47 protein-coding genes and 7 tRNA genes (2 of these 54 cut by a window edge) are annotated in these 57,671 nt (G+C 46.6%); 37 read left to right on the top strand and 17 right to left on the bottom strand.

Going from position 1 to position 57,671, the window contains the following annotated elements:
• The 8 genes from OX890_RS14600 to OX890_RS14565 all read left to right on the top strand — a co-directional run.
• Window positions 1-907, top strand: partial view of a beta-ketoacyl-ACP synthase III gene (locus tag OX890_RS14600; protein ID WP_006081228.1) — the 3' portion only. It extends 53 nt beyond the left edge of the window; the window shows 907 of its 960 coding nt (coding positions 54-960); its start codon lies off the left edge, out of view; its stop codon occupies window positions 905-907.
• Window positions 908-969: 62 nt separating this feature from the next.
• Entirely contained in the window at window positions 970-1,896 is a 927-nt protein-coding gene (fabD, locus tag OX890_RS14595) for an ACP S-malonyltransferase (protein ID WP_268649447.1), read from the top strand.
• A 9-nt stretch (window positions 1,897-1,905) separates the two neighbouring features.
• Window positions 1,906-2,652, top strand: a complete 747-nt coding sequence (fabG, locus tag OX890_RS14590; protein WP_006081230.1) for a 3-oxoacyl-ACP reductase FabG — start codon at window positions 1,906-1,908, stop codon at window positions 2,650-2,652.
• Window positions 2,653-2,816: 164 nt separating this feature from the next.
• Window positions 2,817-3,050, top strand: coding sequence for an acyl carrier protein (gene acpP / locus OX890_RS14585; RefSeq protein ID WP_006081231.1), 234 nt, complete (start codon window positions 2,817-2,819; stop codon window positions 3,048-3,050).
• Between the two features lie 243 nt (window positions 3,051-3,293).
• Entirely contained in the window at window positions 3,294-4,532 is a 1,239-nt protein-coding gene (fabF, locus tag OX890_RS14580; protein WP_012088889.1) for a beta-ketoacyl-ACP synthase II, read from the top strand.
• A 233-nt stretch (window positions 4,533-4,765) separates the two neighbouring features.
• Window positions 4,766-5,134: a hypothetical protein gene (locus tag OX890_RS14575; RefSeq protein WP_012088890.1), complete on the top strand. Its 369-nt coding sequence runs from the start codon at window positions 4,766-4,768 to the stop codon at window positions 5,132-5,134.
• 118 nt (window positions 5,135-5,252) lie between these two features.
• On the top strand, window positions 5,253-5,732 hold the full coding sequence (locus tag OX890_RS14570) for an acyl-CoA thioesterase (RefSeq protein ID WP_006087464.1): 480 nt from the start codon (window positions 5,253-5,255) through the stop codon (window positions 5,730-5,732).
• A 308-nt stretch (window positions 5,733-6,040) separates the two neighbouring features.
• Window positions 6,041-6,916, top strand: coding sequence for an NAD(P)-dependent oxidoreductase (locus tag OX890_RS14565; protein ID WP_268649446.1), 876 nt, complete (start codon window positions 6,041-6,043; stop codon window positions 6,914-6,916).
• Window positions 6,917-7,183: 267 nt separating this feature from the next.
• On the opposite strand, the gene OX890_RS14560 is transcribed toward OX890_RS14565, so the two are convergent.
• A complete protein-coding gene (locus tag OX890_RS14560; protein ID WP_268649445.1) occupies window positions 7,184-8,032 on the bottom strand; it encodes a D-hexose-6-phosphate mutarotase in 849 nt (282 codons plus the stop codon).
• Between the two features lie 245 nt (window positions 8,033-8,277).
• Between OX890_RS14560 and OX890_RS14555 the strand changes: the two genes are divergently transcribed.
• From OX890_RS14555 to OX890_RS14545, 3 genes are all read left to right on the top strand, one after another.
• A complete protein-coding gene (locus OX890_RS14555) occupies window positions 8,278-10,068 on the top strand; it encodes an acyl-CoA dehydrogenase C-terminal domain-containing protein (RefSeq protein ID WP_268649444.1) in 1,791 nt (596 codons plus the stop codon).
• 397 nt (window positions 10,069-10,465) lie between these two features.
• Window positions 10,466-12,712 carry a TonB-dependent siderophore receptor gene (locus OX890_RS14550; RefSeq protein ID WP_268650615.1) on the top strand — a complete coding sequence of 749 codons (2,247 nt, stop codon included), beginning with the start codon at window positions 10,466-10,468 and terminating at the stop codon, window positions 12,710-12,712.
• A 226-nt stretch (window positions 12,713-12,938) separates the two neighbouring features.
• Complete coding sequence (locus OX890_RS14545) at window positions 12,939-14,081, top strand: patatin-like phospholipase family protein (RefSeq protein ID WP_268649443.1); 1,143 nt, start codon at window positions 12,939-12,941, stop codon at window positions 14,079-14,081.
• Window positions 14,082-14,290: 209 nt separating this feature from the next.
• Here OX890_RS14545 and asnB read toward each other — a convergent pair whose 3' ends face one another.
• From asnB to purM, 5 genes are all read right to left on the bottom strand, one after another.
• Window positions 14,291-15,955: an asparagine synthase B gene (gene asnB / locus OX890_RS14540; protein WP_006087458.1), complete on the bottom strand. Its 1,665-nt coding sequence runs from the start codon at window positions 15,953-15,955 to the stop codon at window positions 14,291-14,293.
• A 603-nt stretch (window positions 15,956-16,558) separates the two neighbouring features.
• A complete protein-coding gene (locus tag OX890_RS14535) occupies window positions 16,559-18,235 on the bottom strand; it encodes a M28 family metallopeptidase (protein ID WP_268649442.1) in 1,677 nt (558 codons plus the stop codon).
• Window positions 18,236-18,481: 246 nt separating this feature from the next.
• A complete protein-coding gene (locus tag OX890_RS14530; protein WP_006081242.1) occupies window positions 18,482-19,228 on the bottom strand; it encodes an HAD-IIA family hydrolase in 747 nt (248 codons plus the stop codon).
• A gap of 157 nt (window positions 19,229-19,385) precedes the next feature.
• Entirely contained in the window at window positions 19,386-20,030 is a 645-nt protein-coding gene (gene purN, locus OX890_RS14525) for a phosphoribosylglycinamide formyltransferase (RefSeq protein WP_268649441.1), read from the bottom strand.
• Entirely contained in the window at window positions 20,030-21,067 is a 1,038-nt protein-coding gene (gene purM / locus OX890_RS14520; protein WP_006081244.1) for a phosphoribosylformylglycinamidine cyclo-ligase, read from the bottom strand. Before purM ends, purN begins: the two co-directional genes overlap by 1 nt.
• A 331-nt stretch (window positions 21,068-21,398) precedes the next feature.
• On the opposite strand from purM, the gene upp reads away from it, so the two are divergent.
• Window positions 21,399-22,025, top strand: a complete 627-nt coding sequence (gene upp, locus OX890_RS14515; protein WP_006081245.1) for a uracil phosphoribosyltransferase — start codon at window positions 21,399-21,401, stop codon at window positions 22,023-22,025.
• 116 nt (window positions 22,026-22,141) lie between these two features.
• On the opposite strand, the gene OX890_RS14510 is transcribed toward upp, so the two are convergent.
• Window positions 22,142-23,461: a Na+/H+ antiporter family protein gene (locus tag OX890_RS14510; protein ID WP_006081246.1), complete on the bottom strand. Its 1,320-nt coding sequence runs from the start codon at window positions 23,459-23,461 to the stop codon at window positions 22,142-22,144.
• A gap of 388 nt (window positions 23,462-23,849) precedes the next feature.
• On the opposite strand from OX890_RS14510, the gene OX890_RS14505 reads away from it, so the two are divergent.
• Window positions 23,850-24,455, top strand: a complete 606-nt coding sequence (locus tag OX890_RS14505; protein ID WP_006081247.1) for a peroxiredoxin C — start codon at window positions 23,850-23,852, stop codon at window positions 24,453-24,455.
• A 100-nt stretch (window positions 24,456-24,555) separates the two neighbouring features.
• Here the strand turns inward: OX890_RS14505 and rnt are convergent, their stop codons facing one another.
• Window positions 24,556-25,227, bottom strand: a complete 672-nt coding sequence (gene rnt, locus OX890_RS14500; protein WP_006081248.1) for a ribonuclease T — start codon at window positions 25,225-25,227, stop codon at window positions 24,556-24,558.
• A 141-nt stretch (window positions 25,228-25,368) separates the two neighbouring features.
• Between rnt and motY the strand changes: the two genes are divergently transcribed.
• From motY to OX890_RS14415, 17 genes are all read left to right on the top strand, one after another.
• Window positions 25,369-26,238, top strand: coding sequence for a flagellar protein MotY (gene motY / locus OX890_RS14495; protein ID WP_006081249.1), 870 nt, complete (start codon window positions 25,369-25,371; stop codon window positions 26,236-26,238).
• 807 nt (window positions 26,239-27,045) lie between these two features.
• Window positions 27,046-29,229, top strand: a complete 2,184-nt coding sequence (locus tag OX890_RS14490) for a prolyl oligopeptidase family serine peptidase (RefSeq protein ID WP_268649440.1) — start codon at window positions 27,046-27,048, stop codon at window positions 29,227-29,229.
• 171 nt (window positions 29,230-29,400) lie between these two features.
• The gene (gene ybgC, locus OX890_RS14485; RefSeq protein WP_006081251.1) at window positions 29,401-29,802 is read left to right on the top strand and encodes a tol-pal system-associated acyl-CoA thioesterase; all 402 of its coding nucleotides are present in this window, start codon (window positions 29,401-29,403) and stop codon (window positions 29,800-29,802) included.
• Window positions 29,792-30,478, top strand: a complete 687-nt coding sequence (gene tolQ, locus OX890_RS14480; RefSeq protein WP_006081252.1) for a protein TolQ — start codon at window positions 29,792-29,794, stop codon at window positions 30,476-30,478. The genes ybgC and tolQ overlap by 11 nt, the downstream gene beginning before the upstream one ends.
• Entirely contained in the window at window positions 30,478-30,912 is a 435-nt protein-coding gene (gene tolR / locus OX890_RS14475; RefSeq protein WP_006081253.1) for a protein TolR, read from the top strand. Before tolQ ends, tolR begins: the two co-directional genes overlap by 1 nt.
• A complete protein-coding gene (gene tolA / locus OX890_RS14470; RefSeq protein WP_012587889.1) occupies window positions 30,913-31,935 on the top strand; it encodes a cell envelope integrity protein TolA in 1,023 nt (340 codons plus the stop codon).
• A 13-nt stretch (window positions 31,936-31,948) separates the two neighbouring features.
• Window positions 31,949-33,277: a Tol-Pal system beta propeller repeat protein TolB gene (gene tolB, locus OX890_RS14465; RefSeq protein ID WP_012587888.1), complete on the top strand. Its 1,329-nt coding sequence runs from the start codon at window positions 31,949-31,951 to the stop codon at window positions 33,275-33,277.
• A gap of 46 nt (window positions 33,278-33,323) precedes the next feature.
• Window positions 33,324-33,860 (top strand): peptidoglycan-associated lipoprotein Pal, encoded by a 537-nt coding sequence (pal, locus tag OX890_RS14460; RefSeq protein ID WP_006081256.1) that lies wholly within the window; start codon window positions 33,324-33,326, stop codon window positions 33,858-33,860.
• A 24-nt stretch (window positions 33,861-33,884) separates the two neighbouring features.
• Window positions 33,885-34,634: a tol-pal system protein YbgF gene (ybgF, locus tag OX890_RS14455; protein WP_011846551.1), complete on the top strand. Its 750-nt coding sequence runs from the start codon at window positions 33,885-33,887 to the stop codon at window positions 34,632-34,634.
• 142 nt (window positions 34,635-34,776) lie between these two features.
• A tRNA-Lys gene (locus OX890_RS14450) sits at window positions 34,777-34,852 on the top strand.
• 185 nt (window positions 34,853-35,037) lie between these two features.
• Window positions 35,038-35,113 (top strand) — tRNA-Lys (locus OX890_RS14445).
• A 187-nt stretch (window positions 35,114-35,300) separates the two neighbouring features.
• Window positions 35,301-35,376: transfer RNA gene (locus OX890_RS14440), tRNA-Lys, on the top strand.
• Window positions 35,377-35,436: 60 nt separating this feature from the next.
• Window positions 35,437-35,512, top strand: a tRNA-Lys gene (locus tag OX890_RS14435).
• A 187-nt stretch (window positions 35,513-35,699) separates the two neighbouring features.
• Window positions 35,700-35,775, top strand: a tRNA-Lys gene (locus OX890_RS14430).
• Window positions 35,776-35,834: 59 nt separating this feature from the next.
• Window positions 35,835-35,910, top strand: a tRNA-Lys gene (locus OX890_RS14425).
• Between the two features lie 38 nt (window positions 35,911-35,948).
• Window positions 35,949-36,024, top strand: a tRNA-Lys gene (locus tag OX890_RS14420).
• Between the two features lie 239 nt (window positions 36,025-36,263).
• The gene (locus OX890_RS14415) at window positions 36,264-37,427 is read left to right on the top strand and encodes a DcaP family trimeric outer membrane transporter (RefSeq protein WP_012587886.1); all 1,164 of its coding nucleotides are present in this window, start codon (window positions 36,264-36,266) and stop codon (window positions 37,425-37,427) included.
• 79 nt (window positions 37,428-37,506) lie between these two features.
• On the opposite strand, the gene OX890_RS14410 is transcribed toward OX890_RS14415, so the two are convergent.
• The 3 genes from OX890_RS14410 to acs all read right to left on the bottom strand — a co-directional run bounded on the left by OX890_RS14410 (window position 37,507) and on the right by acs (window position 41,757).
• The gene (locus OX890_RS14410) at window positions 37,507-37,767 is read right to left on the bottom strand and encodes a GrxA family glutaredoxin (protein ID WP_006081259.1); all 261 of its coding nucleotides are present in this window, start codon (window positions 37,765-37,767) and stop codon (window positions 37,507-37,509) included.
• Between the two features lie 60 nt (window positions 37,768-37,827).
• Window positions 37,828-39,582, bottom strand: coding sequence for a DEAD/DEAH box helicase (locus OX890_RS14405; RefSeq protein WP_012587885.1), 1,755 nt, complete (start codon window positions 39,580-39,582; stop codon window positions 37,828-37,830).
• Window positions 39,583-39,804: 222 nt separating this feature from the next.
• Entirely contained in the window at window positions 39,805-41,757 is a 1,953-nt protein-coding gene (gene acs, locus OX890_RS14400) for an acetate--CoA ligase (protein WP_011846554.1), read from the bottom strand.
• Between the two features lie 174 nt (window positions 41,758-41,931).
• Here acs and OX890_RS14395 point away from each other — a divergent pair, with 174 nt between their 5' ends.
• On the top strand, window positions 41,932-45,372 hold the full coding sequence (locus OX890_RS14395) for a hybrid sensor histidine kinase/response regulator (RefSeq protein ID WP_268649439.1): 3,441 nt from the start codon (window positions 41,932-41,934) through the stop codon (window positions 45,370-45,372).
• A gap of 56 nt (window positions 45,373-45,428) precedes the next feature.
• On the opposite strand, the gene bioA is transcribed toward OX890_RS14395, so the two are convergent.
• Window positions 45,429-46,811: an adenosylmethionine--8-amino-7-oxononanoate transaminase gene (bioA, locus tag OX890_RS14390; RefSeq protein WP_268649438.1), complete on the bottom strand. Its 1,383-nt coding sequence runs from the start codon at window positions 46,809-46,811 to the stop codon at window positions 45,429-45,431.
• A gap of 122 nt (window positions 46,812-46,933) precedes the next feature.
• On the opposite strand from bioA, the gene bioB reads away from it, so the two are divergent.
• The 4 genes from bioB to bioD all read left to right on the top strand — a co-directional run bounded on the left by bioB (window position 46,934) and on the right by bioD (window position 51,503).
• Window positions 46,934-47,986 carry a biotin synthase BioB gene (bioB, locus tag OX890_RS14385; RefSeq protein ID WP_259573501.1) on the top strand — a complete coding sequence of 351 codons (1,053 nt, stop codon included), beginning with the start codon at window positions 46,934-46,936 and terminating at the stop codon, window positions 47,984-47,986.
• A 209-nt stretch (window positions 47,987-48,195) separates the two neighbouring features.
• Window positions 48,196-49,416 carry an aminotransferase class I/II-fold pyridoxal phosphate-dependent enzyme gene (locus tag OX890_RS14380; protein ID WP_268649437.1) on the top strand — a complete coding sequence of 407 codons (1,221 nt, stop codon included), beginning with the start codon at window positions 48,196-48,198 and terminating at the stop codon, window positions 49,414-49,416.
• Window positions 49,417-49,480: 64 nt separating this feature from the next.
• Window positions 49,481-50,584 (top strand): methyltransferase domain-containing protein, encoded by a 1,104-nt coding sequence (locus OX890_RS14375; protein WP_268649436.1) that lies wholly within the window; start codon window positions 49,481-49,483, stop codon window positions 50,582-50,584.
• 178 nt (window positions 50,585-50,762) lie between these two features.
• Entirely contained in the window at window positions 50,763-51,503 is a 741-nt protein-coding gene (gene bioD / locus OX890_RS14370) for a dethiobiotin synthase (protein WP_268649435.1), read from the top strand.
• A 173-nt stretch (window positions 51,504-51,676) separates the two neighbouring features.
• Here bioD and OX890_RS14365 read toward each other — a convergent pair whose 3' ends face one another.
• From OX890_RS14365 to OX890_RS14345, 5 genes are all read right to left on the bottom strand, one after another.
• A complete protein-coding gene (locus OX890_RS14365; protein ID WP_012587876.1) occupies window positions 51,677-51,952 on the bottom strand; it encodes an HU family DNA-binding protein in 276 nt (91 codons plus the stop codon).
• A gap of 282 nt (window positions 51,953-52,234) precedes the next feature.
• On the bottom strand, window positions 52,235-53,146 hold the full coding sequence (locus OX890_RS14360; protein WP_126492178.1) for an ABC transporter ATP-binding protein: 912 nt from the start codon (window positions 53,144-53,146) through the stop codon (window positions 52,235-52,237).
• Complete coding sequence (locus OX890_RS14355) at window positions 53,143-53,973, bottom strand: ABC transporter permease subunit (RefSeq protein ID WP_126492176.1); 831 nt, start codon at window positions 53,971-53,973, stop codon at window positions 53,143-53,145. Before OX890_RS14355 ends, OX890_RS14360 begins: the two co-directional genes overlap by 4 nt.
• A gap of 238 nt (window positions 53,974-54,211) precedes the next feature.
• The gene (locus OX890_RS14350) at window positions 54,212-54,883 is read right to left on the bottom strand and encodes a YceH family protein (RefSeq protein WP_126492175.1); all 672 of its coding nucleotides are present in this window, start codon (window positions 54,881-54,883) and stop codon (window positions 54,212-54,214) included.
• 133 nt (window positions 54,884-55,016) lie between these two features.
• Window positions 55,017-55,859 carry a CvfB family protein gene (locus tag OX890_RS14345; protein WP_126492173.1) on the bottom strand — a complete coding sequence of 281 codons (843 nt, stop codon included), beginning with the start codon at window positions 55,857-55,859 and terminating at the stop codon, window positions 55,017-55,019.
• 691 nt (window positions 55,860-56,550) lie between these two features.
• Here OX890_RS14345 and OX890_RS14340 point away from each other — a divergent pair.
• Window positions 56,551-56,703 carry a hypothetical protein gene (locus tag OX890_RS14340; RefSeq protein ID WP_011846564.1) on the top strand — a complete coding sequence of 51 codons (153 nt, stop codon included), beginning with the start codon at window positions 56,551-56,553 and terminating at the stop codon, window positions 56,701-56,703.
• A gap of 488 nt (window positions 56,704-57,191) precedes the next feature.
• Window positions 57,192-57,671 carry the 5' portion of a biosynthetic arginine decarboxylase gene (gene speA / locus OX890_RS14335; RefSeq protein ID WP_126492171.1) on the top strand. Its footprint extends 1,434 nt past the window's final position, so only the first 480 of its 1,914 coding nucleotides appear in the window; the start codon lies at window positions 57,192-57,194; the stop codon falls past the right edge of the window.

The raw sequence follows: 57,671 nt of genomic DNA, 5'->3' as shown, positions 1-57,671 counted from the left end.
CAATCAAGATTTGGAAAAAATGGTGGAAACCACTGACCAATGGATTGTTGAACGTACAGGTATATCAGAACGTCGCATTGCGGCCTTCGATGAAACCGTTTCAACTATGGGCTACCAAGCGGCACTCAAAGCGCTGGAAATGGCTGGCATAGAAGCATCAGATTTAGACATGATCGTTTGCGGCACCACCAGTGCCCCCAATGCTTTTCCGGCTGCGGCCTGTGAAATCCAAGCCATGCTTGGCGTGCATACCATTCCAGCATTCGACATCGCAGCGGCTTGTTCAGGCTTTGTTTATGCTTTATCTGTTGCCGACCAATTTGTTAAAACGGGCGCGGCTAAAAAAGTCTTAGTGATTGGTGCCGATGTGCTGTCTCGCCTATGTGAGCCAGAAGATCGTTCAACCATTATTTTATTTGGTGATGGTGCGGGCGCCGTTGTGATTGGTGCATCTGAAACGCCAGGGATCATTTCTACCCACATTTATGCCGATGGTCGCCAAGGCGACTTATTGAAATGCGCTTTCCCACCACGCCAAGGCGAAACCTCTGAAGCGGTCGGTTTTATGACCATGAAAGGTAACGATGTCTTTAAAGTGGCAGTGACTCAATTGTCCCATGTTGTGACTGAGACGCTGCGCATCAACAATATCGATAAGTCAGAAATTGATTGGTTAGTGCCACATCAAGCTAACTTCCGTATTATCAATGCTACCGCCAAAAAGCTCGATATGAGTCTTGATAAAGTCGTATTGACCTTAGCTAAACACGGTAATACCTCAGCTGCATCTGTGCCCATCGCATTAGATGAAGCCGTGCGTGATGGCCGGATTCAGCGTGGACAACTCCTGCTGCTTGAGGCCTTCGGTGCCGGTTTTGCGTGGGGCAGTGCGCTCATTCGCTTCTAAGTTCTACATGTGTTTTCCACATGATTTTTCAATAAATTAAGTTAGCCATAGGTAATTTGAATATGGAAAATGTTGCTTTTGTATTTCCAGGCCAAGGTTCACAAGCCCTAGGCATGTTAGCCGAGCTTGCCGAATCACACGCCGTTGTCGGGCAAACCTTTGCCGAGGCGAGTGACGTCTTAGGTTATGATTTGTGGTCATTGGTTCAGCAAGGTCCTGTTGAAAGCTTAAATGAAACCGATAAAACCCAGCCAGCTCTATTAGCGGCGAGCGTGGCGATTTGGCGTGCCTATTTGGCTTCAGGCAAAGCTATGCCAGCCATGTTGGCAGGCCACAGCTTAGGCGAGTATTCTGCTTTAGTGTGCGCCGGAGTCATGGATTTTAAAGACGCGATTAAGTTGGTGGAGTTACGCGGTCAACTGATGCAGCAAGCGGTTCCTGCTGGCACAGGCGCCATGTATGCCATTATCGGTTTAGATAACGAGGGTATCGCGAATGCTTGCGCCGAAGCGGCTCAAGGCGACGTGGTGAGCCCAGTTAACTTCAACAGCCCTGGTCAAGTCGTTATCGCGGGTCAAAAAGACGCGGTTGAGCGTGCAGCTGCGGCGTGTAAAGCAGCGGGCGCTAAAATGGCAGTTGCTTTACCTGTCAGCGTGCCATCACACTGCGCATTAATGAAACCAGCGGCGGATAAACTGGCCGTGGCATTAAACGATGTACAGTTTAATGCCCCAACGATTACTGTGATTAACAACGTTGATGTGGCATCACCCACCTCTGCTGATGACATTAAAGATGCATTAGTACGTCAGTTATATTGTCCTGTCCGCTGGAGCGAAACTGTTGAGCTAATGGCCCAAAAAGGCATTACCCAACTGGTGGAATGTGGTCCTGGTAAAGTATTGACAGGATTAGCAAAACGAATTAATAAATCACTATCAGCCCAAGCGGTTAATGATGTCGCTTCATTAGCAGCATTAACTGAGTAAGGAGTTTGTATGAGTTTCAACCTGAATTTAACAGGCAAAGTGGCTTTGGTGACTGGTGCGAGCCGCGGTATTGGCCGTGCGATCGCTGAGACACTGGTCGAAGCCGGTGCCGTTGTTATTGGAACCGCAACCAGTGAGAAGGGCGCTGCGGCGATCCAAGAATATCTGGGTGACAAAGGTTTTGGTTTAGTGCTTAATGTCACAGATAGTGAATCTGTTACACATTTATTCGCCTCGATCAAAGAAAAAGCCGGTGATGTTGATATTCTAGTCAACAACGCGGGTATAACCCGTGATAATCTGCTGATGCGGATGAAAGATGATGAATGGCAGGATATTATCGACACTAACCTGACATCGTTATTTAGACTATCAAAACCTGTGATGCGTACCATGATGAAAAAGCGCTTTGGCCGAATCATCAATATCGGTTCAGTGGTAGGTACCATGGGTAATGCAGGTCAAGTTAACTACTCGGCAGCAAAGGCGGGTTTGATTGGATTTACAAAATCTCTTGCAAGAGAGGTTGCATCTCGTCAAATTACAGTTAATGCTATCGCTCCTGGATTTATCCAGACCGATATGACAGATGAGCTGACCGAAGAGCAGCAAAAAGCTATCATGTCACAGGTTCCGATGGAACGATTAGGGCAAGCGCAAGAAATTGCGAACGCAGTGCTCTTCTTGGCCTCGGACTCAGCCGCTTACATCACAGGCGAAACTTTGCATGTGAATGGCGGCATGTACATGGTTTAAGGGCGAATGGCAGGGATTTCTGTCGCAACTGAGTAGTGATCTGTATCAATTGATAGTGAAATTTCGTGGTTAGACCACGAAAACTAAGCTTGCATTGTCAGCCAAATCTAATAAACTACTCGCAATCTTACGCAAGTGCGTAATTTGAATAGGAAAGAAAACTAATGAGCAACATCGAAGAACGTGTAAAGAAAATCATTGTAGAGCAACTGGGCGTTAAAGAAGAAGACGTTAAGCCAGCGGCATCTTTCGTTGACGATCTGGGTGCAGATTCTCTGGACACTGTTGAGTTGGTTATGGCTCTAGAAGAAGAGTTTGATACCGAGATCCCTGATGAAGAAGCTGAAAAGATCACTACTGTTCAAGCAGCGATCGACTACGTTTCTAAGAATCAGTAATTCTGAATTCTTGAAGACAGGCGGCATTTTTGCCGCCTGTTTTTGTTTTACCCCCGTCAAATTCTGCCCCCGTGCCATTCAATCGTCTCTGGATCGTGTTTTAATTGTTATCCACGAGATGCTCGCCGCAGATTGGCGAATTTTTCTAAATAAACGTTATTTAAGAAATTGTCTAATGATAGAAAACCTTGTTTTATCTATCAGAACTAACAAATTTAGCATTTAAAGGTAAAGGTGACTGCCGTGTCTAAACGTCGTGTAGTGGTAACCGGTTTGGGGTTAGTAACTCCAGTGGGCAATACTGTCGATACTACTTGGAAGGCTTTGCTTTCTGGTAAGAGTGGTATTGCACCGATAACCAAATTTGATGCCAGTGAATTTACCACTCGTTTCAGTGGTTCAGTAAAAGATTTCGATGTTGAGCAATACTTAACGAAAAAAGATGCCCGTAAGATGGACCTCTTTATTCAATATGGTATGGCGGCTGGCATTCAAGCTATCAAAGACTCAGGTCTAGATATGAGCAAAGAAAACCCAGGTCGTGTCGGTACGGCTATTGGTGCTGGTATGGGCGGTATGTGGTTGATTGAACAAAACCACAGCGCACTGGTCAACGGCGGTCCGCGTAAGGTTTCTCCTTTTTTCGTTCCTAGTACCATTATCAATATGATTTCGGGTCACTTGTCGATCATGTTTGGCATGAAAGGGCCAAATTTTGCCGTGACGACCGCTTGTACTACGGGTGTGCACAATATCGGTTTTGCAGCGCGTACCATTGCCTATGGCGATGCCGACGTGATGGTTGCGGGCGGTGCTGAGGATGTTACTTCTCCTTTAGGTGTGGCAGGTTTTGGCGCTGCGAAAGCATTATCGACACGCAATGACGATCCGACTGCGGCAAGTCGTCCATGGGATAAAGACCGTGATGGTTTTGTGATCGGTGACGGTGCGGGTGTGATGGTGATGGAAGAGTACGAACACGCTAAAGCGCGCGGTGCGACCATTTACGGCGAGTTAGTCGGTTTTGGTATGAGCGGTGATGCTTTCCACATGACATCGCCTCCAAGCGACGGTGCTGGCGCTGCTGCGGCTATGGTCAATGCCATTAATGACGCTAAGTTATCACTGGAGCAAATTGGCTATATCAACGCCCACGGTACGTCAACGCCTGCGGGTGATAAAGCGGAAGCGGCAGCGGTTAAGTCTGTATTTGGCGATCACGCCTATAAAGTACTGGTTAGCTCGACTAAATCGATGACGGGTCACCTCTTAGGTGCTGCAGGTGCAGTTGAAGCGATTTTCACCTTACTAGCACTGCGCGACCAAGCTGTTCCGCCAACCATCAATTTGGATAATCCAGATGAAGGTTGTGATTTAGACTTTGTTGCTCATACTGCCCGTGACGTGAAGATGGATTACGCTCTGTGTAATTCCTTCGGTTTTGGTGGGACTAACGGTTCATTACTGTTTAAGAAAGTGTAAAACTTGCATTGATAGTGCAAAAAAACAGTGAAGAAATGCGCCTGAGGGCGCATTTTTTATGGATAAAATCCATTGAGATTGTGAATTGAGTAGCATTATTTTACGCCTTTATTGTGATAAGAATCACTTTCTAACTACCTGATATCCATGACGTTAACCTTTGTTCATCAAGCTTGTTTAATTCTATTGGCCACAGATAATGACAGATATATTTAATCTTGATGGAGTGTGTCATGTTAAACCCTGCGGTGATCCCGCTTGTCCCCCTCATCGGCGCATTAACGGCCAATCTGACCGAATTGATCCGCGGTGAATTTAAAGTTTGGCATCCTAACATGGACATAGGGATCAAGACTTTTACCTTAGCAATAGCCGCTTACGTGGTCGTCTGGTTTGCCTTATTGGTGACGGCGATTAATGTCGGTGGCGACAGCAATATGTCCTCGGGACTTGAAGTGCTCGGTTTCTTCATGCTTGGCTTAGGTGTGTACACTTTTGCGAAGGGCACACGATTTGTTAGCAGCGCGCTACAGCTATGGCTTTACCGCTTAGCACTGCCGAGTTTACTGCTTTGCTGCGTGCTTATTAGTCACTTTGGTTAAATCGAATTCTTTGGCGAGGCCAATCGTAATTATCTTTACGCTATTGGGGATTTCTATCGTAAACTCAGCTTATTGCACGAAGACATTGAGCCACAGTGGCTGAATAAGTTGAGGTTATATGGCTGGTATCGATAGACAAAGTACCCTGAGATTTTTGTCAGAGCCTGCGGATGTAAATTTTGGTGGTAAGGTCCACGGCGGCGCTGTGATGAAGTGGATCGATCTCGCGGCCTATGCCTGTGCAGCGGGTTGGAGCGGTAAATATTGTATTACTGCCTATGCGGGCGGGATCCGTTTTGTGCAACCCATTTTAGTGGGCAACATAGTCGAAGTCAGCGCTAAGGTGATTTATACGGGGAAAACTTCTATGCATATCGGTATCGATGTGCGGGCGGGCGATCCTAAAGTTTCTGAACGTCATCTCACTACCCACTGTATTGTGATCATGGTAGCTGTTGATGAACATGGCCAGCCAACGCCAGTGCCTGAGTGGATACCACAGACTGAACATGATATTCATTTGCGCGATTCTGCACTGCGCTTGATGGAAATGCGTAAAAAGATTGGCGCCGAAATGGAAGCCCACGTGGTGAAATAGCCCCATAAATTAAATCAACAAAGGCGCTTAAGGCGCCTTTGTTGTCTCTGCCGAAAGGTGCGTTTGCCTGTCGGTCCGATTTCAATCTGACGCTGTGCAGGATGAGTGCTAAACTGCCGCCATTATTTTTCACTGCCTATTTCCCTAAATAAACATCCGTAATTGAATCCATAGATTGAAACACTTACTGGAACTTTATTAGTATTTGTTGTTGAGGTTTTAGCGGTAACATATTGGGCAGACGAAACACAACTCGATTCAGCAATTTCTACTTGATTCACCTTGTTTACCTATTTGAGGATCACTTCATGGCAAAAGTCGCATTTATTGGTTTAGGCGTAATGGGATATCCCATGGCGAGGCATTTATTGAACAAAGGCCATGAGGTCACTGTTTATAATCGCACTTTTGCCAAGGCACAAACTTGGGTCGACACCTATGGCGGACGCTGCTGCCCAACGCCAAAGGAAGCGGCTCAGGGTCAAGATATTGTGTTTACTTGCGTGGGCAATGATAACGATCTGCGTGAAGTGGTATTAGGCAGTGATGGCGTTATTCATGGCATGGAAAAAGGCGCTGTGCTGGTTGACCATACAACGGCTTCGGCCGATGTCGCCCGCGAGCTTCATCAAGTGTTAGCAGAAAAGGGCATTGATTTCCTCGATGCACCAGTCTCTGGCGGTCAAGCGGGCGCTGAAAATGGCGCCTTGACTGTGATGGTTGGTGGCGATGAAGCTGTGTTTGCCCGTGTTAAACCTGTAATTGAAGCCTTTGCCCGCTGCGCCGAGCGTTTAGGTGAGGTTGGTGCGGGTCAGTTAACTAAGATGGTGAACCAAATCTGTATCGCGGGTGTGGTGCAAGGTTTAGCTGAAGCATTACAGTTTGCGCGCAAGGCAGGGCTCGATGGCGAGAAAGTCATTGAAGTGATCAGTAAAGGCGCGGCGCAAAGCTGGCAAATGGAAAATCGCTACAAGACGATGTGGGGCCAAAGCTATGATTTTGGTTTTGCCGTCGATTGGATGCGTAAAGATTTAGGCATCACCTTAGAAGAAGCTCGCCGCAATGGTTCACACTTGCCATTAACCGCGTTAGTCGATCAATTCTATTCAGAAGTACAGGGCATGGGCGGTAACCGTTGGGATACGTCTAGCCTGTTGGCACGTTTAGAAAAATCGGCGAAATAAGTTTTACCTTAAGTTTCATCGTTATAAAAACTTAGGTCTTGTAGTGATAGAAACTCTGGTTTCGAAGTGATAAAAACTTAGCTTTCGGAGAGATAAACACTCAGATTTCGCACTGAGAAAAATGCCCAGTCCCGATAGCGTCGGCAATAGGACTGGGCATTTTTGTTTGTATCGTTTTTTGACTAGGATTTAGAACTAGATATTAAGCCCTCGATTTTAAGCTCTAGATTTTAAGCTCCAGATTTTAAGAAATAAGATATTAAATCGTTAGTCTTTCCAGCGAATATGCGTCACTAAACTATGGGTTTCACCTGGGGCAAGCACGACTTTATCTTCTAACACATTGGCCGCTTCTAGGCAGACCATGGTCAGATAATCCTCTGGATTAAACCGGCCAAGGCGTTGTGACTTTTCAATCCATGGATTCCATAATACGGCGGATTGGCTGTTATCGCGGCTGACTTCAATTATCCCCTGCGGCGTATGCAATAATTGCACAGGGCCGAGTTCGGTATAGACGCGATCTGTCTCGCGATCAAAGCGCACTTCATCCGTGGTTTGTGGATAAGGCCCCTCGGCAAATTCGATGTATTTTGAGCCACTAAAACCGCTGGCTTTGAGTTGGTGGATATCCTCAATCGGGAAATAGCTGTGCAGCGCTTGGGTCAGCGTCACGGTTTCATCGCCTAAGTTGGTATTCACAAGACTGATACTCAGGGTGTCGCCTAGGGTGAATAACACGCTGACCTGAGTGTTATGCGGCCAATAGATTTTATCTTGCTCACTGATTTTTAAGCTAAAACGTAAATCCACTAACTGATTACGCATTTCTACCGATTCCAGCGCCCAAATGCGGGTGCGGGCGAAACCGTGTTGGGGGAAGTTTGCTTCACTACTCATGCCAAACCAAGGCCAGCATACGGGCACACCGCCACGGATCCCATTACCGGGTTGATAATCGTCAGCCGATGAAACCCACAGCAAAGGTGCTTTTCCTACGGGTTGAAAATAGTCTATTTGCGCGCCCTGCAAAAAAATTCTTGCCTGACATAACGCCGTATTCACTTCGACATAATCGAGCCCGTTGGCGTGCTTTTTAGTAGTGACAGAACCCATAGTTGCAATATCCTTAACTCTGCTGGCATATCAGAAAAACAGGCAGTTAGCTTACAAAGTTTTCCGCTATAACATAAGGCTTTGTTGCGATCAATTTACGGTTTCGCTGTTCGTTTGTGTAAACAAAAGTCTTTGCTGGCCGTTGGGGTGCTTTCTTTTTCGGCAAATTTAGCTAAAGTGGTCAGAGCATCAAAGTGGTCAGATCACTTAGTGAGTTGCAGTCTAACAAGAAAAGGGAAGCGATTATGCCAGTCTATCAAGCGCCGCTGCGCGACTATCAATTTATCCTCAATGAAATGTTACATATTTATCAGCAAGATGCTCTCAAGGGGTTCGATGAAATCGATCCAGATCTTGTTGATGCGATCCTGCAAGGTATGGCTGACTTTAGTACTGAAGTCATGCTGCCGCTCAATAGTGTCGGCGATCTGCAAGGCTGTAAGTTGGTAGATGGCAAGGTGATTACCCCCGAAGGATTTGATAATGCCTATCAGCAGTTTGTTGATAATGGCTGGCCAACGCTGACCTGCGATCCTGAATATGGCGGCCAAGGCCTGCCAGAAGTGGTGGGGATTTTTGCCACTGAGATACAAACGGCAACCAACATGGCCTTTGCCATGTATCCCGGTTTGACCCATGGCGCCTATGCCGCCATCCATGCCCACGGCAGTGATGCGCTTAAGCAAAAATATTTGAGTAAATTGGTTAGCGGTGAATGGACTGGGACAATGAATTTGACCGAGTCCCACGCCGGTACTGACTTAGCCTTATTACGCACCAAAGCCGTGCCAGTATCCGAAGGTGTTTTTGCTATCACTGGCGAGAAGATTTTTATCTCCTCAGGCGATCACCAACTCACCGACAACATAGTGCATCTAGTATTAGCCCGCTTGCCGGATGCACCTGAAGGCGTGAAGGGTATATCTCTGTTTGCGGTACCTAAAGTATTAGTGAATGGCGATGGTAGCCTAGGCGCGCCGAACACTTTATATGCCAGCGGCCTTGAACATAAGATGGGCATTCACGGTAACTCCACCTGTGTGATGGTGTTTGAAGCTGCGCTGGGCGAGCTTGTTGGTGAGCCACACCAAGGACTGCGCGCCATGTTTACTATGATGAACCAAGCGCGTTTAGGCGTGGGCGTGCAAGGGCTGGGTGTCTCTGAGATTGCCTATCAAAATGCGCTGGCTTATGCCAAAGACAGATTACAGAGCCGCGCCTTAAGCGGTGCCAAAGCACCCGAAAAAGCCGCCGATCCGATTTTGGTTCACGGCGATGTGCGCCGTATGTTGCTGTCGCAAAAAGCCTTTAATGAAGGCGCAAGAGCCTTAGTTGGACAACAAGCTTTGTGGCTCGATGAAGCTGAGCGCCATACCGTTCCCGCCAAAGCAAAAGCGGCATCCCAGTTAGCGGCCCTGTTCACGCCCGTTGTGAAAGGCTTTATCACCAACCGTGGTTTTAATGCCTGTGTCGATGCGCAGCAAGTGTTTGGTGGACATGGTTATATCCATGAGTGGGGCATGGAGCAATTTGTGCGTGATAGCCGTATTGCGCTGATTTATGAAGGCACTAACGGCATTCAGGCATTGGATTTAGTGGGGCGTAAGTTGCTAAGCGACCGCGGCGTGGCGATGCAGCAATGGTCGGCTCTAGTGACTGAGTTCATTAAGTCGCATAGCACGAATGCGGCGATGCAACCTTATGTGAGTGGTTTAATGGATTGTGCAGGTGATTTGCAAAAGGCCAGTGGTTATTTAGCGACCCATGCGGCGACCAATCCAGACATTATTGGCGCAGCTTCAATGGCTTATTTGGAGTTATTTGGGGTGACGGCACTGGCGTGGATGTGGGCCAGAAGTGCCGCGGTTGCATTAGCGGCGCTGGAGCAGGGCACTGAAGAAACCGCATTTTACCAAGCTAAATTGAAAACTGCTGATTTCTACATGGCTTACTGGGCGGTGCAAGGTCGCAGTCTGCGTAAGCAAATCGAGCAGGCGAGTGAAATGCTCACACAATTGGATGAAGCAATCTTTTAAGCATTCACCTTATAGGCTGAGTGAAGCCTTTGCTTAAGAACAGCTTAAGAAAAGCTCAAAAACCAGCGCATTGTCGCTGGTTTCTATTTTTGTATAGTTTAAATCTTTAACTTGTTTTCATTCTTAGGTTCCACGCCAGTATTGAGCTCGATACTGTGAGCCTCTTGCTTGTCCCACATTAAAACTTCTATCTAAGGTCCGTGCTACTGACGCTCTTTTCGTTTTAGTCATAACCAAACACAACAAGGGTTATGTGAGCTGACGCTAGCTATTTACCTAACAGATTTCACACTTATGTAAATTTAAATGATAATTATTGTCATTCGCAAATCATTCTTTATAATGACGGCCAATTCGTTTGAATACATTTGTAAACCCTTTGGTTTATGCCATTTTTATGCGCTTGCGCTGGGGACATTCTGTGAAGACTCGTTTCGCCTACTCATTAATTTCACTTGCACTCGCTCAACATCAGTCGGCATTCGCCGCTGAAACTGTACTCGATAAAGAGGCTCCACAGCAGACCTTGTCTACGAGTTCATCTGTTGCAAGTCCTGCACCGACTCAAGCCACGACCGATGAGGAGATAAAACTCGCAGCACCTGAGCGTATTGCCGTCCATGGCCGCGCGATGCAAATGTACGTCGATAAAGAAACAACGGTTGGCACTAAGACGGCGATTAATGTGATGGAATTGCCGCAGTCGGTGCAAGTGCTGACCGAGCAGTTAATCGTTGACCAAGCAGCGCGCAATATTACCGATTTATACCGCTCAATCGCTGGCGTGAGTGAGTTCAGTTATTCGGGCGTGACCTTTCGCGGTTTCCGTGACGATGCCAACGTCTTTTATGATGGGGTAAGGGGCGATCCCTATTCGGGATTTTCTGTGCCGCAACTGTTTAATGTGCAGCGGGTTGAAGTGTTAAAAGGCCCGGCATCGGCACTTTATGGAGGTGGTGAACCCGGCGGCATGATCAACTATGTCACTAAAAAACCAACTTTTGTTGAGAGTAAAGAGCTGACATTGAGCACCGGCAGCGAGGATATGATGGGGGGCTCGCTGGATTTGACTGGCGGCTTAACCCAAAATCTCGCCTATCGCTTTGGCGCCTATTATCAGCAGGAAGATAGCTTTCGAAATAATGCCGATAGCCAAAATGCTGAAGTGGCGGGTGGGTTACTCTACGAAATCAGTGATGATACTAAGCTCACCACGACCTTCGATATCATTAAGCAGGATTTAGGCGGCAATCGACTGCGCGGCGTGCCTGTCGATAATGACGGTAATTTCCTTGTTGCGCCATCCTATAATGCCAATGAGAAGAGTGACTTCCAGAAGATGGATGCACTGGTGCTGCAATCGATTCTCGATCATCAATTCACCGATAACTTCTCGGTCAAGACTCAGATCCGTTATCTGAATAATGATTCCACGCAGCAATATCATGAATCGAGAGGTTGGGCGACCTTAGATGCCAATAAAAAGCCCATTATGGGTGATGGCACCATTAAGCGTGAATACCGAGTGCAAGCTCGTGCCAACGATGAAATCAGTTTAACCAATGATTTTGTTTATGCATTCGATGCCTTAGGTTTTGAACATGAGTTCCTGTTTGGTGGCGATTATCACTATGTTGAAACCGAATATAGCTACAAGTTGGCGACGGATAAAACAGGTGTTGGCAACCTGAATATTTTTGACCTTAATTATGGTGAAACTGACCCTAGTACTTACACGCTGCAAAACAAAGATACCGATGGCACCCGCGCTAATCGCTATGGCGTGTATGTGCAGGAACATCTGCACTTTAATGAACAGTGGTCATTGATTGCTGGTCTGCGTTTCAGCCAGTTTGATGACTATGATAAAAAGACTGGTTTCTCCTTCAGCGATAACGCGATAACGCCAAGAGCTGGGCTTAATTATCGTCCAATCGATTCAATGTCCTTTTATTTGAATTACTCAGAAAGCTTTAAACCTGCATCACTATCTAATCAAGAGAGTATCAAAATTCACGGATTTTTTGATCCTGAAACGGGTAAGCAAGTTGAACTTGGAATGAAAAATGATTGGCTTGATGGCCAATTTATGACCACGCTCGCGGTGTATCAAATTGAAAAACAAAATGTTGCTCAGTCAAATCCTTTATACACTGGCGATGACGAGAGTATTCCCGCAATGTTCAATATAGGGGAAGTGCGTAGCCAAGGGGTTGAATGGACGTTGGTGGGGGATTTAACCGATAACCTGACTGTTACGGCAAACTATGCCTATAACGAGACTGAAGTGGTTAAAGGAGTCACTAACGACAGTTTAACCAATACCTTCGACAGTAAGCACTTTGCCAATGCGCCGCGTCATCAAGCGGGGATATGGACCCGTTACGATATCAATGCACTCGATTCGGCGATTGCCTTTGGTATGGATTATGTGGGCGAGCAGTTCAGCCTCGATGGTCAAATAGTGAAGCTCCATACGATTTTTGACATGAGCTGGACGACTCAGTGGGATCAAACTCAAGTTCGCTTAAATCTTAAAAATATCTTCGACAAAGAATATGCCGTCAGTGGGTTTAGCGAACGTAATGGCCATTTTCCCGGTGAGCCGCGTAATATCACGTTAGAACTGAGTCATAAGTTTTAATGCATTGATGTGAAAATAGCTTGTTCGTTAAGGATGACGAACAGGCTAACCTTGCTCATCACTGCCGTGATTTCTGCCAGTATTTGCTGTCGTTATCATCACCGGCTAATGCTTGTACACTATCTTAATAGTATTTTCCTATTAAGATGATAGCTTCTATCCGTTATCCATTCTCATTCGTCTTGTTTAGACTCGTCTTATGTGAACTATTCGATAAGGTTTCCCTATGCACGCCGTCAGCCACTTAGCCTCCAAAGACGCTCAATCTAACGCTAGCCCACAGGTGGCCCTGATTGCAGAAGGTGGTGGTCAACGCGGTATTTTCACCGCAGGCGTGCTCGATGCTTGGCTTGATGACGGCTTCGATCCCTTTGATTTATTTATTGGTACTTCTGCTGGCTCACAGAATCTCAGCAGTTTTTTGGCCCGTCAGAAAGGTTATGCCAAACGTTTGATCCGCGGTTTATCGCGCCATAAACGCTTCTATCGACTCGGTCGGGGGTTAGTCGGCGGCAATGTGGTCGATTTAGATTGGTATTTTGAGCAGACGCGACAAGGGATGTTTAAATTAGATCTTAACGCGGCGACAGCCTCACTCGGTGATCGGCAGTTACTGATCACCACTACCAATGCCAGTGATCGCAAGGGTTATTTTTTAAGTCCAAGCAGTAAAAGCCAATGGCGCGAATTGCTTAAAGCCTCCAGCGCATTGCCATTTTTGTATAAACAAGGGGTGAAACTCACGCCTTGGCTAAATGATAATGCCTGTAATAGTGACAAGGCCTGTAATAACGGCGCGGCTAATCATAGCGGGTCGCATCACAGCGCAGCATTGAGCGAAGCTATCGACAGTGATTTTTATCTCGACGGCGGCTTAGCCGCGCCTTTACCTGTGCGTGAGGCCTATCGTCGTGGTGCCCGCAAAATTGTGGTGATCCGCACTGTGAGCGAGGATTTTCAGGCGCAATCGGCTTGGGTGCATAAACTCAAATCTTGGATTTGTGTTTCTGGTTTTTGCCCGAAAACCATAGATTATTTAGTGCAGCACGAACAAGCCTATCAGGATGAATTGGATTTTATGGCAAATCCGCCAGAGGATGTGGAGATAGTGCAGATTTTTGCCGCTGAAAATTTGCAGAGTAAGTTACTGGGGAGTACCGATGCCGATTTACGCCATGATTACCATGCGGGCATGAGTGCCGGAAAGCTGTTTTTAAGCTTAGATCCGATGGCGTTGACGCAGATGAATGTTCATTTTCATACTAACGCTCATACTCAGGCTCACTCTCAAATACACACTCAAGTTCATACTAATGCCCATACTCTGGCTCAGGCTCAAATCAAGCCATTCAGTGCGCTGTCGGCCTAGTTTAATTCTAGAGTTAAGACACAATTTTGTGCACGAGTAAGCAATAAAAGTAAACAGCATCGAAATACAAAAGCCACCCTAGGGTGGCTATTGTGGCTGTCGGTCTTAACCAGTTCATTAATCTAATTAATGAACTTAGATGATTAATCTAGCTCATCAATCTTGCTCATCAGCCCAGTTAATTAACCTAGTCCTTCAACGTTAGACCATTAATAACTTGATGTGTGTACTGAGCGCACTGCTCGGCCCGATGGGTCGATAATGCCGCGTAAGCTTTCGTCCCAAGCTAATGCTTCTGGCGTTGAACAGGCGACGGATTTACCACCTGGAACCGTTTCAGCAGCGCCGCTCAGTGGATAATGTTCCTCAAAGAAGCAGCGATAGAAATAGGCTTCTTTGGTTTCTGGCGTGTTGTATGGGAAACGGAATTTCGCGTTTGCCAATTGTAAATCATCCACCCGCGCTGCAGCTTGTTCTTTCAAACCGTCAATCCAAGAGTAGCCTACGCCGTCACTGAATTGTTCCTTTTGACGCCATGCCACTTCTTTTGGCAATTTATGCTCAAAGGCTTGGCGCAGAATGTGTTTCTCGATACGACCATCCTTAGACATTTTTGCTTCAGGATTGATGCGCATCGCCACATCCATAAACTCTTTATCGAGGAAGGGCACACGGGCTTCTAATCCCCAAGCGGCCATGGCTTTGTTGGCACGCAGACAATCGAACAGATGCAGCTTATCGAGTTTGCGGACTAATTCCTCGTGGAATGCCTGTGCGTTTGGCGCTTTATGGAAGTATAAATAGCCGCCAAATAGCTCATCAGCACCTTCTCCCGATAACACCATCTTAATGCCCATGGCTTTGATTTTACGCGCCATTAAATACATAGGTGTCGCGGCACGTATGGTGGTGACATCGTAGGTTTCTAAGTGATAGATCACTTCTTTAATCGCATCTAAGCCTTCTTGGAAGGTGAAATGGATCTCATGGTGAATCGTACCAATGGCATCAGCGACTTTTTTGGCGGCGATTAAATCCGGTGCACCTTCAAGGCCGACAGCAAAAGAATGCAACTGTGGCCACCAAGCGTTGGTTTCGCCATCGTCTTCAATGCGGCGTTTAGCAAAGGTTTGCGTCACGGCAGAAATGATCGATGAATCTAAGCCACCTGATAGCAACACACCATAGGGTACGTCTGACATTAATTGGCGTTTGACCGCCGCTTCTAATGCGTCGCGCAATTCTTCTTGGCTAGCTGGGTTATCTTTAACCGCATCATAGCTTTGCCAATCGCGGCTATAGTATTTAACGGCTTCACCATCTTTTGAATACAGATACTGGCCCGGTAAGAACTCTTCTACGGTTTTACACACTGGCATCAGCGCTTTCATTTCAGAGGCCACATAGAAGTTACCCGCAGCGTCACGGCCTGTGTATAGCGGGATGATACCCATGTGATCGCGGCCGATAAGGTATCTGTCTTGGGCTTTGTCATATAACACAAAGGCGAAGATACCGTTTAATTTATCAAGGAAGTCAGTGCCATATTCTTGATACAGCGCCAGAATGACTTCGCAGTCAGAGTTGGTTTGATAGCTGTACTTATCGCCTAGCTGGGCTTTCAATTCTTTGTGGTTATAGATTTCGCCGTTGACCGCAAGGATCAAACTGCCATCTTCGGTCAGCAGTGGCTGAGCACCGTGTTCAATGTCAACAATGGCTAAACGTTCGTGGGCAAGAATTGCCTTATCACTGGCATAAATACCTGACCAGTCAGGGCCACGGTGGCGCATTAACTTAGACATTTCTAGCGCGACTTGGCGCAGTTCTTTGGCATCAGATTGGATATCTAAAATCGAAAAGATTGAACACATAGTACAACTCCCACACTGTCTGTCATTTGAGGATGTCTCAATTGAGGTTTAATGTGCCAGCAATTTAGGTATTTGCCAAACACTATTTTTGATGTTTTATCTGTTTATTGGTGTTTTTGTTGATTTAGATGTTTGTGTTTAATGCTTTTATTTGATAATAATTCATTTTATTTACGTTATTTTTGATGATTTATTTTTATTGTCTGGTTTGGCATGAGGGGTTTTGGGGAATTCACAATGTGTTTTAAAAAAGTGTCGATGACAGAAAAACCGTTAAAAAAGACCATAAATAATGAGTTGGCTCGTTTAAGTGTTTTATTTTTAATCAGTTAATGCCTCGAGTTTGACATCAACCAATGGCATAAGCCTATGCAGAATGGTGTGGCAGGATGGATATTTCGCGATAACTGCATTGTTTATGAACAAAAAACAAAAAAGCACGTGAATGGTTCACGTGCTTTTCAATCTTGTCTGGCGCTTTGCCGTGCTGGCTGAGGATGCGCTTTATTCAGCTGGTGCTTTATTTCGCAGGTGCGACTAGCATACGTCAATAAGAGACGACTAACCAAGTCGCCTCTCACAAGCTGTCACTGATATAAGCTGCTATTTTGCATCTGTCACAAGCGTCGTTTTGGCTGGGCGCAGGCTATTAAACTCTGTGCCTTGATAGTATCCCGGCCAATCTTTGCTGCTACCCAATGTGCGCGTGACTTGGTAGTAGATTTGCAAATCTTGCAGCGCGCCGCTTAAATCCCAGTCTTCATGGTATTCATCGCAGACATTGTGATAACAGCCTTTCATTGTGGCTTGCATCTGGGTTTTATAAGCAGCCGTGGCCTCATCAACGGGGTCGCTACCGCCGCCGGCAAAGACCGCTGGCACGCCAAGTTTGGCAAAGCTGAAATGATCTGAACGGAAGAAACCGCCCGAAGCGGGATTTTTCTCACCCATGGCGATGCGGTTCTGTTGTTTCGCGGCATCAATAAGGTAAGTTTCTAACTCAGATTTCCCTTTGCCGACAATCGTAAAATCCTTGGTTTTGCCGTAGATATTAGTGCTGTCGAGGTTTAACACTGCCACGGTTTTGTCGATAGGATAAAGTGGATTGGCAGCGTAATAGCGCGAACCGAGTAAGCCCTGTTCTTCACCTGTGGTGGCAATAAAGGTGACCGAGCGCGCTAAACCGTGGCCTTGTTTGGCATTATCGGCTAATTGTCTGGCGATTTCGAGAATACCGGCAGTGCCTGAGGCATTGTCCATGGCGCCGTTGTAAATCTGATCGCCTGCTTTCGTCTCGTCTTTACCTATGTGATCCCAATGGGCGGTGTAGAGGATCTGCTCGTCGGCTTGTGTGCTGCCGGGGAGCGTGGCGACCACGTTGTAGCTATTCGCGTATTCGGCTTTATTTTTAAAGGCGATACTGCCAGTTTGCTCAAGGGGGACATTGATTGGGCTGTCGGCGGCGCGCGCCATCAAGCTCGGCAGTGATAAACCCGCTTTGTCAAACAGCTGGGTTGCTGCGTCCAATGTAAGCCAGCCTTCGACTTGAATGCGACTATCTTGTTCGGCTTTACTCAGCACCAGATCTTGCTGTGGCCCCGTCCAGCTATTTTCTACTACAGACCAAGGATAAGAGGCGGGCTCAGTATCATGGATGATCAGCGCGCCAAGGGCACCTTGACGGCTGGCCTCTTCAAATTTATAGCTCCAGCGGCCGTAATAGGTCATGGCTTTGCCATTGAACTTGCCCGAGTCAGGGCGGGCAAAGCCGGGATCGTTAACTAAGATCACCGCGATTTTGCCTTTCATGTCGAGATCTTGGTAATCATTCCAACCATATTCGGGTGCGTTCACCCCATAGCCAACAAAGACTAATGGTGCGTTTTCAATGTTAATGCCACCGTTATCGTGACGACTGCTGAGCACCAGATCTTTTCGGTATTTAAAGGGTAATCCTGCCAGCGTAACTTGCTGCGCTTCATCTGCGGTATAGCTGACCATAGGTACAGGTTGCAAAAAGCTGCCTTGATACGCGCCCTTGAGCCCCATCTCTGTAAAGGCTTTAGTCAAATAGTCCAAGGTGAGTTTTTCACCGTGAGTGGTCGGCGCACGACCTTCAAATTCATCGGATGACAGGGCTTTAATATCATTTCTAAAGCGCGCTTCATTAAACTGCACTGGTTTGAGTTCAGCCAAAGTGCTGTTGCCATCGGGTTGGGATGAATTCGGACTACAGGCACTGAGCATAGCCAGCGCACAGAGTGGATACAGACGTCGCATAGGTTAATCCTACTGTTGTTTTAATTAAGGAATTTTAGATTTCTGTTAATCAATCAGAAGCGAGACTTATCATGAAGCAAGCCGAAGCGAGCCACAAGGCTGAGCGGCAGGTGAATGTGTTACTTAATGTTGCTTTACCCTATGCAATACGCCTTTGGGCTAGGCGTATTGCATGGGTAATGTTGGAATGGCTAGCTAGCAAGAAGGAGTGGCTACGCAGGGTTAGACAAAGGTTTAGATAATTGTTTAAACAACATCAATATCGCCCGCGCAGGCAAATACATGGTTAGGGCGGAAAGGCTCTTTGTCGATATCTTCAAGTTTACTCACGCCACTGGTGACCAGAATGGTCTCAAGCCCAGCTTGGAAGCCCGCTAAAATATCGGTACGCATATTGTCGCCAATGATGACAGTGTCTTCCGAGTGCCCATCAATATGATTAAGCGCTGAGCGAATAATCCAAGCGCTCGGTTTACCCACGTAGAAAGGTTTTTTACCGGTAATACGCTCGATTGGCGAACATAGGGCGCCACAGGCAGGGCTGTAAGCTGGGCCATGAGTGTCAGGGTTGGTGGCAATAAAGCGGGCGCCACCTGCCACAAAGGCTGCAGCTTTATGGATCATTTCCCAATTGTAGGAGCGGGTTTCACCGACAATCACAAAGTCAGGGTTGATATCGGTAATGGTAAAGCCTGCTTTGTAGAGTTCGTGGGTGAGAGCGCCTTCACCAATAACATAGGCTTTACTGCCTTCTTGGTGCTGTAAAAAGTCAGCGGTTGCCATGGCGGAGGTGTAAAAGCATTCTTCAGGAATATCAATACCGGCGGCGCTTAAACGGTTTTGCAGATCCTTACCCGTTTGTACGGGATAGTTCGTCAGGACGACTAACGGATTGCCTTGTTCTAAAATGCGCTGGATAAATTTGTCGCTGCCGGGGATCAGTTTATTGTCGTGCAGTAGTACACCATCGATATCGCAGATAATATTTTTCATCTAATAGTCTCTTGTCATGCCGAGCAAAAATCACTTTTCGTTAAGTTATCTAATGCCACATTGCCCCAGAAAACAATGCTTTTATGGAAAATAGTTAAAAAAATAGAGACCCTAAGGTCTCCATTTGTGATCTCGCTACCATTGCTTTTAAGCGGAACTAATCAGGCGCGTAACCGCTTGGGCCGATAAGAGTGCCATCAAGATAGGCCTGGCTATTTTGCATGTTAAGACGGTGCTGACTAAACCATTTCACCACGAGTGGATAAATGGCATGTTCTTGCTCATGCACGCGGGCGGCGAGCATATCAGCGGTATCTTCTTCATAAACAGGCACTTTGGCCTGTAAAATCACCGGACCTGCATCAAGCTCTGGCGTGACAAAATGCACGCTGGCACCATGTTCGCTGTCGTTAGCGTCAATGGCACGTTGATGGGTGTTTAAGCCAGTGTATTTCGGTAACAGTGACGGATGGATATTGATCATGCGACCTAGGTAATGATTCACGAAATCATCGGTTAAGATCCGCATAAATCCTGCCAACACGATTAAATCGGGTTGGTACTGTTCGATTACTGTCATTAAACGTGCATCGTATTCAGAGCGAGATTCACCTTGGTGAGCTATCACGCAGCTGGTATCAATTTCGCCATGATGGGCGCGCACTAGGCCATAGGCATCGGGTTTATTACTGATGACTCCGACAACTTCGGCCTGCATATTATCGTCGCAACCGTCGATAATCGCTTGCAGGTTACTGCCATTTCCGGAAATTAATACAACTACACGACAGCTCTGGGGCATTACAGGATCTCCACTTGCTCTTCATTGCCTTCACGATCTGCGATAGCACCGATCAGCCAAGCTTGTTCACCTTCTGCAGCCAGTAATGCAAGTGCTGCATCCACTTTATCGGCTGGCAGCGCGACTAACATGCCGACGCCACAGTTGAAGGTGCGATACATTTCATATTCTGCAATGTTGCCATTTTCCATTAACCAACTGAAAACAGCAGGCCATTGCCATGAATCGCCTTGGATAACCGCTTTTAAATTATCTGGTAGTACGCGTGGGATGTTTTCCCAGAAGCCGCCGCCAGTAATGTGTGCCATTGCATGTACGTCTGATGCTGCGATCAGTTTCAGCAATGATTTCACGTAAATTTTGGTTGGCTCAAGTAGATGTTCAATTAGCGGTTTGCCATTGAGATCTTGTTGAGGGTCTGCTTGGCTGACTTCTAATACTTTACGTACTAAAGAGTAACCATTTGAATGAGGGCCGCTCGAGGCTAATGCGATAAGCGCATCACCCGCTGCAACTTTGCTACCGTCAATGATGTCGGCTTTTTCAACTACGCCCACGCAGAAACCTGCTAGGTCGTAATCTTCACCTTCGTACATGCCTGGCATTTCAGCGGTTTCACCGCCGATTAACGCACAACCAGATTGGAAACAACCTTCGCCGATACCGTTGACAACAGACGTCGCGGTTTCAACATCCAGCTTGCCTGTCGCATAGTAATCGAGGAAAAACAGTGGCTCAGCACCTTGAACGATTAAATCGTTCACACACATAGCAACTAAGTCTATGCCGACTGTGTCATGTTTTTTATAGTCGATAGCTAAACGTAATTTAGTCCCAACACCGTCGGTGCCAGACACTAAAACTGGTTGCTTGTATTTAGTGGGGATTTCACACAGGGCGCCAAAACCACCTAAGTTGCCCATAACTTCTGGACGACGGGTACGTTTAACGGCTGCTTTAATGTTACTTACCAGCGCATTACCTGCATCAATATCAACGCCGGCATCTTTATAGCTCAGTGGGGTAGGTGTGCTCACGGAGGGATCCTCTCGGGTACATCGTTATTGGATTTTATGCGGCGGTATTCTACCAGCTTGTGCTAGGGGTCGAAAGTCATGATTTGGATTTATGCCCCTCGGCGGAGTATTTTTGGCCGAGTAAATCTGTATTTCAGTTTCTGAGGTCTTGAGATTGGTCACAAAATAGTAAATTAAGGTACGTATCTTAGGCGATTGGGAATTATTCTTGGGAGATAGCTCACGATTAGGCCTAATGGCAAAACTTTATGTTTTACCTAGTAAACAAATCAACTAGAATCTGAAAAATTTGCCTAAAATAATACGCCGAAAAATAAAGTAGGAGAGAAAAATGAAAGTTGTCGAGGTTAAACATCCTTTAGTGCGTCACAAAATCGGTTTAATGCGCGAAGGTGACATTAGCACTAAACGTTTCCGTGAGCTAGCCGCCGAAGTGGGCAGTTTATTAACCTATGAAGCTACCGCAGATTTCGAAACTGAAACGGTGACGATTGAAGGCTGGAACGGTCCGGTTGAAGTCGACCAAATCAAAGGTAAAAAAGTCACTGTTGTGCCGATTTTACGTGCGGGTTTGGGCATGATGGACGGTGTGCTTGAGCATATCCCAAGTGCGCGTATTTCAGTTGTCGGCATTTACCGTGACGAAGAAACCCTTGAGCCTGTGCCATATTTTGAAAAACTCGCCAGCGACATGAACGAGCGTATCGCCTTAGTTGTCGACCCAATGCTCGCGACTGGTGGTTCTATGATTGCGACCGTCGACTTATTGAAGAAACGCGGTTGTACTTCAATTAAAGCCTTAGTGTTAGTGGCTGCGCCTGAAGGGATCAAAGCGTTAGAAGCGGCGCATCCTGATATCGAGTTATATACCGCTGCTATCGACAAGTGCCTCAATGAGAAGGGCTATATCCTGCCTGGTCTTGGTGATGCGGGCGATAAAATCTTTGGTACTAAATAATCGTTCCTGTGCCTGTTAACATGCCTATTCATATAGCTTGTTAATATTGGGGCGCTCGATCTAAAAGGCCGAATTGCAATGCAATTCGGCCTTTTTATTGGGTGTATTGTTCGGTGTTACAACACCATGGCCGCAATCCAGCCAAACACTAACAGTGGAATATTGTAGTGGATGAAGGTGGGGATCACGCTGTCACGAATGTGGTCGTGTTGTCCATCGGCATTCAAACCCGCAGTAGGACCTAAGGTGGAATCCGATGCTGGCGAGCCTGCATCACCCAGCGCCGCAGCTGTGCCGACTAACGCGATTGTCGCCGCCACCGAAAAACCAAAACTTAACGCTAAAGGCACATAAATGGTCGCGATAATTGGAATGGTGGAGAAAGACGAGCCGATCCCCATAGTGATCAGTAGACCAACTAGCAGCATCAAAAAGGCGGCGAGGGCTTTATTATCCCCAATGATGTCGCTAAGTGAAGCCACAAGCGTGCCCACTTCACCGGTTTCTTTCACTACGGCGGCAAAACCTGCGGCAGAAATCATGATAAAGCCGATGTTGGCCATCATGCGCACGCCTTGATTGAAAATATCTTGGTCGGCGACATGCTTTAAGGCGCCCGAGAAACTGAAAATCATGAAGCCGACTAAGGCGCCAAAAATCATCGAATCGGTTTCAAGTTGCACCACTAAGGTGGCTAATATCGCCACTGCGGCAATGATAATATTGCGTTTGTTGAGGGTTTCTTCTGGCTCTGCAACCAATACTTTGGCCTCATCGTAGATCCGAGGTTTACGGTAACTGATAAACACAGCTGTCAGTAAACCAACTATCATGCCCGCCGCTGGAATTAACATGGCTGGTGGAATTTGCTCACGCACAGCCGCTAAGCCATTGCTGGTTAAGTTGGAAAGCAGAATGTCATTTAAGAAAATGCCACCAAATCCAATCGGTAAAATCATATAGGTTGTGACCAGACCAAAGGTCAAAACACAGGCGACTAAACGACGGTCGATGTTCAGTTTGGTCATCACATGTAACAGTGGTGGCACTAAAATCGGAATGAAGGCGATATGAATAGGTAAAATATTCTGTGAGGCCATCGACATGACAAGTAGCGATAACAGCAGTAACCAGCGAACCCAGTTAGTGTTGGTGGGATTAGGATCTTGTCCAAGGCTACTGATAATGCTTCTTGAGATCAGCGTGGTTAAGCCTGAGTGCGAGAGTGCGACAGCGAAGGCACCTAATAATGCATAACTGAGCGCAATTTGCGCGCCGCCACCTAAGCCCGTATTAAAGGCATCTATAGTTTGGTGCAGATCCATTCCGCCCACAAGTCCCGCCACTAGGGCGCTCACGGTGAGGGCGATAACCACATTCACCCTAGCTAAACTGAGTGCCAACATTAAGCACACTGCAATAACGACTGCATTCATAGTCAATTTTCTTAATTCTTTAAGCCAAAGACGCTATTTTTGACTGCAAAGGCTGTCGATGTCCAGTTTGCCGAGGGCTTATCTGAAAAATATCTGAAAATGTGATCATGCTGGGTTTTGTCTGTTAGCCGAATGTGGATTGCTGCGCACACAGGATACTCAGATTGCTCTATCCTTAGTCAGGCAAAACGGAAATGCCCTTGAAAAATGTGATATTGGTCTTAAATAGGTTGTAAGGCACAGCACACGACTTATAATGCCTAAAGATTTGATTGGTAAGAACACCTTTTAATCAGTAAGGATTTAACTCGACCTAGGTTGAGGAGAGCATACTGGCGAAAGGGCATCTTGCCTTACACTTAGTTCAACTCATAGATGGAGATATAAAATGAGCGTATTAGTAGGCCGTCAGGCTCCTGATTTTACTGCTGCAGCTGTATTAGGTTCTGGCGAAATCGTTGATAGCTTCAACTTAACTGCTGCCATCAAAGGCAAACCAGCAGTCGTATTCTTCTATCCACTTGACTTCACTTTCGTTTGTCCATCAGAGTTGATCGCATTTGATCACCGCATGGAAGAGTTCACTAAGCGTGGCGTAGAAGTGATTGGTGTGTCTATCGATTCTCAGTTCACTCACAACGCATGGCGCAACACCCCAGTTGAAAAAGGCGGTATTGGCCAAGTTAAGTACACGCTAGTGGCTGACGTTAAACATGAAATCTGTAAAGCATACGATGTTGAGCATCCAGAAGCGGGTGTGGCTTTCCGTGGTTCATTCCTGATCGACAAAGAAGGCATGGTTCGTCACCAAGTTGTTAACGATCTGCCATTAGGTCGTAACGTTGATGAAATGTTACGTATGATCGACGCACTGCAATTCCACGAAGAGCACGGTGATGTATGTCCTGCTGGCTGGGAAAAAGGCGATAAAGGTATGAATGCAAGCACTGAAGGTGTTGCTGCTTACCTGTCTGAAAACGCAAGCTCACTGTAATTAGTATTTGCTAATCACAGTCGCCTGTTAAATGAAAAAAGCTGCCAATGGCAGCTTTTTTGTTTTTAAATGGCTTAAGATCTAGTGTGAACCGCTAAATTTATGCCTCTGTACCGCTTTGTGCATCCTGCTCATCCACGGCCAGTAACGGCCAGCCGCCTAATGATTTCCAACGATTCACTATGTGACAAAAAAGCTCTGCGGTGCGTTCAGTATCATATAGCGCAGAATGGGCTTCTTTATTATCGAAGGGAATGCCCGCCATGATGCATGCTTTGGCAAGTACGGTATGACCAATGGCAAGTCCGGCGAGTGTAGCAGTATCGAAAGTAGCAAAAGGATGAAACGGCGAGCGTTTTAAGTCGCAACGTTCAATCGCTTTACTCACAAAACCATGATCAAAGGCGGCATTATGCGCCACTATGATACTGCGATGGCAGTCAGAGGCTTTTTGGGCTTTTTTCACCGCTTTAAAGATTTCTAAAAAGGCTTCTTTCTCGCTCACGGCTCCGCGTAACGGATTAGTGGGATCAATGCCGTTGAATGCTAACGCTTCGGGTTCTAAATTTGCGCCTTCAAAGGGCTCAATGTGGAAGTGTAGGGTTTTGTCGATTCCTATCACGCCTTCATTGTCCATTTTCAGTAGGGTGACGGCAATTTCTAGCAACGCATCGGTTTGAGAGTTGAAGCCCGCAGTTTCGACATCAATGACTACGGGAAAGTAGCCTCGAAATCGGTATTTCAATTTGTTCGCGTCGCAAATGTCACTCATAAAGTACTCTAGAAAATTCACAGGGCGCTATTATGCTAAATGTGTTGGGGTGTGTCATGCTTGATTGATGGTTTTATGAGCTAAAGGAACTAAATAGTTTGCCGATAAAGCCATGTAACCGATTAAACATGAGTAAAGGCTATGTGGCGAAAACTGATATTAGTATCAATTTTATGCGTTCCAGCAACTGCAATGGCAGAGTTGCGCCATTATGTCGCCTCTTTAAGTGATTCCCAGTGGCGAGTGAGTGAGAATTCTCCCATCGTTTGTCGCCTCGAGCATGATATCCCTTCTTACGGTAAAGCAATTTTTACCAGCGAAGCGGGTAAGCAGCAGAATATGAATTTTACCTTAGACATGTGGGTAAAACCGGACCAAGTCACGCAAGCTAAGTTAATTAGCCGCGCGCCGCAGTGGCGGCCGGGAGTGGTCTCAAAAGAAATCACTTCACTGCATTATCAAAAGTACTTTAATGGTGAGGTGCCTAAACGTGCCGCTTGGTCTATGTTGGCTGAGTTGAGTCGCGGTATGGAACCGACGTTTTACTATGCTGATTGGTATAACGAGTCAAATAAGATTGCTGTGGGTTTGTCATCGGTTAACTTTGGCCGTAAATACAGCGAGTTCAAAGCTTGTCTAGCGCACCTGTTGCCCTATAGTTTTGAAGATATCGCATTTACTGTGCTGAACTATGATGAAGGCGGAACCGATTTAACTCGTTTCTCCCAGCAGCAACTGTCTCGGGTTCAAGAATACTTAGCCTATGATCCTTTGGTGGAGCTAGTGCTGGTGGATGCGTATACCGACAGTTACGGTGGCCGTTCAGTTAACCAAAAAGTCTCGGATAAACGGGCGGAGTCGGTAAAAGATTTCTTTGTTGCCAGCGGTATTCCGCAAGACCGTATCGTTACCGTGGGGCACGGTGAGCGCCGTCATGTGGCTTCGAACGATGATATGGACGAAAGGGCACGTAACCGCCGCGTTGTGATACGGATCAGTAAGCCTTTGTAGTGTATTTGCGCAGTGTTTAACCTGTGCCACATCAATATAGTTAAGCCCAATCCAATGCCAAGTCACTGACTTGGCATTGTCATTTATAGATGCGGAGGTGGTTATTTTTGGATAGCTTGGCAGTATTTCGCTCAACCTCAACCTCAACCTCAACCTTTGCAGCATCAGCGAGCTTTGAATGGGTTTATGAGTTTTTCTTATTTGTGACATTCGCGAGCAGGTAACCGTCAAGCACCTTAGACAACTCAACTGAGGCGAGGGCATGAATAATGATAGCGGCATAAAGCCTGATATCGTCGTAAGTAGGGTGGTGTTTGAAATGGATAAAAAAAAGCCCGCTTAAACTAAGCGGGCCGCAAAAATAATGCATTTGCAATCAACAAATTGAAGGAAGGAAGTCAAGCATAAGAACCAGGGAAGAAACTGAAGTGTTGGGAACACACCAGTTTAAAAGTTCTTTGTTTTCGATATCTGCAAGCAGCTATCTCCTGAAAACAAGCACATTCTATGGTGAACTCGGCGGTAAAACAAGCGAGAAAAATTGCCCATAAACATTAGTAATTCTAATGAATGTAAAGGTGATCTATATCACTTAAGTCACTATTTACCTTGATTAATAACTTATAAATCACTATTAGTGCATAATAATACACTTCAATAAGCTTATCCTTGCTGCCATTTTGTTAAATCTGCGATACAACCTAAAAATCTTCTTATTAAGTTACGGCATTGCCATGATTTTTTTTGCTTGTATAGTACTTGCTGAAAAGGCCTTAAGCCCGAAACCACAAGAAGGACGATAACAAGATGGCATTAAGATTTCGCCTTGCAAAGCAAGGTTTGTTAGTGGCCACATTGGGAATGGCACTCGGTGCCTGCCAAAGTGGCAATGCACCTGAACAAAATTCGACTGAGCAGGTAAGCGCAAATAAATTGCTTTACCCAGTGACTCAAAAAGATGATCTCGTCGAAACCATTCACGGTGTTGCCGTGGCGGACCCTTACCGCCATTTAGAAGCCAATACGCCAGAAACTGAAGCTTGGGTTAAAGCACAACAAGCCTTCGGTCAAGCCTATTTAGCCAAGATCCCCAATAAACAAGCTGTAGTCGATCGCATTACTGAGTTGTGGAATTACGAAAAAATATCAGCCCCATTTGAGAATGGCGACAATCAATTTTACTACCGTAATGATGGCCTGCAGGCGCAATCTGTTTTGTATGTAAAAGGGTTAGATGGCGTTGAAAAGCCAGTTCTCGATCCAAACAAACTGTCTGCGGATGGCACTGTGGCACTATCAGGTGTTGCAGTGAGTAATGACGGTAAAATTTTAGCCTATGGCGTGTCAAATTCGGGCTCAGATTGGCAGCAATGGCAATTTGTTGATATCGCAACCGGTAAGAAACTTGCCGATGAATTGAAATGGATTAAATTTTCTAGCGCAGTCTGGGATAAAGAAAACCAAGGTGTGTTTTATGCTCGCTATGATGCCCCAGCGGGTGGAGATGTCTTAGCCGACGTCAATTTCAACCAAAAAGTGTATTACCATAAATTAGGCACAGATCAGCGCCAAGATTTATTGATTTACGAGCGCCCACAGAATAAAGATTGGGGCTTTGGTATCGAGGTATCCGAGAAAGGCGAATACTTATTACTGTCGATTTCTCAAGGTACGGATAAGCGTAATCGTTTCTTCTATAAATCCTTATTTGAGCCTAAATCACAAGTGGTGGAATTGATCCTCAACTTAGAAGCTGAATATGAGTTTCTCGGTAATGATGGTTCAGTATTTTATTTTAAAACTGACTTAGATGCGCCTAATGGGAAAGTGATTGCGATTGATACCCGCAATAGCGATAAATCCCAATGGCAAACCATTATTCCTGAGTCTACAGATCCCATTAATAACGTCGCCATAATTAATGACCATTTAGTGGTGAGTTATTTACACGATGTATTAGGTCAATTGTCCATTTACAGCATGGGTGGGCAGAAGCGCCAAGACGTAGCATTACCTGGTCAAGGCAATGTGGCGGGACCTTTTGGTAAAGCAAGCAAAGACTATTTCTATTATGTGTTTAATAGTTATATTCAACCTGAGACCACCTATAAATTTGACTTTAAAACTGCAGAATCAAGCGTAATTGCCAAACCTAAAGTATCGTTTAATCCCGATGACTATGTTTCTGAGCAAGTGTTTTATCGCAGTAAAGACGGTACACGTGTGCCTATGATGTTGTCCTATAAGAAAGGCTTAGTGAAGAACGGTCAAAACCCAACATTACTGTATGCCTATGGTGGCTTTGCCATTTCGATGACACCACGCTTTAGTCCGGCCAACATTGCTTGGTTAGATATGGGCGGTATTTACGCTGTGCCGAGTTTACGTGGCGGCGCTGAATACGGCGAAAGCTGGCATCAAGCGGGTATGTTCGATAAAAAGCAAAATGTGTTTGATGACTATTTTGCCGCCGCGGAATATCTAGTGAGTGAAAAATACACTAATAGCACTAAGTTAGGTGCCTATGGCCGCAGTAACGGTGGTCTGTTGATGGGCGCTGCGGTGACTCAACGTCCTGAACTCTTTGCTGCCGTATTACCTGCGGTGGGCGTACTGGATATGCTGCGCTTCCACAAGTTCACTATCGGTTGGGCTTGGACGAGTGAATATGGCAGTGCCGATAAAGCAGATCAATTCCCAGCGCTATTGGCTTATTCGCCTTATCACAATGTGAAAGCGCAAGCTTACCCAGCGACTATGGTGATGACTGCCGATCATGATGATCGCGTCGTGCCGTTACACAGTTTCAAGTTCGCAGCCATGTTGCAGGATAAGCAGCAGGGCACTGAACCTGTGATCATGCGTATCGAGTCCAATGCGGGTCACGGAGCCGGTAAACCAACGGCGATGAAGATTGATGAATTTGCCGATATCTACAGTTTCTTGTGGCAGAGTTTTGGCTTAACACTGCCACAAACTATCGCAAAATAACTAACTATGTTAATAAAATGGGGTCCTTTGACCCCATTGTCTTTTACAATTGCCCCTATTCATCTGAAACCCGCGCTATTCCTATCTATATCTTCGTCGGGTCATTCACAAGTCTTGTTTCCCTAGGTATAGTAAGCGTCAATTTTTCAACCAAAATTTGCTTATTTTCAAATGATGTTTCATTGGCCTATTTCAGTCTATTACGAAGACACCGACGCTGGCGGCGTTGTCTATCATTCGAACTATCTCAACTTTTTTGAGCGGGCGAGAACCGAGTGGCTAAAAGCCCTTGGCGTGAGTCAGACTGCGCTGTTAGCCGACGATACCGCCTTTGTGGTAAAGCGTGCGGAATTAGATTTTCGCAAAGCGGCACGTTTTGAACAGAACCTTATTGTTGAAACTAAGGTCATAGAGTTGAAAAAGGCCTCGTTGATCTTTCATCAACGCTTGGTCGATAAACAGGGAGACTGTTATTGTGAAGGCACAGTGCTGGTTGTTTGTGTTGCGCTGTCACGAATGCGTCCCCGAGCTATTCCCTTAAATATTGTGCAGGAGTTTGACAGTGCAAGCTGATATGTCGATTGTTGGGTTATTTTTACAAGCCAGTTTATTAGTGAAATTTGTTATGTTCACCTTACTTTGCTTGTCAGTGATGTCTTGGACGGTGATTTTACAACGCCGTAGCTTACTGACATCCGCAAAAAGTAAATCGGCGAAGTTTGAAGACAAATTTTGGTCAGGCGTTGATTTAAACCGTTTATATAAAGAATTATCGACTCGTCCTGATAATAGCGGTTTAGAGTCATTATTTGTGACTGGCTTTAAAGAATATTCACGCCTGAATAAATTAAATAGCAAAGTGCCCGATGCCGTGATGGACGGTACATCACGTGCGATGCGTGTGACACTTTCTCGCGAAATGGAAAAGTTAGAAGCTAACTTACCCTTATTAGCGACCATTGGTTCGACTAGCCCTTATATCGGTTTATTTGGTACGGTATGGGGGATTATGAATTCATTTATCGCCATTGGTTCGATGGAAAACGCGACCTTAGCTATGGTTGCCCCCGGTATTGCTGAAGCCTTGATTGCAACGGCTATGGGTCTATTTGCTGCGATCCCTGCGGTTATTGCGTACAACCGTTTCTCGACTCAAGTCGATAAATTAGAAATGGCCTACGCAAACTTTATGGAAGAGTTCTCCAGCATTTTGCATCGCCAAGCATACAGTGAGAAGGAAGGGGCATAATGCAACCAGCTTATCAGCGCAAACGTCGTCGCCCCGTTGCCGAAATTAACGTGGTGCCCTATATCGACGTGATGCTCGTGCTGTTAATTATTTTTATGGTAACAGCGCCCATAGTCACCCAAGGGGTAAAAGTGGAGCTGCCTCAAGGGGCTGCGGAAGTTTTACCTGCTGACAGTAAGCCACCTGTGGTGGCTTCGATTGACGGTGATGGTGATTATTATCTGAATAAAGGCGGTTCAACTAACGTACCTATGGACTTGGAAGAGCTCGCGACGGAAGTTGCTGCGCTTATGGTGACAGAGCCTGAGCGTCCAGTGGTGGTTAAGGCCGATAGAAATATTCCTTACGATAAAGTGATTCAGTTGATGGTGACCTTGCAAGGTGCTGGCGTGCCATCAGTCGGTTTGATGACGGATTCACCCAAGGAGAAATAGGTGGCAGATAAGTCAGATGTAACATTACCTCTGTCAATTTCAGCGGGTATTCATATTGGCGTGATAATTATTCTGGCGTTGGGGATCGATTTCTCTCACAAACCTGAGCCTATGCAACAAGTTAGTGCGCCAGCGGTTAAAGCCGTGATGGTTGATCAGCAAAAAGTCGCTAATCAAGTTGAGAAACTTAAGCAAGAAAAGCGTGATGCCGAGCGCCGTGAGCAAGAACGTCAAGCTGAGCTTGAGCGCAAAGCGCAAGAAGCGAAGCAAGCGCGCGAACGTGAACAAGCTCAGATTAAACAGTTAGAGCAAGAACGTAAGCAGCAAGAAATTGAAACCCAAAAGGCCAATGAAGCGACCAAGCTAGCCCAAGTGAAACAGCAGCAGGAAAAGGAAAAGGCAGTTAAAGCCGAAGCCGACCGTAAGCTGAAAGAGCAGGAGCGTAAAGTCGCCGAAGATGCCGCGCAAAAAGCAGCAGAAAAACGCAAAGTGGAAGAAGCCGCTGCAGCGAAAGCGGAAAGTGACCGTAAGCTAAAGGAGGCAGAAGCTAAGGCCAAAGCTGAAAAAGCCAAGGCAGATGCAGATGCGAAAGCCGAAGCTAAAGCCAAAGCAGATGCTAAAGCTAAAGCGGATGCTAAGGCCAAAGCCGATGCTGAAGCCAAAGCCCGAGCTCAGCAGGAGCAAGAAATGGCTGATGCATTAGCGGCGGAGCAGGCGGCGTTGTCGCAAACCATGAATAAGCAGATGCAGAGTGAAGTGGGTAAGTATCAGGCAATGATTAAATCGACTATCCAACGTAATTTGGTAGTGGATGAATCTATGCGTGGCAAGACTTGTACTGTCTCTGTACGATTAGCAAATGATGGTTTTGTGATCAGCAGTCAAACTAAAGGCGGTGATCCTAACGTTTGTCGTGCAGCAAAAGCAGCGATTTTGAAGGCGGGTAAATTGCCAGTGTCTCCTGACCCTGCAGTTTATAACTTGATGAAAGAAATTAACTTAATCGTTGAACCAACGTTTTAATTAAAGGAGTCCCATGAGAATATTGGCAAAATGGTTAGCATTGGCAGTTCTGCTGTGCACCACCCCCGCAAAAGCGGCATTGGATATTGTGATCACAGAAGGTGTTGACGCTGCGCGTCCCATCGCTGTGATGCCTTTTGTTTGGCAAGGTCCTGGCGCCGCACCGCAAGCGATTGCGGATGTAGTGATGTCGGACTTAGTGCGTAGCGGTACGTTTAAACCTTTAGACGAACTTGGACTGCCTCAGCGTAATATTGGCACTGCAGCACAGTTTCAAGCTAATTCTTGGTCAAGTGTTGGCGCCGAAGCGTTAGTGCTAGGTACTGTTAAACCTTATGGTACTGATCAATATCTGGTGAGCTTTGATTTAATCGATTTAGTCAAAGCCCAAAACCAAGCGTTGAAAGGCCCAGTTAGTGCAACAGAATTTTTGATGGACAGCCGTCAAACTGTGATTTCAGCGGCGCAATTTCGCCAATATGGACACAGGATCAGCGATATCGTCTATGAAAAGTTAACCGGTATTCGCGGCGCATTCTTAACGCGGATCTCCTATGTTGTGGTCAATCATACTCAAAAAGCTCCATATCAATTGATGGTTGCTGATTATGATGGCGTCAATGAACAAATGTTACTGCGCTCGCCAGAGCCGTTGATGTCACCGACTTGGTCACCCGATGGTCGTCGTTTAGCGTATGTTAGCTTTGAAAACAAAAAAGCTGAGATCTTCGTGCAAGACCTTTATACCCAAGTGCGCACTAAAGTGAGCTCTTTCCCTGGTATTAACGGTGCGCCGGCGTTCTCACCCGATGGAAAATCTTTGGCGATCACTTTATCTAAAGACGGTCAGCCTGAAATTTACATCATAGATATTGCGACCAAAGCCATTAAGCGTATTACCAATCACTATGCTATCGATACTGAGCCATCATGGTATCCTGATGGAAAGTCGTTGATTTTTACATCAGAGCGCGGTGGTAGACCACAGATTTATCGCGTAGAGTTGAGCTCAGGTAAAGTGAGTCGTGAAACCTTTGAAGGTGAATGGAACCTCGGTGGTTCAATTACCCCTGATGGTCGCAGTATGATTTTTGTTAATCGCACGAACGGTAAATTTAATATTGCGCGTATGGATTTAAGTACGCGTTTTATGCAGGTGCTGACATCGACACGTTTGGATGAATCTCCAAGTGTGGCCCCTAATGGTACTATGGTGATCTATGGCACCACATACCAAGGCAAGCAAGTATTAGCAGCTGTTTCTACGGATGGACGTTTTAAAGCAAGATTACCGGCAGGTCAAGGTGAGGTGAAATCACCTTCTTGGTCACCGTTTCTCTAATGTTATACCTTGATTTAATCACATTTAATTTTATAAGGAACACGTAATGGATCTGAATAAGTTGTTAAAAGCTATGTTGGTAGCACTTCCAATTATGGCTCTTAGTGCATGTAGCTCAACTTCAGAATCAGAAACTGATGCAATGGGCTCAACAAACGGTTCAGGTAGTGAGCTGAATGGTGGTGGCATTCAAACTGGTGGTGTAGGCGCAATGTTGTCTGCTGAAGAGCAACAACGCCAGCAGTTAGAAGACTTGAGAAAGCAACACATCATTTACTTCGACTTTGACCGCAGTGAAGTTCAAACTGATTTCGCCGCAATATTAGAAGCCCATGGCACTTACTTAGTTGAGCACCCAAGCGTGCGCGTACTGATTGAAGGTCATGCGGATGAGCGTGGCACGCCTGAGTACAACATCGCACTGGGCGAACGTCGTGCTAAAGCCGTTGCTAAATACCTACAAGGTATGGGCGTACAGCCAAGCCAAATGAGCGTAGTCAGCTATGGCGAAGAAAAACCACTTGATTTTTCTCGCACTGATGAAGGTTTTGGCAAAAACCGTCGTGCAGTTTTAGTTTACTAAGATTGAATCTCGGAGAGTAACACAATGAAACGTGCCGTCTTAATTACGGCAATGTTCCTTGGTGCGGGTGCTGCAGTTGCAGCACCTGCTCCTGTGGAAGATATTGCTGGTGGTTCGGGTGATGACAGACTTGCTCGCATAGAACGTATTGTAAAATCAAGACAACAAAGCGAGCTCGATATGCAGCGCCGTCTTGATACACTGCAGCAGGAAGTGCTCGATTTACGTGGTTTAACCGAACAACAGAATTATCAGATTGAGCAGATGCAACAGCGTCAGCGTCAGTTATATGATGAACTTGCTAATTTATCCTCAAAGGCATCTGCCGCTCCTGCAGCCGCAGCTGCGACATCCACACCTTCTGTAGCCTCGACGAATGCGGCTTCAAGTAGTTTAAGTGAAACTGCAAGCTATGAGAGTGCCGTTAACTTAGTCTTGAAAGAGCGTAAGTATGACGACGCTATTCCTGCCTTCCGTGCTTTTATCAAACAATACCCAGATTCTGTGTATGCCGCGAATGCTAACTATTGGTTAGGGCAGCTATTATTTAATAAGAGCGAGTTTGCAGAAGCCAAACAAGCCTTCAAAACTGTGGTTGACCGTTTTAGTGATTCCAATAAACGGGGTGACAGTTTAGTGAAGCTTGGCATGATCGCCGAGAAAACCGGTGACAAGGCTGGGGCGACGCAATACTACCAACAAGTCGTCAAAGATTACGCAAACAGCGCAGCAGCGCGCATTGCACAGCAGCAACTGGCTGCAATTAAAGCGTAATTAACTAAAAAACATACTCTTAGTCTGTTTTTCATGCAAACGACAAAAAATTGGGAATTTGCGCTTGCATGAGAAGATGAAAAAGGTATTATAGGCGCCCTCAGAGCGGCGAGGTCGTTCGGGGCGTAAAATACCAGTAAATGGGTCGTTAGCTCAGTCGGTAGAGCAGTTGGCTTTTAACCAATTGGTCGAAGGTTCGAATCCTTCACGACCCACCACTTACTCTAATAAATAGAATAAGTTAGTGGTATTTAACGAGATAGTCAGTAGTACAATTGGTCGTTAGCTCAGTCGCTTTTTTATAAGGCTAGGGCAGTTGGCTTTTAACCAATCAGTCGAATGGTTCTAATCCTTGATGACACACCACTTTACTGAAAGTGCATAAATCAGCGCAACACCAGATGGGTCGTTAGCTCAGTCGGTAGAGCAGTTGGCTTTTAACCAATTGGTCGAAGGTTCGAATCCTTCACGACCCACCACTTATTATTCGCATTATAAATGCCAAAAATAAGTGAACAGTTTTATCGCAATACCTAGATAGGTCGTTAGCTCAGCCGCTTTTTTATAAAGGCAGGGCAGTTGGCTTTTAACCAATCAGTCGAATGGTTCGAATCCTTCACGGCAGTCCACTTTACTGAAAGTGCATAAATCAGCGCAACACCAGATGGGTCGTTAGCTCAGTCGGTAGAGCAGTTGGCTTTTAACCAATTGGTCGAAGGTTCGAATCCTTCACGACCCACCACTTATTGTTGGCATTGTGAATGCTTAAAATAAGTGAATAGTTTTACCGCAATACCTAGATGGGTCGTTAGCTCAGTCGGTAGAGCAGTTGGCTTTTAACCAATTGGTCGAAGGTTCGAATCCTTCACGACCCACCACTTATTATTTGCATTATAAATGCCAAAAATAAGTGAACAGTTTTATCGCAATACCTAGATAGGTCGTTAGCTCAGCCGCTTTTTTATAAAGGCAGGGCAGTTGGCTTTTAACCAATCAGTCGAATGGTTCGAATCCTTCACGGCAGTCCACTTTACTGAAAGTGCATAAATCAGCGCAACACCAGATGGGTCGTTAGCTCAGTCGGTAGAGCAGTTGGCTTTTAACCAATTGGTCGAAGGTTCGAATCCTTCACGACCCACCACTTATTATCTGCACTGTTGATGCAAAAATAAGTGAACAGTTTTATCGCAATATCTAGATGGGTCGTTAGCTCAGTCGGTAGAGCAGTTGGCTTTTAACCAATTGGTCGAAGGTTCGAATCCTTCACGACCCACCACTTTACTGAAAGTGCATAAATCAGTGCAATACCTAGATGGGTCGTTAGCTCAGTCGGTAGAGCAGTTGGCTTTTAACCAATTGGTCGAAGGTTCGAATCCTTCACGACCCACCACTTTTTACCCCGCTTTATCTCTCTCAAGTCACCCACTGAATTTTCGAAGTTAAACTTCAATTTCCAGTACTAGATTTAATACCTTCGTTTTACTTATTTCGTTTCAAATATTTTCCTAACATATTATTTATCCTGACATTTTCTACTTTTGTCTCATAGACCTATTGCCAATGTTTCTCACTTGTTAATTTGTCCATATTGGTTGCGGATAAATAATAACAATTGGGGAAAGACAAAAAATGAAACAAGCAAAACTAAGCTTGATGGGTAGTGCAATATTATTGGCATTAGCAAGTTCGGCCAATGCGGCATCACTAAAAGATACGGATGTTGAGTTTGGCGGTTATATCAAAGCTGACATTATGTTCAGTGATTACGGCAATGGCGCACCGGATTCGGGGGATCTCTCTAGGCAGTTTTATGTTCCTGGCACTATTTATGGAAAAGAGGGTAATGGCAATCAAGTCGTGGATTTTCAAGCTCGCGAAACGCGTTTTAATTTCAAAGCGACGACTGATGTTGATGGTCATAAACTTTCTGGCTTTATTGAACTCGATTTTATGACCCACACTGATGGTAATGAACGTACTTCCAACAGCTATTCACCTCGTATTCGCCATGCATTTGTCTCCTATGACAATTGGACCGTAGGTCAAACGTGGACAACCTTCCAAAATGCTGCTGCGTTACCTGAGAATCTCGATTTTGTTGGTGCTGCCGATGGCACCCCGTTCGCACGCCAAACGCTATTGCGCTATACCCAAGGTAATTTCCAATTCGCGATTGAAAATCCTGAAACCACAGTCACGCCAAATCAAGGCGGTGCCCGTATTACCAGTGGTAGCGGAGTAATCCCCGATGTTATCGCGCGGTATAACCTCAAAACAGACGGCGGTGCAGCGTTCTCCTTTGCGGGTATTATTCGTCAGTTGAATTTAGAAACTAAGATAGGTGCGACGCAGATTGATAGCTCAGCCCTAGGATATGGCGCAAGTGTGGCGGGCATTATTCCGGTCGGCAAAGATGATCTTCGCTTCACGGCCACCTATGGTGAAGGCTTAGGTCGTTATATGGCACTCAATTACATTAATGCGGGTGTGCTGGATGCTAACGGTGACATCGAGTCGATTCGTACTTTCGGTGGATTTGTGTCTTACCGTCATTGGTGGAATGAGCAGTGGCGCAGCAGTGTAACCTTGTCAGGCATGCAAGCGGATAACGATGTGGCTTTAACCGGTTCAGGCGTGAATAAGGATGCTTATTCAGGCTATATCAACTTACTTTACTCGCCAAGCAAACCGCTGACCTTTGGGGTCGAGTATATGTATGCCAAGAACAGTAAAGAAAATGGCGATGATGGTGATTTGAGCCGCATTATGTTCTCGGCTAAGTATGTGCTCTAATCTTACTTGCTTGCGATAAAAACTAAAAAGGAGACCTTAGGTCTCCTTTTGCATTAAGCGGGTCACATATGTGTAGAGCTTAATCTAACAGATTGTTTTCGCGAACATATTGTTCGAAATCTGTGCAGCCACCGACGTGTTTCTCGTCGACGAAAATCTGCGGTACTGTTTCAACTGGCTTACCAACAGTTTTCTCTAAATCTGCTTTAGAGATGCCTTCTGCGTGGATATCGACATATCTGAACTTAAAGTCATCACGTTTTTCAACGAGTTGCTCAGATAATTGCACAGCACGAACGCAATAAGGACAGCCTGGACGGCCAAAAATAACAACGAACATAATAGCTCCTTAGGATTACTTTAGTCGTTTTATACCATAGGCCTAAGTGAATTGATAATGTCAGCCGAGTTTATTTTCAGTTTGATAGCGGCCTTGATAATCAAAATAGCTTTCGAGCAGATCCCAGCCTTTTTTATGTTTCTTCAGTAGCAAGAGATCGGGCATGCGGAATTTATCCGCGTCGCTGATTAACTCTGTCACCTTAGTGTACTTTTTCGGTTTTAATCCCGGCATTCGGCTATGGGGAAAGATGAATAAGGCATAGAGGGCTCGCCACTGTGCCGGAGTTTGCAATTTAAAGCGGCGATTAAATTCATTGCCGTCGATATCGAGGTATTGCACTTTCAGATTACCGTCATCGTCGATGAGCGTCATATGTTGGCAGCGGAACAAATGATGGTGCTGCTGACTGAGCACTTGCCGCAGGCGTTTATCGGGATCGATGAGAGTCGATTGGCAGTGCTGGCAAATGCGCGCGGCAATATCATTCTCTTCACCGCAATCAGGGCAAGATTTAGATCTAAATCGAAAGTCGCACTGCTGCTTTTTACCATGCTGTTCGACTATGCCCTGACAACGGCGACCAAAGTGTTCGATGATGTCGCCATCGTCGTCCGTGAGTCCCCAGAAAATATTGGCAAAATCACATACTGGGCAATGCACTTGCACGGGTACCGATTTACTGTTGGGTTTAGCTTGGCCGACCTCGGGGAAATACAAGTCATAACCATTGGCAGCATAGTCGATGATAAGACAATCTTTTTTGCCTTCAGCGATTCGCAACCCACGGCCGATCATTTGTTGAAATAGACTGACTGAGGCGGTTGGGCGCAAAATCGCAATCAAATCCACATGGGGCGCGTCGAAGCCTGTCGTCAACACTGCCACGTTGACTAAAAACTTGAGCTCTTGGGCTTTAAAACGTTCGATTGTCGCGTCACGTTCATTGTCGTGCGTTTGTGCCGTGATTATGGCGCTCTGTGCAGTGTGAACTTGGTTGAGTAGGCCAAAAATCTCATTGGCGTGGCGCACCGTTGCCGCAAAGATGATAATGCCTTTTCTATGTTGGCTCAGTTCAATGAGCTGTTTCACTATCGCTGTGGTCGCGCGGCCGTAATGCCCCAGCAAATCGTTAACCTCAGCTTCGGCATATTCACCATTCTCGTTGGCTTTAAGTTGGCTGAAATCGTACTGGGCACTGAGGCCATCAAACAGGGTTGGTGCTGTGAGGTAACCTTGTTTAATGAGTGGCCTGATGGGCAGCTCGAACACACAATGTTCGAACACAGCATGTTCGGGCGAACCCACTTTACCATGGTAGTGCTGCTGGTAAATCCAGCCAGTGCCAAGGCGATAGGGTGTGGCGGTGAGACCGAGCAATCTTAGTTGGGGATTTTTCGTGCGTAAATGATTGAGCACTTGCTGATACTGGCTGGTTTTCTCAAGGCTGACTCTGTGGCATTCATCAATAATCACTAACGAGAACGGCTGATCGAACTGGGTTAACCCCCGCGCCGCCGATTGAATACTGGCAACGACGGTTTTCCCCTCAGTGGCTTTTTGATTTAGTCCCGCTGCATAGATACTGGCTTGTGCAGTGAGTAGGCCGACTTTCTCAGCATTTTGCGCGACTAATTCTTTCACGTGGGTGAGTACTAAGACTCTGCCTTTGGCGATGCGCGCCAGTTCGGCGATCACTATGCTTTTGCCGGCGCCTGTGGGCAATACGAGTACGGCGGAAGCTTGGCTTTGCCTAAAATGGGCGATGGCGGCATTAACCGCTTGCTGTTGATAGTCTCTGAGTTTGACTGACACGCTGATAAAAAATCTATGCTGAATAAAAGTGAGGCTGCAAGCTTAACATAACAGGTAAAAAAAATGCCCCTGGTTGGAGGGGCAAGCTAGAGAAAGGAGCAATCACACACACTCTCTCAACAGGGTTCACTATTAACCTGAGGTTTAAAAAGGGAGGTTCAGGTTACGCTTAGCCTATTGGGCATAGACTAAGCGTTGTGGACGTTATTCGTGACTAGGATATTACTCTGTACGATTTAAGCGTGATTCAATCAAGGTCTCGATCACAGCTGGATCGGCCAAGGTTGATGCATCCCCTAAGTTGGTCACTTCGTTAGCGGCAATCTTACGCAGGAAGCGGCGCATGATCTTGCCCGAACGTGTCTTAGGTAAGCCCGTCGCCCATTGGATGAGATCTGGGGTTGCCAGCGCACCAATTTCTTTACGAACCCATTGACGCAGCTCTTGACGTAGCTCTTCGGTTTCTTCAGTGCCGCGGGTTAGCGTGACATACGCATAAATACCTTGGCCTTTAATATCGTGTGGGTAGCCAACTACTGCTGCCTCGGCAACCAGTTCATGTGATACCAGCGCACTTTCGACCTCTGCCGTACCTAATCTATGGCCGGATACGTTGATTACGTCATCGACTCGGCCTGTTATCCAGTAGTAACCATCTTCATCGCGGCGGGCACCGTCACCGGTAAAATACATGCCGCGGAAAGTTTTAAAGTAGGTCAGTACGAATCGTTCGTGGTCGCCATACACAGTCCGCATTTGGCCAGGCCAAGAGTCGAGTAACACTAAGTTACCTTCGTTCTCACCCTCTAAAATGTTACCCATGTTATCGACTAAGGCAGGTTGAACGCCAAAGAACGGACGGGTCGCTGAACCAGGTTTAGTGTCGGTCGCCCCTGGTAGCGGCGTGATCAAAATACCGCCAGTTTCAGTTTGCCACCAAGTATCGACGATAGGGCAATGTTCATGACCTATGACCTCATGGTACCAACGCCATGCTTCTGGGTTGATGGGTTCGCCTACTGAGCCCATGATCCTCAAGCTGCTACCATCGAACTTATCGAAGTGTTGCTTACCTTCGGCCATCAGCGCGCGAATTAAGGTTGGCGCTGTGTAAAGAATGCTCACTTTATGGCGGTCAATCATTTCGCCTAAACGGGCAGGGCTTGGATGATTCGGTACGCCTTCATGGATAAGCACAGTCGCACCATTGGCGAGTGGGCCGTAAACCATATAAGAGTGGCCTGTGATCCAACCCACATCGGCGGTACACCAGTACACTTCGCCCGCTTTGTAGTCGAACACATATTCATGGGTCATAGACGCATAAACCATGTAGCCACCAGTGGTGTGCAATACGCCCTTGGGATTACCGGTTGAACCTGAGGTATACAGCAGGAATAACGGCGCTTCGGCGTCCATTTCCTCTGGTTGACAGTATTCAGATGCAGTTTCCATCAGTGAATGCCACCACACATCACGACCTTCTACCCAATCCACTTTGCCACCCGTGCGCTTCAGCACTATGACTTTTTCAACCGTAGTGACATCAGGATTTTTTAAGGCATCATCGATGTTGCGTTTCAATGGGATAGCACGGCCACCGCGCATACCTTCATCTGAGGTAATAATGACTTTTGATTTGCCATCAATGACGCGAGAGGCGATAGAATCCGGTGAGAAACCACCGAAGACCACAGAGTGCACCGCGCCAATACGGGCACAGGCAAGCATAGCCACTGCGGCTTCTGGCACCATAGGCATGTAAATTGTGACTATGTCACCGCGTCGCACGCCTTGGCTGCGTAATGCGTTGGCGAATTTACACACATCTGCATGTAATTCACCGTAGGTGATTTTGCGTTGTTCGCTGGCGTTGTCGCCTTCCCAAATAATCGCCACGCGATCACTGTGCTCGGCTAAGTGACGATCTAAACAGTTGGCAGAAGCATTCAGGGTGCCGTCGTAAAACCAGTTGATCGATAAGTTATGATCATCAAAAGAGGTTTTTTTAATTTTGGTATAGGGTTTTATCCAATCAATACGCTTGCCGTGTTCTCTCCAGAAACCTTCAGGATTGACAATCGACTCTTGGTACATTGTTTTATATTTATCGTTGTTTACAAGTGCATTGGCAGCGATATTGCCGGAGACTTTGTAGAGAGACTGCGAGCTCATAGGGCTTCCCTTTTGAAAAATTGCGTGGACTGAGTATGGTATGCAAGGGGGCGGCAACTCCATTAGACCTTGGTCTAGTTTTAAATTTTCCTTTATATTTAGTCTGTTGCATTAAAAATCCGGCTAGATTTTAGACAGGTTTTATCGCACAATAATCAGAAAAAAGAGCAAAGTATGAATTTAACCTTAGTCGTCGCCGTTATTGCCGTCTGTTATGTCTCGCTTTTATTCCTATTAGCGTGGGGGGCGGAGCGTTGGTTTAGCCGGATCACCAAAAAGCTACAGGTCGGTATTTATGGCCTGAGCTTAGCGGTTTACTGTTCCTCGTGGAGTTTTTTAGGCACAGTCGGCCAATCGGCTAAGGATCTCTGGTCTTTTTTACCGATTTTTATCGGCCCCATTCTTATTTTCACCTTAGGTTTTGGCATGTTACGCAAGATGGTATTAGTGTCTAAGGCACAAAATATCACCTCAGTGGCCGACTTTATTGCCGCCCGATACGGCAAATCTCAAACCTTAGCCGCCTTAGTCACCTTAATCGCCTTGTTTGGCATCATGCCCTATATCGCCCTGCAGCTTAAGGCGATGGTGTTCAGCCTTAACCTGTTTCAACCCGCAGACGATCCCCTCGATGGCGTGACTATCCCGTTACTGATCACGTCTTTGTTAGCCATATTTGCCATTTTATTTGGTACCCGCAAACTCGATGCCACCGAGCATAATCCCGGCATGATGCTCGCGATTGCCTTTGAGTCTCTGGTAAAGCTCGCCGCATTTTTATTGGTCGGCGTCGTCATTAGTTTTGGGGTGTTCGATGGTTTTGGGGATATTTGGCAGCAGGCAAATGCGCAGTCGCTGATCAATTATCCCAATCCCCGTATCGAAGCTTTAATGCCTGAGTTACTTGTCGGAATGGCGGCGTTTTTGTGTATGCCAAGGCAGTTCCATGTGATGGTGGTGGAATGCGCCGATGAGTCTGTGTTGTCGAAAGGACGTTGGCTGTTTCCTATCTATTTAGCGCTTTTTGGTTTATTCGTTGGGCCGCTCGCCTTGGCGGGGAAGATCATCCTCGGCGATTCAGTGTCGGCCGATACCTATGTGATTAATTTGCCACTCGCTTTAGACCAACCTTTGCTGGCGGTGATTGCGCTGCTGGGCACACTTTCGGCGGCAACCGGCATGGTGATAGTGGCGGTGGTGACTATTAGTGTGATGGTGAGTAACGAATGGCTGGTGCCCGTGATGCTGCGGACGGGCCATATCCGTGAGAAAAACTTCAGTCAGTTCTCGCAGCTACTACTTAATGCCCGCCGTTTGGCGATCGTGATCATTCTTGGCTTAGGTTATGGCAGTTATCTGGCCTTAGCCGACAGTGATTCCTTATCCCATCTAGGCATGTTGTCCTTCGGGGCTTTTGCTCAGTTAGCGCCTGCCTTAGTGGGCGGTCTCTATTGGAAACACGGCAATCGTGCTGGGGTGTTTTTAGGACTCGGCGTAGGCTTTACGCTGTGGTTTTACATCATGTTGCAGGGCATGACAGATGTGCAAAGTTCATCGGTGTTCTTGTCTGGCGTCGCGAGCGAGAAAGGCTTGCTAGATGCGATAACGCCCAATGTGCGTGATGCGCTCACGGCACTTTTTGCCAATATCGCCTGTTATATTTTGGGGTCGATTTGGTTTAGGGCGGGTGTGGCCGAGCGTATTCAGGCCAGTGCCTTTGTCAGTCCTGGCAAGTTGAAAAACAGCGCCAATAAGAAAAATGGCCCGATTTCACAGCAGGATTTGCTTATTCTTGCCAGTCGATTCGTCAGCCCAACACGCGCCTACGAGAGTTTTAGCCGTTTCTCTATTGATGCGGTAAAAAGTGATAGTTGGCATAAAGCGGCGCCGCCAGAGCTGATTTTCCACACGGAACGTTTATTAGCGGGCGTACTCGGCGCCTCAAGCGCAGCGCTGGTGATGGATTCTGTGCTGCAAGGGCGTGATTTGGCGCTGGATGAAGTGTTCAGTCTAGTGGATGAAGCATCATCCAAAATTATGCTCAGCCAAGACATGCTGCGCGGTGCGATTGAGCACGCCTATGAAGGCATGAGCGTGATAGATAACGATCTCAACCTAGTAGCTTGGAATTATAAATATGTGGAGCTGTATCAATATCCCGATGGATTCTTGCAGCAGGGTATGCCCATCAGCGAAGTGATCCGTTTTAATGCGGCGCGGGGTTATTGCGGTGAAGGGGAAATCGAACAGCAGGTTGAACAGCGGGTGCAGCACATGCGTAATGGCACGCCGCATACTTCTGAGCGTCATCGCAGGGACGGTAAAGTGATTAAAATTCAAGGTAATCCCATGCCAGACGGTGGCTTTGTGATGACCTTTACCGATATTACTCAGTATCGCGAGCAGGAGCGCGCGCTGCTCGAAGCCAATGAAACCTTAGAAAGCCGCGTTAACGAACGTACCTATGAATTAGCCATGTTGAACAGCGAGTTACTGGAAGCTAAAGCGCAGGAGGAAATAGCCAACGCCTCTAAGAGTCGCTTCTTAGCTGCCGTTGGTCATGATTTAATGCAACCGCTGAATGCTGCAAGGTTGTTTACCGCATCTTTATCTCAGTATCCCAATTTAGATCGCGAGGCCAGAACCACCTTATCCCATGTGAACAGCTCGCTTAAGATCGCCGGCGAGTTGCTCACCGATCTGCTGGATATTTCTAAACTCGATTCTGGCATGGTAGATGTTAATCGGCGTGATTTTGCGATTTCAGAACTGATCAACGGCTTATCCGTAGAGTTTGAGGCGATGGCAGCGGACAACCAAATTCGTTTTAAGATGATCCCATGCAGTGCGACCGTTAATTCCGATCCTTCACTGTTACGCCGAGTCCTACAAAACTTTTTAACCAATGCCTACCGCTACGCCCGTGGTGGCAGAGTCTTGTTTGGTTGTCGCCATCGGGGTCATTACCTTGAGATCCAAGTATTAGACACGGGGTGTGGTATCGATGAAAAAGAAACCCAAGAGATTTTCAAAGAATTCAAACGGCTGAATAATCCTAAGAGCAACAATGTCAGCGGATTAGGCTTAGGTTTAGCAATTGCCGATCGCATCAGTAAAGTGCTGGAACACGGTATTCAAGTCTCGTCCCTTTTAGGGCGCGGCTCGGTATTCTCTATTTGTGTGCCGCTCGGGGAGACTGTACGTCAGCCGCAAGTGAAGGCTTTGCCATCGCTGTTACAACCGTTATCGGGTATCAAAGTGCTGTGTATCGACAACGAAGAGGCGATTCTGGCGGGCTTAGAAAGTCTATTAAGTCGTTGGCAATGTGAGGTTATTTGCGCAAAAGATTTATCCGATGCACGCATTAAGCTGGGACTGAAAGGCGTCGCGCCCGATATTGTCCTCGCCGATTATCACTTAGATGATGGCCAAAATGGCGTCGATGCGATGGACGGTATTCGTGCCCTGTATGGCAAAGACTTGCCCGGCATTTTGATCACCGCCAATACCCGTAAAGAGCTGGTGGAAGATGTGCAACGCCGCGGCTATCACTATATGGCGAAAATGATAAAACCTGCCGCGCTGCGCGCCTTGATTTCCAGCTTAGTGAAATAAGCTTAGTAATATGAGTTTTCGTAAAATAAGCTTCACCCAAAAAGCACCAGCCAGGGTTAACCGTGGCTGATAAGTTGTGGCTCGGTACTGGTGGATGTTGCACTAATGCCTGCCGCGACTAGCTTCATCGCACCTGTGAGTTGGCTTAATTGCGCCGGGCTAATAACATAGGGCGGCATGATATAGATAAGGTTAGCGAAGGGGCGAACCCACACCCCTAAATCAACAAATTGTTGCTGTAGCTCAGCGGTATTGACGGGATCATGCATCTCTAACACCCCGACAGCGCCGAGCACTCGCACGTCTTTTACACTCGGTAAATCAATTGCATCCTTAAGTTCTAAGCGCATTTGCTGCTCGATAGCGGCGACTTGCGCTTGCCATTCATTGCGATTGATTAAGTCTAAGCTCGCACATGCCGCCGCGCAGGCCAGCGGGTTGCCCATAAAGGTCGGCCCATGCATAAACACGCCAGCGGGAGATTGGCTGATTCCTTGGGCAACTTTATCGGTACACAGCGTCGCCGCTAGGCTGATGTAACCGCCCGTGAGCGCTTTACCTAAACATAAGATATCTGGAGTGATATTGGCGTGTTCATAGGCAAACAGCTTACCTGTACGGCCAAAGCCAGTAGCGATTTCATCTAAGATCAACAACACATCAAATTCATCGCACAGGGCGCGAATACCCGCTAAATAATCCGCGCTGTAAAAACGCATCCCGCCAGCACCTTGCATGATCGGCTCAATAATCACAGCGGCAATATCATGGTGATTTGCACTTAAAAAGCTGCGCATAGCGGTTAAATCATCGGCTTGTAAGGTTTCGCCAAAGGCGGTTTGTGGCGCAGGCACAAAGGATTGTTTCGTAAGCGCATCGCCAAACATAGTGTGCATGCCACCTTCGGGATCGCACACGCTCATGGCGGCAAAGGTATCGCCGTGGTAACCCTTCTTAACGGTAAGAATGCGTTGTTTTAGCGGCCGCTCTTTATGTGCGCCTTGCTCCTGCGAGCTCTGACCTTGCAAACTTTTACCTTGCAAACTCTGACCTTGCCAATATTGCAGCGCCATTTTGATCGCCACTTCCACTGAGATAGAGCCAGAGTCGCATAAAAAGACTTTCGTCAGCGGCTCGCAGGTCATAGCAATAAGTTTTTTGCACAGTTCAATGGCGGGTTCATGGGTGATACCGCCAAACATCACATGGCTCAGCTGATGCAGCTGTTTTTCCATTGCGGTTAAGATCTCGGGATGCGCATAGCCGTGCACACAGGCCCACCATGAGCTAGTGCCATCGACTAGCTTGCGGCCATCGACGAGTTCGAGCTCGCAGCCCTTTGCGCTGTGTACACCAAAAACAGGAAGAGAACGGGTCATTGAGGTGTAAGGATGCCAAATATGGGCGCTATCAAAATCAAAATCGAGTAAATTGCGCATAAATGCTCACTAAGTTGGTGGTAAAGTAGCCATTAGTAAACTGGATTCACTGGTTGGCGTTGACAGTTTAAGGGCTGAGGTTATCCTAGCCAAGATAAAAGACAGAATAAAAAGGGTGTTCAATGTCGCAGTTGCAAGTTCGTCATGATTGGAAGCGGGAAGAAATCGAAGCCTTATTTGCGCTGCCGATGAATGATTTGTTATTTAAAGCCCACAGCATTCACCGTGAAGTGTACGATCCCAATGAAGTGCAAATTAGCCGCTTGTTATCGATTAAAACCGGTGCTTGCCCTGAGGATTGTAAATACTGCCCGCAGAGCGCCCGTTATGACACAGGTCTAGAAAAAGAGCGTTTGCTGGCAATGGAAACTGTGCTGACCGAAGCTCGCAGCGCTAAAGCCGCGGGGGCTTCTCGTTTCTGCATGGGCGCAGCTTGGCGTAACCCAAAAGAAAAAGACATGCCGTACCTTAAGCAAATGGTACAAGAAGTCAAAGCATTAGGCATGGAAACTTGTATGACGCTCGGCATGCTTTCTGAAGATCAAGCGAACGATTTAGCCAGCGCAGGCTTAGATTATTACAACCACAATTTAGATACCTCGCCTGAATACTACGGCGATGTGATCACCACTCGTACCTATCAAAATCGTTTAGATACACTGACAAATGTGCGCGCCTCAGGCATGAAAGTGTGCTCTGGCGGGATTGTCGGCATGGGTGAAAAGTCGACGGATCGCGCAGGCTTACTGCAACAGCTGGCCAATTTACCGCAGCACCCTGATTCAGTCCCGATCAATATGTTAGTCAAAGTGGCGGGCACACCATTTGAGAAGCTTGACGATCTCGATCCACTCGAGTTTGTGCGTACCATTGCTGTAGCGCGTATTTTAATGCCACTTTCGCGCGTGCGTTTATCGGCAGGCCGCGAAAATATGAGTGATGAACTGCAGGCCATGTGTTTCTTTGCTGGCGCGAACTCTATTTTCTACGGTTGCAAATTGCTGACTACGCCAAACCCAGAAGAAAGCGATGATATGGGGCTATTCCGACGTTTAGGTTTACGTCCAGAACAGGGCGCAGCGGCAAAACTGGAAGAAGAAAGTGCTGTATTAGCCAAAGCGGCGGCCTATCAAGATAAGTCATCGGCACAATTCTATGACGCGGGTGCTTTGTAAGCACACTGAGTTCATGTTGTTTGACGCACATCGTTGAATAACAGGTCAATCCTGTTAGTCGTAGTCTGTTTTGACTGCGGCCGACAGGCTTATTAAATGTGCTCTATTTCTAAGGCAACCGTCTTAAATTGAACACTCATAGGGCAATCATTGTTGAGACCATTGTTGAAACAGTCATATTTGAGACAGTCATGCTTGAGGCTACATCGATGAGTTCTTTGCTTGAGACTAAAATTGCCGCCCGTCAGCATGCTTTGCGTGAGCAAGGATTACTGCGACAACGTAAAGTGCTGAGTGTCGATCGCCCCCTTAATACCAACGCATCGACTTCGAGCCCGCGCTTTGTGTTCGAAGGTCGCGCCTATATCAATTTCAGCAGTAATGATTATTTAGGTTTATCCCGCGTACCTGAGCTCGCTGAGGCCTTGCACCTTGGCGCGCAAACCTACGGTGTGGGCAGCGGCGCATCACCCTTAGTGACAGGTTACAGTGACGCACATTTGGCGCTGGAGCGTGAACTTTGCGCCTTAACGGGACATGAAGCGGCATTATTATTTTGCTCAGGCTTTAGTGCTAATACGGCGCTGATGAAAACCCTGTTTGATCAGCACGATATTGTGGTTGCCGACAAACTCGTACATGCCTCCATTATTGATGGTTTGCGAGATAGTGGCGCGCAGCTGAAACGTTTTTTACACAATTCCTCAGAAAGCGCTGAGCGGTTACTCGCTCGAAATCAAACATCGGCGTTAATCACTGAAAGCGTGTTTAGCATGGACGGAGATTGCGCACCGATTGCTGAGTTATCGGCGCTTTGTCGCCAACATCATACTTGGTTGATTGTTGATGATGCCCATGGTTTTGCGGTGCTCGATGGCTATCACAATGCAGAGGCCGCCAAGCTTATCGATGTGCAAGTGGTTACCTTTGGTAAAGCCTTAGGTTGCCAAGGCGCGGCGGTGTTGGGGAGTCAGGCGCTGATCGATTTTTTGGTCAGTAACGCCCGCGAATATATTTACTCGACCGCTTTATCGCCCGCCAATGCGGCGCTAGCCTTAGCCGCGACTCAGTACAGCACAGTACATCCCGAGTTACAGCAAAAACTGCTTGAGAATATTACGCTATTCAAACGGTTATGCCGCGAGGCTAATGTACCCCTTTTAGGTTCAGATACCGCGATTCAGCCGCTGGTCATTGGTGATGCACGGCAAACATTGCAAGTGGCCGAGGAGTTAAGGGCTGCAGGGATTTGGGTTGGCGCAATTCGCCCGCCGACCGTGCCTGTGGGCTCAGCGCGTTTACGTATTACTTTAACGGCAGCTCACGCCGCGGAAGATATCGCAACGTGTGTTGCGCAATTAGCTCAAGTGCTCAGTCGCGTCGGTGTGCCGCTTGTGACTGAACGACAAGCTACGGATGATCACAGATAAATGTACGCTATAGAACGCGTTATTCTATTGAAATTTAAGTTTTTATGGTTGAGTGTTAACTGCAATGCCAAGCCCGATTAAATCCAGCAAGCCCAACGCGAGTGAACTAAGCTCTAACGCGCTCAAATCTAGTGAGCCCAACTCTTGCGGGTCAACATTTCACGAGTTGAATGTGAGCGAATCTGCTGTAATGCAAGCTTTTGAAAAAAAAACGATTGAAAAACAAGCTTTTGAAAAACCAGCTATTGGAAAACGAGCAATTGACAAAGAATCCAATGTTCACGGTGCTCAGATTGCTGAACGATTCTCCGCAGCGGCCCATAGTTATCAAGACCATAATCAGTTACAGCGTCTGAGCGCCGCCAGTTTACTCAGTGAGTTTACCGCCCAAGGTCATCTGTTAGATATTGGCGCAGGCCCTGGGACCGATTTTTCGGCGTATCACTCTGAACATCAATCAGGTTGTCACTCTGAGCATGGTTCGATGCAAAATCCACCGACAACTGTGTTTGCCGTGGATATCGCCCTTGGCATGCTACACAAACTAAAACAAACTTATCCCGATTATCACGGCGTTTGTGCCGATGCCGAGTGTTTACCCTTTGTCGATGGTTGCATTGATGTGATTTATTCGAATCTGGCTTTGCAGTGGTGTGCGAATTTTCCCGCCGCGGTAGCCGAAATGGTACGGGTACTCAAGCCGAATGGCGAGTGTCATTTGAGCTTAGTGGCGCAGGGGAGTCTGAATCAATTGGCCGAATTAGGCTTAAGAGTAAATGACTTTTCGACGCTGGAGGCGCTAAAAGCGGCATTTAAACTCGATACATGGCAGTTCTTAGAGGTGCAGCTCATTCCTATGACAGTGCATTTTGATACTCTCAAAGCATTGCTCTATTCCATCAAAGGGGTGGGTGCCTCGGTGCAATCGGCCAGTGCAACCCATTCAACTAGTTCAATCAGTTCAGCCAATTCAATCAGTTTAGATAGTTTAACTATTCAGTCAGCAGGAGAGGTTGCTGGCGCAATAGCCGCTGCAGAATTAGCCCCGCGGCTGCGTGGTCGCCAAGATTGGCAGGCATTGCAGGCCAAAGCCGAATCCTTACGTGTACCCCAAGGTTTGCCGTTAACCTACCAGATAGTGCAGATACGTGCTCGGCGCGGGATGTAAAAGTTTCACACTATGTTTTAGCTACAACAATATTCATGCGCACACACTTAGCATTGATTAGCGATAGGGACTTTGATTTGTGGACTTGTGGATTTAAAGGTCTACAGGTTTGCGTTTTAGCTTTATGGAGAGTGCACTTCACAAAAGTGCACTCAATAGCGACAGATAAGGATCTAATATGTTTTTTGTAACAGGTACAGATACCGACAGTGGTAAAACCTTGGTCTCATCGGCGCTGTTAACCGCGGTGAACCGTTTGGGCGCGAGCGCCAGTGCTGACTCGGCTGTGAGTATTTTAGCGTCTAACACGCTGTCTACCTTAGGTGTTAAGCCCATCGCTTCTGGCTGCGCACAAACCTCCGAAGGCTTACGTAATGCCGATGCGTTGCAGTTGATGACTTCATCGTCGCTGAAACTTACTTATCCTGTCATTAATCCTTTTACCTTTGAACCTGCGATTGCGCCGCATATTGCTGCCGCCCAAGTGGGCGTGAGCTTAGCACCTGAAGCCATTATCGAAAGTTTGGATTTAGCGGCATTTACTCAAGCTGATTTTTGTTTGATTGAGGGCGCGGGTGGTTGGCGTTTGCCCTTAGGCGAGGGCCGATATTTATCGGAAGTGGTACAGAGATTAGAACTGCCAGTGATACTCGTGGTAGGCATGAAGCTCGGTTGCTTAAATCACGCACTGCTCACTCAAGAGGCAATACTGGCCGATGGGCTTAAGATTGCAGGTTGGGTCGCCAATTGTGTCGACCCGAACATGAGTATGTTTGCGGAGAATCTGACGAGCCTTAAAGCTATGATGTCAGCGCCTTTCCTCGGCAGTGTGCCTTTTCTTGATGATCCCAGTGCAGAAAATGCCGCCGATTACCTTAATACTTCGCCGCTTTTTCAAAGCGTTGAGGCTAATGCATAGGCAGTGCCTAACTAATGTTTAGCCGCTGAGCGGCTTAATGCTTTCATCTAAGCGTTACCGCTAATGTCTTTAGACAAAAAAATAAGCCTCACATTACGTTGAGGCTTATTTATATCAAGGCTACTGATTAATGTTCGCAAATGAGTGATTACACATTAAAGCTAAGAGTGCTATCAGCTATTGATCTGTTGCTTCAATGCCGTTGAGGCTTTAAAGCTGGGCTGATTGTAGCCGTCGATTTCTATAGCTTCGCCCGTTTGTGGATTTCGGCCCGTTTTAGCGACATGGTATCTCAGTTCAAAGGTGCCAAATTGCGGCAGGAAAATTTTCTCGCCTTCGCTTAAGGCGACGTGGATCTGTTGCAATATCTGCTCAACCACAGGTTTAGTGCTCGCTTGCGATGCGTTGAGCTCGGCGGCAATGCGTTGGATAAGTTGTGCTTTGTTCATAGAAACCTCTGAAGTCAGCTTAGGTTCAATCGAAGGGGAGTTATAACAAGCTCGCCTTAAGATTGAAAGTCATAGCTAGCTTAGCGCGGTTGATTGGTGTTTTATTGACAGACTTGTGATGCTTTTGGTGGCTGAGCGTTGCGAAAGTGAGCAGCAGTTTGTCAGTATTGAGTGGCCTAAAGGCTGAGTTAAAAGGCTTAAGCGCAAGGCGTGTTGCGCTTAAGCCATGAGTAACACTATTCAACAACTGGCTGATGAGATACCAACTTTTTAAAGCTCGCCCTATGAAAAGAGCGTTTCTTCTAAGGTACGACCTTTCAGCAGCATCTTGTATTGCCACTTATGTTGGTTAAACAGGGTAAATAGGCGCATTTCAATATCACTGCTCTGTGCTTTTTCTTCATCCTTTGTGAGCTGAATAATAAACACCTTGCTCTGTTTTGAGCTGACGTTCACCACGCCCGCCAGTTTCGCCACTTCCGCTTGCAGCAAATCACTGTCACAGCTTTGCATGGTTAACGTCAGGTAATCGCTGTCGGTCGATGCATGCATAGACACGGCTTGGCTCAGTTGCCCCTTATCTAAATACAACACCTGATCGCACAGCTTTTCGAGCTCATCGAGATTATGGGAGCTGATCATAAAAGTCGTGGTGGGCGATAAGGCTTTGACCAGTTCGCGGACTTTTTTCGCGTTGGCAGGATCGAGCCCCGCGGTCGGCTCATCCAATAGCACTAACTCTGGCGAGCCGATTAGCGCCTGTGCAATCGATACGCGTTTACTCATACCGTGGCTGAGGCTTGGTGGTTTTTGCTCGGCGACATCCGCCAAATCGACTAAGGTCAATACGCGAATGGCCTCTTGTCTGGCTTGTTCTACGCCCATGCCCTGTAGACGCGCGAAAAAGCTTAACTGGCTAATAATGGTTAAATTGGGATCGAGCACCGCATCTTGGGGTAAGGCGGCAATTTTGCCTAAAAGTTTAGGGCTATTAGGCGCTTCACCGAGCAGGGTTATCGTCCCTGCACTTGGCGACAAATAGCCGCATAACAGGCTAAAAAGCGTGGTTTTACCCGCGCCATTTGGACCGACAAGGGCGATGGGCGCACCTGCTTCTAGGCTGAAGTTAACATCATTCAGCGCCTTTTTGCTGCCGTAAAGTTGCGACAGCCCTTGGCATTGGATCAGACTCATAGCGAGCTCCTTTGCATATAAATTCTGCCGAGCAAGAGGGCCGCAGCGGTTTGGAACAGTGGAATAGGGGCATAAGCTAAGCTGTTGAGCCCATTAGTATTGAGCATGTCTGACAGCTGGGCTCCGGGTAATACCCATTGCAGCTGAGCCAATACGCTAGATTTGCTGCCTAACACCATGATGGCGATGGAAATCACTGTCCATAAAATGGTCGCAAACACCATAGCTTGGCGTGCCGTGCGCGCATACAGGGACAATAACGTCATCACTGCCGTATAGGGCAAGATCACTATGATGAGGTTAAGGCCAACTAAGGCGCCAGAGCTTAACGCCGGCAAAAAGAGCTGGCTGTCACGGCTAAGCGCGAGGGCGACAGTGGCGATAATCGTTAATAGGATCAGCAAGCCTTGGATCAGGATTTGGCCGAGAAAACGCCCGAACAATAAGCTGTCACGGCTAGTGCGTATGGTTAAAAAACGCAGTGTGCCACGGGTTTTATCGGAGGAGAACTGATCGGCGGCGATCAAAATGCTGAACATAGGGAACAAATACAGCGCAAAGCACCAAAACACCGCCATTTCGGCCACGGGCCACTCAAAGAGCACATTGAGGGTATTGGCACCAAATAAGCTGTCGATGACATCTTTCACATTCGGCTGTAATAACATCGCCGATGCGCTTTGAATGGGATAAAGCAGGAGTACGCCCCACACTAAACCAAAGGCGACCAAGGCGATGATCCCTCGGGTATTAAATAAAAATTTGCGCAGTTCAAACATGGCGATGATAAGTATGTTGTTGAAACTGCTTGGTGGATTATTGGTCATGTGCTGTCTCTATTATTCTTGGCGCTATGATTCTGGGGCAGTTAAGTTTCTCACCCTTGGGTAGACAGTGAATTAGTCCATAAGTGCCATTTTGCCCAAATGGCACTGTATTCAATCGGTTTTCGACTTCCTATTGATGCTCTCAAACATATGATCAAAACATCTTGCTATAACATACAGACTAGGTTCCAGCATTAAAAGCGAGTTAAACAACGCTTTGATTCTCTTTAAAAGGTGATTAGCTCAACGAGGCAATTAACTCATCAAGTTTTTGCGTCAGTTCAGCCACTTGTCGCTCAAGCTCGGTCACTCTTTTGGTCAATTCAAGCGGCTCAGCATCCAAAGACACAGCGACATGGGCGACGGTATGGCTCGCACTTTCGGGCTGCGCAGTTTCGAGTTGCGATGAGGCTGCAGAGAATAATTCCACATAACGGGATTCGCGGCGGCCGGCTTCTCTGGGCAATTGTTTTAAGAAAGGTTTTTCGCGGCTCATCAATTGGCGGATGCAATCTTCCACTTCGATCACGTCTTTAAACTCGTGTAGGCGATTACTGCGGGTGCGCAGTTCTCCCGGCGTTTGTGGGCCACGTAATAGCAACAAACAGACGATGGCGAGTGCGGCGGGGGAGAGTTGAAGTTCACTGAATTCGGTATTGCAGAATCTGTGCTTGTATTTAACGACGCGGCTGCCAAATCCCGACTGTTCGCTGATCAAACGTTTTCGATTAAGGGAGTCAACGGCGATTTGCACTTGGGTTTCGCTGAGTTCGAGTACCGGCTCGCGGCTGGTTTTTTGATTGCAGGCTAAGGTCAAAGAGTTTAGCGAGAGTGGATATTGCTCAGGGGTGGTGATTTCTTTCTCAAGCAGGCATCCGATGACTCTGGCTTCGTGTAACGTGAGTTCCATATAAGCTCCAAAGAAAAAAGCATGGCTTTGTTTATAACAGAGCCATGCTTAATATCCTAGGAGTTGTCAGTCAAACTCTGCCTTAGTGGCGGCAAACTGTACAACTTTAACGCTAAGTCCTGAATAGAGTTGATTATTCTGCGGTTTCAGTCAAACGCAGACCATCATTATCTATGCTCAGTTGCCCATTCTTAAATAAGCCACCTATGGCTTTTTTGAAGGCCTTTTTACTCATACCAAGCTGATCGTAAATGATTTCAGCATCGGTTTTATCGGTCAGGGCTAAGAAGCCGCCAGCCTGTTTGAGTTTGATCAGGATAATATGGGCGTGCTTGTCTAACTCTTGTTTACTGCCTTGTTGCAGCACAAGATCGATTTTGCCATCGCGGCGCACTTGTTTGATAAAACCTTTGAGTCTTTGGCCGAAACGCAGTTTTTGGAACACTTCGTTTTCGTAAATCACGCCCCAATGGGCATGATTAATAATGGCTTTGTAGCCTAAATCTGTGGTGCCGCCGATATATAAATCGACCTGCTCACCCACTGTGTACTCTTGCTCTGTCTTATCGAGGAACTTATCGATTTTTGATGAGGCCATGATGCGTTCATCGGCACGATTAGCGTGCACATAAACCAGATAAGAGCGACCTTCTTCGATAGGCTTGTGTTGCTCGCCAAATGGCAGTAATAAGTCTTTATCTAAGCCCCAGTCTAAAAAGGCGCCATAAGGACCGGTTGCAACGGCTTTTAAATAGGCAAATTCGCCTACTTGTGCCAATGGACGGCGCGTGGTGGCTATCACGATATCTTCAGAATCTAGATACAGAAACACGTCAAGCAGATCACCGACTTGGCAGTCTTTGGGGGTGACTTTGTTTGGCAGCAGTACTTGCCCTAATTCGTGGGCGTTTAAATACACGCCAAAGCTGACTTGTTTTACAACCTCAAGTTTGCAGGTTTTACCTATCTGTACCATGGATCTCTCTGTGCATAATTAAATGTGATTCGGCTGCGATTATACACTTCGGGGCTGAAACTGCAGCATTATTGTCTTTGGGTTTTATCTTAGTGGCGACTCAGCCATTAATCATCGCTTCTTTTACGTCGGATTATGGCTAGAAATGTGGGCAGTACTGAACCCATGTTGGTAAGTAGGATTGTATCTAGTATTGTATCTAGGATTGGGTCTAAGTTTGAGGCGGCATTTGCGGCTCGGTTTACGGCTTATTGATGCTGAATTTTGCACAGTGATATTGAGCGCTCGGCTTTAGTCAATGGCAGCACATGGACGGGGCTAAAGTTACACACAAAATTCAGGGGTATTTGCCGGGGTAAATGTCAAAAAAGTTACAAAGGCTATTAAAATATATTGAACAGACGAGTACGGCGTTCATGCGCTAACTGGCTAATATTATTCAGCTTAACTCTAATGCAAGGTGAGCGATTGTTAAGCGAGTGTTTATTATATTTTAATGCAAAATATTAAATGAGATTCTTGCTTGCATTCTGTGACATTGCGCGGTTTAATTGCGCCGTTCAACGACTTCGCTCGTTAGAGACATTACAAATATTACGTGAGTAGTAAAGGTTTATGGTTCACTGGTCATTAACCGTGTAACAAACAATCTATAGCTGTTACATGGGGTTAAGAGGGTTTTTATTAGCTAATGCACAAGCATCCATTTTTTGCACTTTGCTTAAAAGTGTCACAATGCCAACGCTCGATTGTCGTGCCATACGATGATACTGGCCTTAAGCATCTCACGTTGATCCGCATCAATTCTGGCCGCGAAGAAGCCAATAGTCCCCTGTTAAAATAATCTTGCCTAGAGATAAGCTGGTTTGGCGTTTTCGCTAGTTCGGTGTTATCGGTTTTCGTTTTCTACTTGTGTTATCGGTTTCTGAAGGTCTTAACTTCTTTCGAACATCTTTAAGCTGCTTATTAGCTTGATGTTTTAAGGATGCGACTCAGGACTTCATTCGGCTTTTTGGCGGTATTAACGCCCTTTTAGCCTCAAGATAGATACAAGTGGGGCAAGTAAAGATAGCTTTACTGGGGTAAGGGAATCAGCTTTCCCGTCAATATGATAGGATGTAGCGCGCTAAGATGAGTTGTCTCTTGCGCTATTAATGAAAATCGCGGCAATGTCACTTACACTAGCGTGACGTTGCGGCATTAAGTAGAAGGTGAAACCCACCTTCGTGTATGTCAGGTAAGGTGTCCCTTTGCCTGGGTTTGTCGAACGGGCGGTTGTGCTATTAAGTCATAACCGTTTAACCCATTTTTTAATAGACGGGCTAAATAATAATGAATGATTGGTCTATTGATGATGCTCGTGCTGGGTACAATGTTACTCACTGGAGCCAAGGTTTTTATGGGATCAGCGATCACGGTGAGGTGACAGTGTCACCGGACCCAAAAAATCCTGATTACAAGATTGGCTTAAATGAGCTAGCCAAAGACATGGTTAAAGCGGGCGTCGCTTTACCTGTACTAGTTCGTTTTCCGCAGATCCTGCACCACAGAGTGAACAGTTTGTGCCAAGCATTCGACCAAGCGATACAGAAGTACGAGTATCAGGCGGACTATTTGCTGGTTTACCCCATTAAAGTAAACCAACAGCAAACTGTGGTGGAAGAGATCCTGGCGAGTCAGGCATCAAAAGAAGTACCACAACTGGGTTTAGAAGCAGGCAGTAAGCCTGAGCTGATGGCTGTGTTAGCCATGGCGCAAAAAGCCAGTTCAGTCATTGTATGTAATGGTTATAAAGATAATGAATATATCCGT

The organism is Shewanella sp. DAU305, assembly GCF_026802235.1.
Classification (GTDB): Bacteria; Pseudomonadota; Gammaproteobacteria; order Enterobacterales; family Shewanellaceae; genus Shewanella; species Shewanella baltica.
Note: the sequence above shows the minus strand (reverse complement) of the source record. Positions and strands in the feature narration are given on the sequence as shown.

Excerpts from the sequence above, each read along its gene's own strand:
- fabD (WP_268649447.1), top strand. The coding sequence starts at position 970 with ATGGAAAATGTTGCTTTTGTATTTCCAGGCCAAGGTTCACAAGCCCTA.
- fabG (WP_006081230.1), top strand. The coding sequence starts at position 1,906 with ATGAGTTTCAACCTGAATTTAACAGGCAAAGTGGCTTTGGTGACTGGT.
- acpP (WP_006081231.1), top strand. The coding sequence starts at position 2,817 with ATGAGCAACATCGAAGAACGTGTAAAGAAAATCATTGTAGAGCAACTG.
- OX890_RS14575 (WP_012088890.1), top strand. The coding sequence starts at position 4,766 with ATGTTAAACCCTGCGGTGATCCCGCTTGTCCCCCTCATCGGCGCATTA.
- OX890_RS14570 (WP_006087464.1), top strand. The coding sequence starts at position 5,253 with ATGGCTGGTATCGATAGACAAAGTACCCTGAGATTTTTGTCAGAGCCT.
- OX890_RS14565 (WP_268649446.1), top strand. The coding sequence starts at position 6,041 with ATGGCAAAAGTCGCATTTATTGGTTTAGGCGTAATGGGATATCCCATG.
- OX890_RS14560 (WP_268649445.1), bottom strand. The coding sequence starts at position 8,032 with ATGGGTTCTGTCACTACTAAAAAGCACGCCAACGGGCTCGATTATGTC.
- OX890_RS14555 (WP_268649444.1), top strand. The coding sequence starts at position 8,278 with ATGCCAGTCTATCAAGCGCCGCTGCGCGACTATCAATTTATCCTCAAT.
- OX890_RS14550 (WP_268650615.1), top strand. The coding sequence starts at position 10,466 with ATGCGCTTGCGCTGGGGACATTCTGTGAAGACTCGTTTCGCCTACTCA.
- OX890_RS14545 (WP_268649443.1), top strand. The coding sequence starts at position 12,939 with ATGCACGCCGTCAGCCACTTAGCCTCCAAAGACGCTCAATCTAACGCT.
- asnB (WP_006087458.1), bottom strand. The coding sequence starts at position 15,955 with ATGTGTTCAATCTTTTCGATTTTAGATATCCAATCTGATGCCAAAGAA.
- OX890_RS14535 (WP_268649442.1), bottom strand. The coding sequence starts at position 18,235 with ATGCGACGTCTGTATCCACTCTGTGCGCTGGCTATGCTCAGTGCCTGT.
- OX890_RS14530 (WP_006081242.1), bottom strand. The coding sequence starts at position 19,228 with ATGAAAAATATTATCTGCGATATCGATGGTGTACTACTGCACGACAAT.
- purN (WP_268649441.1), bottom strand. The coding sequence starts at position 20,030 with ATGCCCCAGAGCTGTCGTGTAGTTGTATTAATTTCCGGAAATGGCAGT.
- upp (WP_006081245.1), top strand. The coding sequence starts at position 21,399 with ATGAAAGTTGTCGAGGTTAAACATCCTTTAGTGCGTCACAAAATCGGT.
- OX890_RS14510 (WP_006081246.1), bottom strand. The coding sequence starts at position 23,461 with ATGAATGCAGTCGTTATTGCAGTGTGCTTAATGTTGGCACTCAGTTTA.
- OX890_RS14505 (WP_006081247.1), top strand. The coding sequence starts at position 23,850 with ATGAGCGTATTAGTAGGCCGTCAGGCTCCTGATTTTACTGCTGCAGCT.
- rnt (WP_006081248.1), bottom strand. The coding sequence starts at position 25,227 with ATGAGTGACATTTGCGACGCGAACAAATTGAAATACCGATTTCGAGGC.
- motY (WP_006081249.1), top strand. The coding sequence starts at position 25,369 with ATGTGGCGAAAACTGATATTAGTATCAATTTTATGCGTTCCAGCAACT.
- OX890_RS14490 (WP_268649440.1), top strand. The coding sequence starts at position 27,046 with ATGGCATTAAGATTTCGCCTTGCAAAGCAAGGTTTGTTAGTGGCCACA.
- ybgC (WP_006081251.1), top strand. The coding sequence starts at position 29,401 with ATGATGTTTCATTGGCCTATTTCAGTCTATTACGAAGACACCGACGCT.
- tolR (WP_006081253.1), top strand. The coding sequence starts at position 30,478 with ATGCAACCAGCTTATCAGCGCAAACGTCGTCGCCCCGTTGCCGAAATT.
- tolB (WP_012587888.1), top strand. The coding sequence starts at position 31,949 with ATGAGAATATTGGCAAAATGGTTAGCATTGGCAGTTCTGCTGTGCACC.
- pal (WP_006081256.1), top strand. The coding sequence starts at position 33,324 with ATGGATCTGAATAAGTTGTTAAAAGCTATGTTGGTAGCACTTCCAATT.
- ybgF (WP_011846551.1), top strand. The coding sequence starts at position 33,885 with ATGAAACGTGCCGTCTTAATTACGGCAATGTTCCTTGGTGCGGGTGCT.
- OX890_RS14415 (WP_012587886.1), top strand. The coding sequence starts at position 36,264 with ATGAAACAAGCAAAACTAAGCTTGATGGGTAGTGCAATATTATTGGCA.
- OX890_RS14410 (WP_006081259.1), bottom strand. The coding sequence starts at position 37,767 with ATGTTCGTTGTTATTTTTGGCCGTCCAGGCTGTCCTTATTGCGTTCGT.
- acs (WP_011846554.1), bottom strand. The coding sequence starts at position 41,757 with ATGAGCTCGCAGTCTCTCTACAAAGTCTCCGGCAATATCGCTGCCAAT.
- OX890_RS14395 (WP_268649439.1), top strand. The coding sequence starts at position 41,932 with ATGAATTTAACCTTAGTCGTCGCCGTTATTGCCGTCTGTTATGTCTCG.
- bioA (WP_268649438.1), bottom strand. The coding sequence starts at position 46,811 with ATGCGCAATTTACTCGATTTTGATTTTGATAGCGCCCATATTTGGCAT.
- bioB (WP_259573501.1), top strand. The coding sequence starts at position 46,934 with ATGTCGCAGTTGCAAGTTCGTCATGATTGGAAGCGGGAAGAAATCGAA.
- OX890_RS14380 (WP_268649437.1), top strand. The coding sequence starts at position 48,196 with ATGAGTTCTTTGCTTGAGACTAAAATTGCCGCCCGTCAGCATGCTTTG.
- OX890_RS14375 (WP_268649436.1), top strand. The coding sequence starts at position 49,481 with ATGCCAAGCCCGATTAAATCCAGCAAGCCCAACGCGAGTGAACTAAGC.
- bioD (WP_268649435.1), top strand. The coding sequence starts at position 50,763 with ATGTTTTTTGTAACAGGTACAGATACCGACAGTGGTAAAACCTTGGTC.
- OX890_RS14365 (WP_012587876.1), bottom strand. The coding sequence starts at position 51,952 with ATGAACAAAGCACAACTTATCCAACGCATTGCCGCCGAGCTCAACGCA.
- OX890_RS14360 (WP_126492178.1), bottom strand. The coding sequence starts at position 53,146 with ATGAGTCTGATCCAATGCCAAGGGCTGTCGCAACTTTACGGCAGCAAA.
- OX890_RS14355 (WP_126492176.1), bottom strand. The coding sequence starts at position 53,973 with ATGACCAATAATCCACCAAGCAGTTTCAACAACATACTTATCATCGCC.
- OX890_RS14350 (WP_126492175.1), bottom strand. The coding sequence starts at position 54,883 with ATGGAACTCACGTTACACGAAGCCAGAGTCATCGGATGCCTGCTTGAG.
- OX890_RS14345 (WP_126492173.1), bottom strand. The coding sequence starts at position 55,859 with ATGGTACAGATAGGTAAAACCTGCAAACTTGAGGTTGTAAAACAAGTC.
- OX890_RS14340 (WP_011846564.1), top strand. The coding sequence starts at position 56,551 with ATGCACAAGCATCCATTTTTTGCACTTTGCTTAAAAGTGTCACAATGC.